This is a genomic window from Streptomyces sp. NPDC020807 (genome assembly GCF_040641575.1).
Classification (GTDB): Bacteria; Actinomycetota; Actinomycetes; order Streptomycetales; family Streptomycetaceae; genus Streptomyces.
The window spans coordinates 113,641-168,702 of the sequence record NZ_JBFADU010000008.1 but is presented as its reverse complement, the minus strand read 5'-3'; the positions used below and the strand labels follow the sequence as shown (position 1 = coordinate 168,702).

The 55,062-nt window shown below is 73.5% G+C and carries 56 protein-coding genes, 1 tRNA gene and 2 pseudogenes (2 of these 59 cut by a window edge); 33 read left to right on the top strand and 26 right to left on the bottom strand.

What is annotated here, in order from left to right; all coding sequences use genetic code 11:
• The 5 genes from AB0G79_RS15680 to AB0G79_RS15660 form a co-directional block, all read left to right on the top strand.
• Positions 1-403: the final stretch of a phage holin family protein gene (locus tag AB0G79_RS15680; RefSeq protein WP_360806634.1), read on the top strand. Its footprint begins 1,688 nt before the window's first position; 403 of the gene's 2,091 nt are visible here — the last part of the coding sequence; the start codon falls outside the window, past its left edge; it ends in the stop codon at positions 401-403.
• A 66-nt stretch (positions 404-469) separates the two neighbouring features.
• Entirely contained in the window at positions 470-1,855 is a 1,386-nt protein-coding gene (locus AB0G79_RS15675; RefSeq protein WP_360806343.1) for an amino acid permease, read from the top strand.
• 101 nt (positions 1,856-1,956) lie between these two features.
• Entirely contained in the window at positions 1,957-2,436 is a 480-nt protein-coding gene (locus tag AB0G79_RS15670; protein ID WP_360806340.1) for a hypothetical protein, read from the top strand.
• 64 nt (positions 2,437-2,500) lie between these two features.
• Positions 2,501-2,647 carry a hypothetical protein gene (locus AB0G79_RS15665; protein WP_360806337.1) on the top strand — a complete coding sequence of 49 codons (147 nt, stop codon included), beginning with the start codon at positions 2,501-2,503 and terminating at the stop codon, positions 2,645-2,647.
• Positions 2,648-2,722: 75 nt separating this feature from the next.
• Entirely contained in the window at positions 2,723-4,582 is a 1,860-nt protein-coding gene (locus AB0G79_RS15660) for an alpha/beta-hydrolase family protein (RefSeq protein ID WP_360806334.1), read from the top strand.
• 56 nt (positions 4,583-4,638) lie between these two features.
• Here the strand turns inward: AB0G79_RS15660 and AB0G79_RS15655 are convergent, their stop codons facing one another.
• Complete coding sequence (locus tag AB0G79_RS15655; RefSeq protein ID WP_360806331.1) at positions 4,639-5,853, bottom strand: low temperature requirement protein A; 1,215 nt, start codon at positions 5,851-5,853, stop codon at positions 4,639-4,641.
• A gap of 243 nt (positions 5,854-6,096) precedes the next feature.
• Here AB0G79_RS15655 and AB0G79_RS15650 point away from each other — a divergent pair, with 243 nt between their 5' ends.
• Positions 6,097-6,525, top strand: a complete 429-nt coding sequence (locus tag AB0G79_RS15650; RefSeq protein WP_360806328.1) for a hypothetical protein — start codon at positions 6,097-6,099, stop codon at positions 6,523-6,525.
• A gap of 6 nt (positions 6,526-6,531) precedes the next feature.
• Here AB0G79_RS15650 and AB0G79_RS15645 read toward each other — a convergent pair whose 3' ends face one another.
• Complete coding sequence (locus AB0G79_RS15645; RefSeq protein ID WP_360806325.1) at positions 6,532-7,350, bottom strand: helix-turn-helix transcriptional regulator; 819 nt, start codon at positions 7,348-7,350, stop codon at positions 6,532-6,534.
• 104 nt (positions 7,351-7,454) lie between these two features.
• Here AB0G79_RS15645 and AB0G79_RS15640 point away from each other — a divergent pair, with 104 nt between their 5' ends.
• From AB0G79_RS15640 to AB0G79_RS15620, 5 genes are all read left to right on the top strand, one after another.
• A complete protein-coding gene (locus AB0G79_RS15640; RefSeq protein WP_360806322.1) occupies positions 7,455-7,760 on the top strand; it encodes a 4a-hydroxytetrahydrobiopterin dehydratase in 306 nt (101 codons plus the stop codon).
• 40 nt (positions 7,761-7,800) lie between these two features.
• The gene (locus tag AB0G79_RS15635) at positions 7,801-8,115 is read left to right on the top strand and encodes a VOC family protein (RefSeq protein WP_360806319.1); all 315 of its coding nucleotides are present in this window, start codon (positions 7,801-7,803) and stop codon (positions 8,113-8,115) included.
• Positions 8,108-8,896, top strand: coding sequence for a class I SAM-dependent methyltransferase (locus AB0G79_RS15630; protein ID WP_360806316.1), 789 nt, complete (start codon positions 8,108-8,110; stop codon positions 8,894-8,896). The genes AB0G79_RS15635 and AB0G79_RS15630 overlap by 8 nt, the downstream gene beginning before the upstream one ends.
• A gap of 17 nt (positions 8,897-8,913) precedes the next feature.
• Positions 8,914-9,867, top strand: coding sequence for a YafY family protein (locus tag AB0G79_RS15625; RefSeq protein ID WP_360806313.1), 954 nt, complete (start codon positions 8,914-8,916; stop codon positions 9,865-9,867).
• 74 nt (positions 9,868-9,941) lie between these two features.
• A complete protein-coding gene (locus AB0G79_RS15620; protein ID WP_360806310.1) occupies positions 9,942-10,913 on the top strand; it encodes a class I SAM-dependent methyltransferase in 972 nt (323 codons plus the stop codon).
• A gap of 6 nt (positions 10,914-10,919) precedes the next feature.
• On the opposite strand, the pseudogene AB0G79_RS15615 reads toward AB0G79_RS15620, so the two are convergent.
• The 7 genes and pseudogenes from AB0G79_RS15615 to AB0G79_RS15585 all read right to left on the bottom strand — a co-directional run bounded on the left by AB0G79_RS15615 (position 10,920) and on the right by AB0G79_RS15585 (position 20,341).
• Positions 10,920-11,314: pseudogene (locus AB0G79_RS15615) on the bottom strand (RICIN domain-containing protein).
• 77 nt (positions 11,315-11,391) lie between these two features.
• On the bottom strand, positions 11,392-12,183 hold the full coding sequence (locus AB0G79_RS15610) for an aldo/keto reductase (RefSeq protein WP_360806631.1): 792 nt from the start codon (positions 12,181-12,183) through the stop codon (positions 11,392-11,394).
• Positions 12,184-12,298: 115 nt separating this feature from the next.
• Positions 12,299-13,150, bottom strand: coding sequence for an ABC transporter ATP-binding protein (locus AB0G79_RS15605; protein WP_360806307.1), 852 nt, complete (start codon positions 13,148-13,150; stop codon positions 12,299-12,301).
• The gene (locus AB0G79_RS15600) at positions 13,147-15,903 is read right to left on the bottom strand and encodes an ATP-binding cassette domain-containing protein (protein WP_360806304.1); all 2,757 of its coding nucleotides are present in this window, start codon (positions 15,901-15,903) and stop codon (positions 13,147-13,149) included. The genes AB0G79_RS15605 and AB0G79_RS15600 overlap by 4 nt, the downstream gene beginning before the upstream one ends.
• Before the next feature lie 12 nt (positions 15,904-15,915).
• A complete protein-coding gene (locus AB0G79_RS15595) occupies positions 15,916-17,196 on the bottom strand; it encodes an ABC transporter substrate-binding protein (RefSeq protein ID WP_360806302.1) in 1,281 nt (426 codons plus the stop codon).
• Between the two features lie 132 nt (positions 17,197-17,328).
• Positions 17,329-19,158, bottom strand: a complete 1,830-nt coding sequence (locus tag AB0G79_RS15590) for a long-chain fatty acid--CoA ligase (RefSeq protein WP_360806299.1) — start codon at positions 19,156-19,158, stop codon at positions 17,329-17,331.
• A gap of 316 nt (positions 19,159-19,474) precedes the next feature.
• The gene (locus AB0G79_RS15585) at positions 19,475-20,341 is read right to left on the bottom strand and encodes a LysR substrate-binding domain-containing protein (RefSeq protein ID WP_360806296.1); all 867 of its coding nucleotides are present in this window, start codon (positions 20,339-20,341) and stop codon (positions 19,475-19,477) included.
• Between the two features lie 140 nt (positions 20,342-20,481).
• Between AB0G79_RS15585 and AB0G79_RS15580 the strand changes: the two genes are divergently transcribed.
• The 3 genes from AB0G79_RS15580 (at position 20,482) to AB0G79_RS15570 (ending at position 22,574) form a co-directional block, all read left to right on the top strand.
• A complete protein-coding gene (locus AB0G79_RS15580; RefSeq protein WP_360806293.1) occupies positions 20,482-21,513 on the top strand; it encodes a bile acid:sodium symporter family protein in 1,032 nt (343 codons plus the stop codon).
• A gap of 159 nt (positions 21,514-21,672) precedes the next feature.
• Entirely contained in the window at positions 21,673-22,194 is a 522-nt protein-coding gene (locus AB0G79_RS15575; RefSeq protein ID WP_360806290.1) for an isochorismatase family protein, read from the top strand.
• Positions 22,191-22,574, top strand: coding sequence for a (2Fe-2S) ferredoxin domain-containing protein (locus AB0G79_RS15570; protein ID WP_360806287.1), 384 nt, complete (start codon positions 22,191-22,193; stop codon positions 22,572-22,574). Before AB0G79_RS15575 ends, AB0G79_RS15570 begins: the two co-directional genes overlap by 4 nt.
• Positions 22,575-22,594: 20 nt before the next feature.
• Here AB0G79_RS15570 and fdhD read toward each other — a convergent pair whose 3' ends face one another.
• A complete protein-coding gene (fdhD, locus tag AB0G79_RS15565) occupies positions 22,595-23,440 on the bottom strand; it encodes a formate dehydrogenase accessory sulfurtransferase FdhD (RefSeq protein ID WP_360806284.1) in 846 nt (281 codons plus the stop codon).
• A gap of 285 nt (positions 23,441-23,725) precedes the next feature.
• Between fdhD and AB0G79_RS15560 the strand changes: the two genes are divergently transcribed.
• The 4 genes from AB0G79_RS15560 (at position 23,726) to AB0G79_RS15545 (ending at position 26,488) form a co-directional block, all read left to right on the top strand.
• Positions 23,726-24,685, top strand: coding sequence for a beta-ketoacyl-ACP synthase III (locus AB0G79_RS15560; protein WP_360806281.1), 960 nt, complete (start codon positions 23,726-23,728; stop codon positions 24,683-24,685).
• A 199-nt stretch (positions 24,686-24,884) separates the two neighbouring features.
• Complete coding sequence (locus AB0G79_RS15555; protein ID WP_360806278.1) at positions 24,885-25,421, top strand: hypothetical protein; 537 nt, start codon at positions 24,885-24,887, stop codon at positions 25,419-25,421.
• 86 nt (positions 25,422-25,507) lie between these two features.
• Positions 25,508-26,185, top strand: a complete 678-nt coding sequence (locus tag AB0G79_RS15550) for a class F sortase (protein WP_360806275.1) — start codon at positions 25,508-25,510, stop codon at positions 26,183-26,185.
• Between the two features lie 218 nt (positions 26,186-26,403).
• Positions 26,404-26,488, top strand: a tRNA-Leu gene (locus AB0G79_RS15545).
• A 74-nt stretch (positions 26,489-26,562) separates the two neighbouring features.
• Here the strand turns inward: AB0G79_RS15545 and AB0G79_RS15540 are convergent.
• From AB0G79_RS15540 to AB0G79_RS15530, 3 genes are read right to left on the bottom strand one after another with little or no spacing between them, the layout of a single operon-like run.
• Positions 26,563-27,276, bottom strand: a complete 714-nt coding sequence (locus AB0G79_RS15540; protein ID WP_360806272.1) for a class I SAM-dependent methyltransferase — start codon at positions 27,274-27,276, stop codon at positions 26,563-26,565.
• A 29-nt stretch (positions 27,277-27,305) separates the two neighbouring features.
• Positions 27,306-27,767 (bottom strand): hypothetical protein, encoded by a 462-nt coding sequence (locus AB0G79_RS15535; RefSeq protein ID WP_360806628.1) that lies wholly within the window; start codon positions 27,765-27,767, stop codon positions 27,306-27,308.
• Between the two features lie 2 nt (positions 27,768-27,769).
• On the bottom strand, positions 27,770-28,273 hold the full coding sequence (locus tag AB0G79_RS15530; protein WP_360806269.1) for an ATP-binding protein: 504 nt from the start codon (positions 28,271-28,273) through the stop codon (positions 27,770-27,772).
• Between the two features lie 215 nt (positions 28,274-28,488).
• On the opposite strand from AB0G79_RS15530, the pseudogene AB0G79_RS15525 reads away from it, so the two are divergent.
• The 3 genes and pseudogenes from AB0G79_RS15525 to AB0G79_RS15515 all read left to right on the top strand — a co-directional run bounded on the left by AB0G79_RS15525 (position 28,489) and on the right by AB0G79_RS15515 (position 30,487).
• A pseudogene (locus AB0G79_RS15525) lies at positions 28,489-29,358 on the top strand (helix-turn-helix transcriptional regulator).
• Complete coding sequence (locus tag AB0G79_RS15520) at positions 29,359-29,625, top strand: DUF397 domain-containing protein (protein WP_360806266.1); 267 nt, start codon at positions 29,359-29,361, stop codon at positions 29,623-29,625.
• Positions 29,626-29,668: 43 nt separating this feature from the next.
• Entirely contained in the window at positions 29,669-30,487 is an 819-nt protein-coding gene (locus tag AB0G79_RS15515; protein WP_360806263.1) for an SAM-dependent methyltransferase, read from the top strand.
• A 55-nt stretch (positions 30,488-30,542) separates the two neighbouring features.
• Here AB0G79_RS15515 and AB0G79_RS15510 read toward each other — a convergent pair whose 3' ends face one another.
• Positions 30,543-32,450 (bottom strand): M64 family metallopeptidase, encoded by a 1,908-nt coding sequence (locus AB0G79_RS15510; protein ID WP_360806260.1) that lies wholly within the window; start codon positions 32,448-32,450, stop codon positions 30,543-30,545.
• Positions 32,451-32,519: 69 nt separating this feature from the next.
• Positions 32,520-33,863, bottom strand: coding sequence for a 6-phospho-beta-glucosidase (locus AB0G79_RS15505; RefSeq protein ID WP_360806257.1), 1,344 nt, complete (start codon positions 33,861-33,863; stop codon positions 32,520-32,522).
• A 31-nt stretch (positions 33,864-33,894) separates the two neighbouring features.
• On the opposite strand from AB0G79_RS15505, the gene AB0G79_RS15500 reads away from it, so the two are divergent.
• Entirely contained in the window at positions 33,895-34,341 is a 447-nt protein-coding gene (locus tag AB0G79_RS15500; protein ID WP_360806254.1) for a YchJ family metal-binding protein, read from the top strand.
• Between the two features lie 39 nt (positions 34,342-34,380).
• Here AB0G79_RS15500 and AB0G79_RS15495 read toward each other — a convergent pair whose 3' ends face one another.
• The 4 genes from AB0G79_RS15495 to AB0G79_RS15480 form a co-directional block, all read right to left on the bottom strand.
• Entirely contained in the window at positions 34,381-36,474 is a 2,094-nt protein-coding gene (locus AB0G79_RS15495) for an MDR family MFS transporter (RefSeq protein ID WP_360806251.1), read from the bottom strand.
• Positions 36,475-36,554: 80 nt separating this feature from the next.
• Positions 36,555-36,806, bottom strand: a complete 252-nt coding sequence (locus AB0G79_RS15490) for a hypothetical protein (RefSeq protein ID WP_360806249.1) — start codon at positions 36,804-36,806, stop codon at positions 36,555-36,557.
• A 314-nt stretch (positions 36,807-37,120) separates the two neighbouring features.
• Positions 37,121-37,543, bottom strand: coding sequence for an NAD(+)--rifampin ADP-ribosyltransferase (gene arr, locus AB0G79_RS15485; protein ID WP_360806246.1), 423 nt, complete (start codon positions 37,541-37,543; stop codon positions 37,121-37,123).
• Entirely contained in the window at positions 37,544-38,614 is a 1,071-nt protein-coding gene (locus tag AB0G79_RS15480; protein WP_360806243.1) for an ATP-dependent DNA ligase, read from the bottom strand.
• 53 nt (positions 38,615-38,667) lie between these two features.
• Here AB0G79_RS15480 and ligD point away from each other — a divergent pair, with 53 nt between their 5' ends.
• Together ligD and AB0G79_RS15470 are read left to right on the top strand one after the other, a co-directional pair.
• Entirely contained in the window at positions 38,668-39,702 is a 1,035-nt protein-coding gene (ligD, locus tag AB0G79_RS15475) for a non-homologous end-joining DNA ligase (protein WP_360806240.1), read from the top strand.
• A 102-nt stretch (positions 39,703-39,804) separates the two neighbouring features.
• A complete protein-coding gene (locus tag AB0G79_RS15470; RefSeq protein WP_360806237.1) occupies positions 39,805-40,707 on the top strand; it encodes an alpha/beta hydrolase in 903 nt (300 codons plus the stop codon).
• Between the two features lie 32 nt (positions 40,708-40,739).
• On the opposite strand, the gene AB0G79_RS15465 is transcribed toward AB0G79_RS15470, so the two are convergent.
• From AB0G79_RS15465 to AB0G79_RS15455, 3 genes are all read right to left on the bottom strand, one after another.
• A complete protein-coding gene (locus AB0G79_RS15465; protein WP_360806234.1) occupies positions 40,740-42,527 on the bottom strand; it encodes a hypothetical protein in 1,788 nt (595 codons plus the stop codon).
• A gap of 304 nt (positions 42,528-42,831) precedes the next feature.
• Positions 42,832-43,500, bottom strand: a complete 669-nt coding sequence (locus AB0G79_RS15460) for a TetR/AcrR family transcriptional regulator (RefSeq protein WP_360806232.1) — start codon at positions 43,498-43,500, stop codon at positions 42,832-42,834.
• A 79-nt stretch (positions 43,501-43,579) separates the two neighbouring features.
• Positions 43,580-44,374, bottom strand: a complete 795-nt coding sequence (locus AB0G79_RS15455) for an IclR family transcriptional regulator (RefSeq protein ID WP_360806229.1) — start codon at positions 44,372-44,374, stop codon at positions 43,580-43,582.
• 199 nt (positions 44,375-44,573) lie between these two features.
• Between AB0G79_RS15455 and AB0G79_RS15450 the strand changes: the two genes are divergently transcribed.
• The 8 genes from AB0G79_RS15450 to AB0G79_RS15415 all read left to right on the top strand — a co-directional run bounded on the left by AB0G79_RS15450 (position 44,574) and on the right by AB0G79_RS15415 (position 51,060).
• On the top strand, positions 44,574-44,744 hold the full coding sequence (locus AB0G79_RS15450; RefSeq protein ID WP_360806226.1) for a putative leader peptide: 171 nt from the start codon (positions 44,574-44,576) through the stop codon (positions 44,742-44,744).
• A gap of 280 nt (positions 44,745-45,024) precedes the next feature.
• A complete protein-coding gene (locus tag AB0G79_RS15445) occupies positions 45,025-46,050 on the top strand; it encodes an ABC transporter substrate-binding protein (RefSeq protein WP_360806223.1) in 1,026 nt (341 codons plus the stop codon).
• 120 nt (positions 46,051-46,170) lie between these two features.
• Complete coding sequence (locus tag AB0G79_RS15440; protein WP_360806220.1) at positions 46,171-47,205, top strand: ABC transporter substrate-binding protein; 1,035 nt, start codon at positions 46,171-46,173, stop codon at positions 47,203-47,205.
• Positions 47,202-48,056: an ABC transporter permease gene (locus AB0G79_RS15435; RefSeq protein ID WP_360806217.1), complete on the top strand. Its 855-nt coding sequence runs from the start codon at positions 47,202-47,204 to the stop codon at positions 48,054-48,056. The genes AB0G79_RS15440 and AB0G79_RS15435 overlap by 4 nt, the downstream gene beginning before the upstream one ends.
• Positions 48,053-48,808, top strand: coding sequence for an ABC transporter ATP-binding protein (locus AB0G79_RS15430; protein WP_360806214.1), 756 nt, complete (start codon positions 48,053-48,055; stop codon positions 48,806-48,808). Before AB0G79_RS15435 ends, AB0G79_RS15430 begins: the two co-directional genes overlap by 4 nt.
• Positions 48,805-49,668: an ABC transporter substrate-binding protein gene (locus tag AB0G79_RS15425; RefSeq protein WP_360806211.1), complete on the top strand. Its 864-nt coding sequence runs from the start codon at positions 48,805-48,807 to the stop codon at positions 49,666-49,668. Before AB0G79_RS15430 ends, AB0G79_RS15425 begins: the two co-directional genes overlap by 4 nt.
• Before the next feature lie 5 nt (positions 49,669-49,673).
• Positions 49,674-50,756, top strand: coding sequence for an LLM class flavin-dependent oxidoreductase (locus AB0G79_RS15420; protein ID WP_360806208.1), 1,083 nt, complete (start codon positions 49,674-49,676; stop codon positions 50,754-50,756).
• A gap of 46 nt (positions 50,757-50,802) precedes the next feature.
• The gene (locus tag AB0G79_RS15415) at positions 50,803-51,060 is read left to right on the top strand and encodes a WhiB family transcriptional regulator (protein WP_360806205.1); all 258 of its coding nucleotides are present in this window, start codon (positions 50,803-50,805) and stop codon (positions 51,058-51,060) included.
• 84 nt (positions 51,061-51,144) lie between these two features.
• On the opposite strand, the gene AB0G79_RS15410 is transcribed toward AB0G79_RS15415, so the two are convergent.
• From AB0G79_RS15410 to AB0G79_RS15400, 3 genes are all read right to left on the bottom strand, one after another.
• A complete protein-coding gene (locus tag AB0G79_RS15410) occupies positions 51,145-52,119 on the bottom strand; it encodes an acyl-ACP desaturase (protein ID WP_360806202.1) in 975 nt (324 codons plus the stop codon).
• 193 nt (positions 52,120-52,312) lie between these two features.
• Positions 52,313-52,531, bottom strand: coding sequence for a hypothetical protein (locus tag AB0G79_RS15405; RefSeq protein WP_360806199.1), 219 nt, complete (start codon positions 52,529-52,531; stop codon positions 52,313-52,315).
• A gap of 14 nt (positions 52,532-52,545) precedes the next feature.
• On the bottom strand, positions 52,546-53,397 hold the full coding sequence (locus AB0G79_RS15400; protein WP_360806196.1) for a helix-turn-helix transcriptional regulator: 852 nt from the start codon (positions 53,395-53,397) through the stop codon (positions 52,546-52,548).
• A gap of 183 nt (positions 53,398-53,580) precedes the next feature.
• On the opposite strand from AB0G79_RS15400, the gene AB0G79_RS15395 reads away from it, so the two are divergent.
• Entirely contained in the window at positions 53,581-54,054 is a 474-nt protein-coding gene (locus AB0G79_RS15395; RefSeq protein ID WP_360806193.1) for an ATP-binding protein, read from the top strand.
• A 116-nt stretch (positions 54,055-54,170) separates the two neighbouring features.
• Here the strand turns inward: AB0G79_RS15395 and AB0G79_RS15390 are convergent, their stop codons facing one another.
• Positions 54,171-55,062: the 3' portion of an ABC-F family ATP-binding cassette domain-containing protein gene (locus tag AB0G79_RS15390; protein ID WP_360806190.1), read on the bottom strand. Its footprint extends 749 nt past the window's final position; the window shows 892 of its 1,641 coding nt (coding positions 750-1,641); the start codon falls outside the window, past its right edge — the gene reads right to left on this strand; its stop codon occupies positions 54,171-54,173.

Genomic DNA, 55,062 nt, shown 5'->3' with positions numbered 1-55,062 from the left:
CGAGCTCACCGACGAGGGGCCGATGGCGGTCTTCGGTCGGGGCGCGGCGGACGCCGTGCGCCGCACGGACGGCTTCCCGCACGTCGCGGACATCATGGTCAACTCGATGTACGACCCCGCCACCGGGACCGTGCACGCCTTCGAGGAGCAGGTCGGCTCCCACGGCGGGCTCGGCGGCGAGCAGTCCCACCCCTTCCTGCTGTCGCCGCCGGAGCTGTCGGCGCCGGTGGAGGCGGGGGAGGAGCTGGTGGGGGCGGAGCGGGTCCACCGGGTGCTGCGGCGGTGGCTGCGGGAGTCGGCGGGGACGGGGCCGCAGGTTCCGCTGGAGATTTCCCCGTCCGAACCCGATGTGGAATCAATTCTTCCGGTTGATGGACAGCCGTCGCCGGACAATACGCACTGATTTGGCCGCCTGTTCGCCTTTACCGGACGATGGTCCGGATTTGCACGACGGAAGGCGCACCACCCCATGAGCACGGCCGGCACGACGACGACGGAGAGCGGACCCGAAGGGTCCGCGGGCGGCTCCGACACCACCCCCACCAGCAGGCACGCCCGCAGCTTCGGCCTCCCCGTCGCGACCGCCCTGGTCGTCGGCAACATCATCGGCGGCGGCATCTTCCTCCTGCCCGCCTCCGTCGCCCCGTACGGCACCATCAGCCTCGTCGCCTTCGGCGTCCTCACCCTCGGCGCCATCGCCCTCGCGCTCGTCTTCGGCCGCCTCGCCCGGCGCCTCCCGATGACCGGCGGACCGTACGTCTACGCCCGCGAGGCCTTCGGCGACTTCGCCGGATTCCTCGCGGCCTGGTCGTACTGGATCACCACCTGGGTCTCCAACGCGGCCCTCGCCGTCGCCGCCGTCGGCTACCTCGACGTCCTCGTCCCGGTCCACGAGTCGAAGGCCGCGACCATCGCCGCCGCGCTCCTGCTCCAGTGGCTCCCCGCCCTCGCCAACCTCGCCGGCACCCGGTACGTCGGCGCCGTCCAGCTCGTCGCGACCGTCCTCAAGTTCGTCCCGCTGCTGCTCGTCGCCGTCGGCGGCCTGTTCTTCTTCGACAGCGCCAACCTCGGGCCCTTCCGGGCGACCGACGGCAGCGCCCTCGGCGCGATCTCGGCCTCCGCCGCGATCCTCCTCTTCAGCTACCTCGGCGTCGAGTCCGCCGCCGTCAGCGCGGGCGAGGTCCGCGACCCGCGCCGCAACGTCGGCCGCGCGACCATCCTCGGCACGCTCGGCGCCGCCGTGATCTACCTCCTCGGCACGCTGTCCGTCTTCGGCACCGTCCCGCACGACCGGCTCGTCGACTCCACCGCCCCCTTCTCCGACGCCGTGAACGTCATGTTCGGCGGCTCCTGGGGCGGCACGGCCATCGCCTGCATGGCCCTCGTCTCCATGGTCGGCGCGCTCAACGGCTGGACGCTGCTCAGCGCCCAGACCCCGTACGCCGCCGCCCGCGACGGCCTCTTCCCGAAGGTCTTCACCCGCAAGCGGCGCGGCGTCCCGACCGTCGGCGTCGCCGTCACCGTCGTCCTCGCCTCGCTGCTGACCGTCTACAACTACACGGCGGGCACGCAGGGCGTCTTCGAGATGCTCGTCCTCGTCACCACCTTCACGGCCACGGTCCCGTACCTCCTCTCGACGGCCGCCCAGATCTACTTCCTCCTCTCCGGCCAGTCCGACCGCGTCCAGGGCACCCGCCTCGCCCGCGACGCCGTCCTGGCCCTCGCCGCCTTCGGCTTCTCCCTCTGGCTGGTCGCGGGCTCCGGCTACGCGGCCGTCTACCAGGGCGTGCTGTTCCTCTTCGCGGGCGTGCTCGTCTACGCGTGGATGTCGGCCCGCAAGCAGCGCGCGGCCTGACGGCCGACGCGGTGAATCCGGGGCCGGGAGTGTAGGCCGCACGGGCGGATCCGGGCCTCCACGCGGCCAACCGGTATCCCGGCGGGGCAGTACGGATCTCCATGAGGCCCGTGCCCGTCACGACCACGGAACCCGCCGTCCCGGCGGGCACCGGGCCGCGCCGCGCCCCGGCCCGCAGGCCGTGGCTCGTCCTCCTCCTGGTCCTGTCCGCCGTGCTCGGCACGAGCACACCGCTCGCCCTGGCGGCGGCACGAGCGCCGGCCGCGGCCCCTGCCGTTCCCGCGGCCCCTCCCGTCCCCGTGGCCCCCGCCGTCCCCGTGGCCCCCGCGGCCCCCGCCGCGCCCGGCATCCCCGCGCCCGCCCCCGCGCCCGCCACCGACCCCACCACCGAAGCCCTCGACCCGGCCGTCCCCGAGGCCGGGCTTCCCGGGCGGGGCAGGCGGCACCGGACGCGCGTCCTGCCGGACCCGCGGCACCGGTCCCGTACCGCGTGGCGGCCGGGCCGCGGCACCGTGCCCGCTCACGCCGCCGGGCCCGCCCGGCACGGTGACGTGCCCCGGCGCGAGGTGATGCGCTGCTGAGAGGGCCCGACCCTCCGGCAGCAGTACCCCCCACATCACCCTTCGCACCGCGAGGAGCTCCGCCATGCCCGTCGACCCCTACGCCGTCCTCCAGGCCCTGCTGCGCGCCGAGGCCGCCCGCGCCCGGCGCGTCAACGACGCTGAGAGGGAACCGCAGAAGGCCGCCGCCCCGGCCGAGCCGCCCGTCCACCGGGAGGACCCCGTCCGCTGAGAAAGGGGCGAAGCCGGGTCGGGTCGGGACCGAATCCCGATTGCGACGGGCGTACGGACGGACGAGGCTGAACGGATGACCTCGACCGACCGGAACACCCGCCCCGATCGGTCCGCCGAACCCGCGACCGGTCCGGGCGCCCCCGAGACGCCCGCGACCGGTCCCGGCGGCTCGCAGGCACCCCCGGGTGCCCCCGGACCGCCGCCGCCCGCCGCCCGTCTCCTCGCCTTCGCCCGGCGCCCCTACTGGGACCGCCCCGACCCCTCGTACCGCGTCCGCCGCTGGCCCGACCTCACCGCCCTCCTGCTGGCCACGGTCTTCTTCTGGTCGAGCCTCACGCCCTCCCTCGTGCCCCGGCCGTGGCTGCTCCAGGGGATCGTCGGCGGCATCACCGCCGTCATCGGGTACGCCCTCGGCTCCACCCTCGCCTGGCTCTTCCGCGCCCTCGTCCCGCGCCGCCGCCTCCCGGGCGAGCGCGTCCGGACCCGCTGCTGGCAGGCGTACTGGCTGCTCAGCCCGGTCATCGCGGTCTGGCTGATCTCCGAGAGCGCCCGGATGCAGCGTCAGCTGCGGGTCCTCCAGGGGCTCCCGCCCACGCTCACCTGGCACACGCCGATGATCGCGCTGATCGCCCTCGGCCTGCTCCTGGTCGCGCTCCTCGTCGCCCGCACGGTACGGCTCGGCGCCCTCGCCCTGATACGGCTGCTCGGCCGGCTCCTGCCCCGCCGCGTCGCCTTCGCCGTCGGCGGCGCCCTCTCCGCCCTCGCCGTCCTCGTCGGCGTGCGGGACGTCGTCTTCGACCGGGGCGTCGTCGACGTCGCCGACCGCATCGCGGAGGCCACCAACCGGGGCACCAAGGACGGCATCGAAGCGCCGGCCTCCCGCCACGTCTCCGGCGGCCCCGGCTCCCTCGTCCCGTGGAGCGACCTCGGCTACCAGGGCCGCAACTTCACCGGCTCGACCCCCACCACCACCGCCCTCACGGCCTGGACGGGCCGCCCGGCCCGCGAACCCGTGCGCGTGTACGTGCCCTCCGCGCTGCCCGCCGCCTTCGCCGACGACAGCCCCTTCGACGCGCAGGCCCGCCTCGCCGTCCGGGAGCTCGAACGCACCGGCGCCTTCGACCGCGCGGTGCTCGCCGTCGCCGGCACCACCGGCACCGGCTGGATCGACCCGAACGTCGCCGAGTCCCTGGAGTACATGTACGGCGGCGACTCGGCGATCGTCGCCGTCCAGTACTCGTACCTGCCGAGCTGGGTCTCCTTCCTCGTCGACAAGGAGAAGGCCGGACAGGCCACCCGCGCCCTGCTCGACGCGGTCCGGGCGAAGCTCGACACGCTCCCCGCCGAGCGGCGGCCGAAGTTCGTCGTCACCGGCGAGAGCCTCGGCGCGTACGCCGTCGAGGCGAGCTTCGGCAGCGCCGACGCGCTCCTCGCCGGGACCGACGGCGCCCTGATCATGGGCCCGCCGCACTTCTCCCCGATCTCCGGAGAGATCCGCCGCGACCGGGACCCGGCCAGCCCCGTCTGGCGCCCGGAGTACGAGGGCGGCGCCCGCGTCCGCTTCGCCCAGTTCCCGCGAACCGACCTCGTCCGCCCCGCCGGCACCTGGGGGCACCCGCGCGCGGTCTACCTCCAGAACGCCTCCGACCCCGTCGTCTGGTGGTCACCCGACCTGCTCCTCGACCGCCCCGAGTGGCTCGACGAGCCGCTCGGCCCCGACGTGACCCCGGAGATCAGCTGGTTCCCGTTCGTCGCCTTCTGGCAGACCTCGATCGACATGGCCGTCTCGTACGGCGTCGACGCGCCGCACGGACACCGGTACGGCGCGGGCGCCGTCGACGGCTGGGCGGCCGTCCTGCCGCCGGACGGCTGGACGACGGCGGACACGGACCGGCTACGGGCCTTCATCCGCCACCGGAAGGCCGCCTACTGAGCCACGGCCCGAAGCCCGCCCACCTGCCGAGCCAGTGCCCGAAGCCCGCCCACCGGCTAGGCCACCGCCACGGCGGCGGTCTCCCCGCGCCGGCCGTGCAGCGTGACGAGCACCGCCGTCGTCGTCGCGAGGACCGCCAGCGCCGGAAGCGCCGGTACGAGCCCCACGAGCGGCCCGGCCGCGAGGCAGCACGCCCCGCCCGCGGCGAGGGCGACCGGCCGCCGCCCCGAGGTGCGCAGCACGATCGCGGCGGCGCCGAGCAGGTACACGCCGACGCCCCCGGTCAGCGACCAGGCCACGACCCCGTGCAGCGGCTCCGCGAGGCCGTGGTGCCCGGTGTCGGCGACCTGCTGGAGGACCTTCTTCATGCCGAGCGCGCACAGCACGACCCCGGCGACTAGCGGCAGGTGCAGGAAGGTGTACGTGTCCCGGGCGAAGCGGGTGCGCTCGTCGCCGTCGAGGGAGGCGAGACGGTGCTCGGCTGCGTCGCCGAGCTCGCGGAAGTACAGCCGCCACAGTCCGGCCGCGAGCAGCAGTCCGGCGGCCGAGGCGCCGAGGACGGCGAAGGTGATCGGGAAGCCGGAGACGCCGACGCCCATCGCGACGATGGACTCGCCGAGCGCGATGATGACGATGAGACCGTGGCGCTCGGCGAAGTGGCCGGGGGAGTTGACCCGCCAGCCGGAGGACCCGGTGACGTAGATCCCTCCGTAGTCGATCGCCACCGCCCCCAGCCACAGCAGAAGTTGGAGCCGTCCCTCGTGGGCGCAGCCGACGAGCAGCAGGACGAGCGGCGGCAGCACGGAGACCAGCGCGGTACGGCGCAGGGTCGCGCGGAGCGCCGGGTCGCCGGGGCTGGACACCCAGTACGAGGCCAGGTGCAGCACGCGCACCGCGCCGTACGAGAGCACGAACAGCAGCGGGGCCGGAATGCCACCGGGCCGGTCCGAGAAGACCTCGGGGACGGCGAGCGAGACCGTCAGGACGACGGCCATGACGGTGACGAGGACGGCGAACACCCCGCCGGAGTCGACCCGGACGACGTTCCCCAGCCAGGCGAAGCAGCGCCAGCACCACCAGAGCAGCGCGAGCACGACCATGCCCCCCACGACCCCCACCGGTGTGGGGTGCGCCGCCATCAGGGCGGTGACCTGCGTGATCGCGTACACGAAGACGAGATCGAAGAAGAGTTCCGCGGGCGTCACCTTGTGGTCGTCCGCCGTGGCCACCATGCCGGCCCGCTGTCCGGCCCGCTGTCTGTTCCGCGCCATCGCGCTGTCTCCCCCCGTTCGGGGCGACCGATTCCGGCCAGCCCGGCGCGAAGACTAGTACGACGAACACCCGTGTGGCGGCGGTGACGTTGACCTCGGCATTACCTCCGCGGTAATCGCCCTCCCGCCGAGGGCCCGGCATGCTCGTGGACACCGGGACCCGGGCGGCGCACTCCGCTCGGGCTCCGGGTCCGCCACCTGCGAGAACGTCCACGCCACCATCCCCGCGAAGGGTGATCCGCCATGTCCCAGGCCCTGTACCGCGCTTCTTTGAGGACCGCCCGCACCACCCGCCCGGCGACCGCCCTGCGTCGCTTCCTCGCCCTCGACGCCGTCGTCACCGGGGCCAACGGGCTCGCCTACCTCGGCGCCTCCGGCCCCCTCGGGGAGCTCCTCGGCGTCGGCGCGGGGCTGCTGCTCGAACTCGGCGTCTTCCTCACCCTGTTCGCCGCCGGGGTCGGCCTGCTCGCGAGCCGCCCGGAACCCGCGCCGCTCGCCGTGAAGCTCGTCGTCGACGCCAACGTCCTGTGGGCGGTCCTGAGCGTCGTCGCCCCGGTCGCCTGGCTGGAGCCGACCACGGCGGGTCTCCTGTGGATCCCGGTGCAGGCGGCGACCGTGGCGGGTTTCGCCGCCCTCCAGTGGACCGCCCTGCGGGCGACCGGGGCCCGGTAGCCTCCGCTACCCGCCCCCGAGGGCCCGCAGGTACGCGACCGTCTCCGGGTCGGCCGGGAGGAACGTCTCGATGGCCAGCTCGGCGACGGTCACGTCCATCGGCGTGTTGAACGTCGAGATCGACGAGACGAAGGACAGCACGTGCCCGTCGTGCTCGATCCGCAGCGGCAGCGCGAAGTACGGGTACGGCTCCGAGCCCGACGGGTCCCGCCGGTCCTCCGGGCCGGCCTCCGCCGGCAGCGGATACGCCGCCACCTCCTCGTACAGCTCCCGCAGCGACTCCGAACGCGCCAGGGCGATCTGACGGTCCATCTGCGCGAGCAGGTGCCCGCGCCACTCCCGCAGGTTCCGGATGCGGGGCGCGAGACCCTCCGGGTGCAGGGTGATCCGCATGGCGTTCATCGGCGGCGTGAGCAGGTGCTCGGGGAGGCCGTCGAGCAGCAGCCCGATGCCCCGGTTGGCGGCGATCACCGTGTAGCTGCCGTCCACGACGAGCGCCGGATACGGCTCGTAGCCGTCGAGGAGTTGCTGGATGCCCCAGCGGAGCGTCTCCAGGTTCGGGGCGTCGAGCGGCGTCTCGGCGTACCGCGGGGCGTAACCGGCCGCCAGCAGCAGCGCGTTCCGCTCGCGCATCGGGACGTCGAGGTGTTCGGCGAGCTTGAGGACCATCTCCTCGCTCGGCCGGGAGCGACCCGTCTCCACGAAGGAGATGTGCCGGGCCGAGGAGTCCGCGCGCAGCGCGAGCTCCAGCTGACTCAGCCGACGCTGCTCGCGCCAGCCGCGCAGCAGCGTCCCCACGCCCGTGTCGGTCGCGACAGTTGTCATGGCCAGACGGTATCCCAGAGGGACGACCCGGGTACTTCTCCCAGGGGCCTCCTTCCCGGGAGGCTTTCGTCCCTGGAGGCCCGCACCACCGGAGGGAGCACACCGTGCCCACAGAACCGCTGTCGCAGAAGGAGATCGAGGACCGCCTGCGGGAGCTCCCCGGCTGGTCCGTCGAGGACGACCACCTCGCCCGCACCTACCGCCTCGCCGACCACTTCGCGGCGACGGCGCTCGTCGTGCACGTGGCACGGATCCAGCAGGAGCTCGACCACCACGCGGACCTGACGCTGGGTTACGACACGGTCGCGCTCTCCGTGAACACCCACTCCGCCGGAGGGGCCGTCACCGAGAAGGACTTCGAGCTGGCGGAACGGGTGGAAGGCATCGCTCCGGGCCACGGCGTGCGCTGACACCTACCGGGCGGTCGGACCGCCCGGTTAGGGTCGGATCATGCGATCTCGAACGGGCGGCATGTGGTGGGGAACGACGATCGGCGCGCCGGACCCCGGCGCCCTCGCGGGGTTCTGCGCCCAGCTGCTCGACCGGCCCGTCGTCGGCCCCGGGGACCCGGACACGGAGGTCGTGGCCGCCTCGCCGAAGGGCCCGTTCCCCGTGTTCCAGCGGGCGGACGGCCACCGGCCGCCGGTGTGGCCGGCGGTCGCGCCGGGCACCACCGTGGCGGAGTACCAGCCCCGGGAGAACGTCCGGGTGCTGTTCGACCCTGCGGGCCACCCCTTCTGCCTGTGCCGTGACGACGATGAGTGAGGCGGGGGGCGTGAACGGCGGCCGGGGGAACGGCGGCCGGGGCACCCTCCTCGACTACGAGGCAGAGGCGGCCCACTACGACCGCACCCGCGGCGGCGTCCCGCGCGCCGAGGCGGCGGCGCAGGCCGTCCTGCGGCTGGTCCCGGCCTCCGCCCGCACCCTCCTCGACCTGGCCTGCGGCACCGGACTGGTCACCGAACGCATCGTCAGGACGGGCCTGTCCGTCTACGGGGCGGACGCCGCCCACGCGATGCTGCGGACGGCGGCGACCCGGCTGCCGGGCCGCGCCGTGCGCGCCGACGCGCGCCGGCTCCCGTTCCCCGACGCCTCCCTCGACGCGGTCTCGGCGGTCTGGCTGCTCCACCTCGTGCCCTTCGCGCCGGAGATCGTCGCCGAGGCGGCGCGGGTGCTGCGGCCCGGCGGCGTCCTGATCGCGACCGTCGACAAGGACGCGTCCCACGACGTCGGCAGCGACATCGACGCGGTCCTCCGTCCTCTCCGCTCGGCCGCCGCGGCCCCGGACCGCGCGGAGGCCGTCACCCGCCACGCGGCGGCCCACGGCCTGGCCCCCGCCCCCGGCACCCACTTCGTCGGCCACGGCCAGGGCGCGACGCCGCGCGCCACGGTACGGAAGCTGCGCGGCGGCTACTTCGCCTCCTGGTACGACGGCGACCCGGCGGTCACGGACACCCTCGCCGCCGCCCTCACGGCCCTGCCGCACCAGGACCGCCCCCGCGACGACCCCCGCTACCGCCTGGCCCGCTTCGTCAGACGCGGCTGAGGTCCCGGGGCGTTCCAGTGAGATCCAGCCGTCTTCTCTCGATCCTGCTGCTCCTCCAGACCCGGGGCCGGATGACCGCCGCCGAACTCGCCGGCACGCTGGAGGTCTCCGTCCGCACGATCTACCGCGACGTCGAGTCGCTGCACGCCGCCGGAGTGCCGCTGTACGGGGACGCCGGGCACCGCGGCGGCTACCGGCTCCTCTCGGGACACCGCTCCCGTCTCACCGACCTCTTCACGCGCGAGGCCGAGGCACTCGTCCTCGCCGGCATGCCCGGCGCCGCCGAAGGGCTCGGCCTCGGCGCGCACTTCGCGGACGCCCAGCTGAAGCTGCGCGCCGCGCTGCCCGAGCCGCTGCGCGAGCACGTCGACCGGCTGCGGGCCCGCTTCCACATCGACGCGCCCGGCTGGTACGCGAAGGGGGACGAGGTGCCGTTCCTGCCCGAGGTCGCCGAAGCGGTCCGCGCCGGGCGCGTCCTGGAGGTCCGCTACCGCCGCTGGAAGGCCCCGACCGACGTCGACCGGCGCCTCGCCCCGTACGGCCTCGTCCTCAAGGCGGGCCGCTGGTACCTGGTCGCGGGCCCCGGCGACCCCCGCACGTACCGCGTCGACCAGATCCTCGCCCTCACCGCCACCGACGAGGAGGTCGTCCACCCGGAGGACTTCGACCTCGCCGCCCACTGGCGTGCGAGCCAGACCGACTTCCATGCCCGCCTCCACCAGGGCGAGGCGATCGTCCGCCTCACCCCCGAGGGCGCCGCCCGCCTGACGGGCGCGGCGGCCCGCGCCCTGAAGACCACCGGCACCCAGGACGAGGACGGCTGGACCCGCGCGACCCTCCCCGTCGAGTCCCTCGACCACGCCACGTCCACCTTCCTCGCCCTCGGCGCGGAGGCGGAGGTCCTCGCCCCGGAGGAGCTGCGCGCACGGATGGCGGAGACGGTGAGGGCCCTGGCCCTGCGCTACGCGTGAGGAAGTGCGACCGGTTCTTTGCCGGACCGGCAACATTTCTCGCGCTTCGCGCTCATCAGCCGCACCCTGGAGTCATGAGTCAGCATCGCGCGTCCCACCACGGTCACGACAACCAGCACGACGACCGGGCCGGCAGCCAGCCCGGCCACGGCCACCAGCACGGGCACGGCCACGGCCACGGCAACGGTCATCATCACGACGGAGCCGACCTGGACTGGAACCAGCTCGCCCCGCTTCTGGAGCGGCAGGCCGAGATCGCCAGTCCCGCCTACCGCGAGGCCGCCGCCTGGCTCGGGACGCTCGCGCCCGTGTACGGCGTGCGACGGGTCCTCGACATCGGCAGCGGGCCCGGCGTCGTCACCAGCCTGCTCGCGGAGGCGTTCCCCGCCGCCGAGACCGTCGCCGTCGACGGCACCCCCGAGCTGCTCGTACGCGTACGGGAGCGGGCCGAGGCGTACGGGCTCGGGGAGCGGGTCTCCACGCTCCACGCCACGCTCCCCGAGTCCATCGCGACCCTGGGCGAGGCCGACCTCATCTGGGCCGGCAACGCCGTCCACCACCTCGGCGACCAGGGCGCCGCCCTCGCCGGGTTCGCCGGCCTCCTGCGCCCCGGCGGGGTCGTCGCCCTCTTCGAGGGCGGGCTCTCCACCCGGCACCTGCCCTGGCACATCGGCATCGGCCGCCCCGGCTTCGAGGCCCGTCTCGACGCCGCCCACGCCTACTGGTTCGGCGAGATGCGCGCCGGTCTCCCGGGCTTCGTCGACCAGCCGGACGACTGGCGGGCGCTCCTCGCCGCCGCCGGACTCACCCCGTCCGGCACCCGCACCTTCCTCACCGACATCCCCGCCCCCGTCTCCCCGGTCGTCCGCGAGCTCGCTCTCTCGCACTTCGGGCGGCTCCGCGAGGGCTTCGGCGACCGGATCGACGCGGAGGACGTGAAGACCCTCGACGTCCTCCTCGACCCGGCCGACGAGCGGTCCCTGCACCACCGCACGGACCTCTTCCACCTCACCGCCCGCACGGTCCACACCGCCCGCAAGGGGTAGCCGGGTTCAGGTCACCGGCTCCAGCCTCCACCACTGGGAGGGGGAGTCGGTGTCCTCCCACTGCCGCACGGCCGCGCCCGCCTCCCGCGAGCCGTCGGCGACCTCCAGGCAGAGTCCGCTGACGAAGCTCACCAGGGCCACCGTCCCCGGCGACTGGAGGTCCTGCTCGATGACCCATTCCTGCGCGCCGAAGTTGTTCGGCTTCCACTGCTGGACGAGGGCGCCGTTCTCCGTGGACGCGTTCGTGACGTCGAGCCGCTTGCCGCTGGCCGCGTTGACCAGGTGGTGGAGCCCGCCGCCGTTCGGCACGGGTGTGACGTGCCAGGCTGGCCCGGCGCGCCGGACTCGACGCCCTGCTGGACCTTGGCGCCGCTGCGGCGCGATCCCTCGTACACCTCCATGAGCAGTCCGCTGGCCACGTTCCGCACGCGGTAGAGGCCCGCCTCGACGGGCCTCACACCGTCCCCCCGGGTCCCGTTCACGCGACGTTGAACCCCGCCGGGTCGGGACCGATCCGCCGGTCCTCGTTCAGCGCGGCGAACGCCGCCATGTCCTCGGCGTCGAGCTCGAAGTCGAAGACGTCGATGTTCTCGCGGATGCGCGAGGGCGTCACCGACTTGGGGATGACGACGTTCCCGGTCTGGAGGTGCCAGCGCAGCACCACCTGGGCCGGCGAACGCCCGTGCTTCCCCGCGATCGCCACGATCGCCGGAACCTCCAGGAGGCCCTTGCCCTGGCCGAGCGGCGACCACGCCTCGGTCGCGATGCCGTGCCGCGCGTGCAGCTCGCGCGAGGCGGCCTGCTGGAGGTGCGGGTGCAGCTCGATCTGGTTGACGGCCGGCACGACCGAGGTCTCGCCGAGCAGCCGCTCCAGGTGCTCGGGCAGGAAGTTCGAGACGCCGACGGCACGCGCCCGCCCGTCGGCGTTGATCTTCTCCAGGGCGCGGTACGTGTCGACGTACGCGTCCTTGGCCGGCACCGGCCAGTGGATCAGGTACAGGTCGACGTAGTCGAGGCCCAGCTTGTCGAGCGAGGCGTCGAAGGCGCGCAGGGTGGAGTCGTACCCCTGCTCGCTGTTCCACAGCTTCGTGGTGACGAAGAGTTCCTCGCGCGGGACCCCGGAGGCGGCCACGGCCTGGCCGGTGCCCCGCTCGTTCTCGTAGATCGCGGCGGTGTCGATCGAGCGGTAGCCCGCCTCGATCGCCGTGCCCACGGCCGCCGCCGCCTCGGCGTCCGGCACCTGCCACACGCCGAAGCCGAGCTGCGGCATCTGCACGCCGTTGTTGAGGGCGAGGGAAGGGACCTTGTTGTCCGTGCTCACGAGCGGCCTTTCCTGATGTCGTCGCGGTGCCCCGGGCAGCGGGGCACCCGTCCGACCAACGATCTCAGCCCCCCGCCTGTTCCGCCGCCCGGGACGCGCTCCCCGCCGTGCCGGACGCCGCCGCCCCGGACCCCGGCGCCCCGGACCCCTTCGTCCCGGACCCCGTCGTCCCGGACCCCGTCGTCCCGAGGTACGCGTCCCGGACCGCCGGGTCCGCCCGTACCTCCGCGGCCGTCCCCTCCGCCAGGACCCGCCCCCGGTCGAGCACCACCACGCGCGTGCACAGCTCCATCACGAAGGCCACGTCGTGCTCCACGAGCAGCACCGCGCAGCCCTCCTCGTCGGCCATGTGACGGACGACTGCGGCGAGGACCCGGCGCTCCTCGGCGGTCGTCCCCGACGCGGGCTCGTCGAGGAGCAGCACCCGGGGCGGATCGGCCAGGGCCCGGGCCAGCTCGACCATGCGCGCCTGCCCGACCGGCAGCGCGCCCGCGTACGACTCCGCCAGCGCGTCGAGCCCGCACTCCCGGAGCACGGCCGCGGCCCGTTCCCGGCGCGCGCCGGGCCGCAGCCCGGCCCGCCAGTCCTGGGCCACCACCAGGTTGTCGGCCACCGTGAGCTGCCCGAAGAGCTGCTGGCGCTGGAACGTCCGGCGGACGCCGTGGCGGGCCCGCCACACGGGGGAGCGGCGGGTCACGTCCTCGCCGACGAGCACGACGCTCCCGCCGTCGGGCCGCCGGATCCCGGACAGGACGTCGAACAGCGTGGTCTTGCCCGCGCCGTTCGGCCCGATCAGACCGCAGACCTCCCCGGCGCGCACGGAGACGCTCACGTCCCGCAGGGCGTGGACGCCGCCGAACCGGACGTCGACCCCGGAGGCGTACAGCATCGCGTGCTCCGCCGTGATCGCGCTCATCCTCGTACTCCCGTCCCCAGATAGGCCTCCGTGAGCCGTTCCGCGTCCACCTCGGACGGCGTCCCCGACCAGGCGATCCCGCCCTGCGCGAGGTACGCGACGGTGTCGGCGATGCCGAGCGCCTCGGCGGCCTTCTCCTCGACGAGCAGCAGCGCCGTACCGCTCGCCCTCAACTCGGTGAGCAGCCCGTAGACCTCGTCCACGACCCGGGGCGCGAGACCGAGGGAGGGCTCGTCGGCGACGAGGAGCGCGGGCGGGCGCTGGAGCAGCGGGGCGAGCGCGAGCAGCTGCTGCTCGCCGCCGGAGAGCGAGCCCGCGGCGACGGAGCGCCGGGCGGCGAGCGCGGGGAACCGCGCGTACACGGCGTCCCGGTCCTCGGCCGCGGGCAGCTGGAGGGCGAGGTTCTCCTCGATGGAGAGCCCGGCGAAGATCCCCCGCCCCTCGGGCGCGAGCCGCACCCCGCGCCGGGAGCGGAGGACGGTGTCGTCCCGGGTGGCGTCCCGGCCGAGGACGCGGACGTCCCCGGCGGTCGGCCGGAGCAGCCCCGCCGCCACTCGGCAGAGGGTCGACTTCCCGGCCCCGTTGGGGCCGAGGAGGACGAGCGTCTCGCCGCCCCTGACCTCCAGGTCGACCCCGTGCAGGACGGGCGCGCCGCCGTAACCGGCCCGCACGCCCCGCAGGGAGAGCGCGGGCGCGGGCCTCCCGTTCGCGGGCGTCGGCGCAGGCCTCTGCCCGGGTACGGACGCGGGTACGGGCTCCACCGCCTCCTCCCCGGCCCGAGCCGCTGCCCCGGCGCGAGCCGCGGCCTCCGCCCCGGCCCGAGCCGCCGTCGCCTCCGCCTCCGCCCTCGCCCGGGCCGCGGCCCTCCGCGCCGGCCACGCCGCGCAGTACCCGTCCGGGTCGTTGGCGAGCGCGAGCCCCGCCAGGCCGAAGAGGATCACCGGCAGGTGCGCCGACTCGGTCACGTACGTCGTCATCAGGTGCGGGACCACCGCGAAGGCGAGCCCCGCCACCACCGCGAACTGCGGTCGCCGCACGCCCGCCGCGACCACGACCGCCAGCCACACCAGGCCCGTCATCGCGGTGAAGTCCGTCGCCGTGACGCGGGTGTTGTACGAGGCGTAGAGCACGCCCCCGAAACCGGCGAGGCCCGCCGACACCGTGAAGACGAGGAGCTTCGTGCCGACGACCGGGACGCCCGAGGCGGCCGCCGCCTCCGGCGCCGAGCGGACCGCGAGCACGGCCCGGCCCCAGCGGGAGCCGCGCAGCCGGGTCAGGAGCGCGATGACCGCCGCGGAGAGCAGGACGAGGGCGACGCCCATCGCCCGGTCGTCGCCGAGGTCGACCGGGCCGAGGACCGGGCGGGGGATCTCCCAGCCGATGTCACCGTTCCGCAGCCAGTTCACCTGGAAGAGGACCTGGTCCGCGAGGAACGCGAGGGCGAGCGTGGCGAGCGCGAGGGACCGGCCGCCGAGCCGCAGCGCGGGCAGGGCGACGACCGCGCCGAGCAGCGCGGCGGCGGCCGTGCCGACGGCGGCCGCGGCCACGAACGGCCATCCGCGGCTCATGAGCAGCCCCGCGACGAGCGCCGCTCCCGTCACGAACGTGGCCTGGGCGAGGGACACCATCGCGCCGAGGCCCGTGACGACGGTGAACGACATGAAGACGAGCCCGATGGCGAGGCCCTGCGCGAGGATCCCGGACCAGAAGGGTGTGGTGACGGTGTAGAAGGCGGTGGCGAGGAGCGTGCCCGCCACCAGCCACGCGCCCCACCGGCGCCCCCGGGTCCTTCCCGCGAGGTAGTCGACGGGCGGCGGGTCGGCGGCCGCCGTGCCGGCCGCGCGCCGCCGCTGGGCGAGGAGGACGAGCCCGCCGAAGAGGATGAGGAAGGGCACGGCGGTGCGGAACCCGGTGATGTCCTCGGCGAAGGAGGCGTAACCGGCCACGAGGTTCTGGAGCACCCCGAGCCCGAGTCCGCCCGCGAAGGCGAGCGGCACGGAGAGGAAGCGTCCGAGGACGGCCGCCGTCGCGGAGACGAAGAGGAACAGGGTGAAGTCGTGGGCGGAGAGGCCGAGGAGCGGGGTCGCGAGGACCCCGGCGAGGCCCGCGAGTCCCGAGGACAGCATCCAGGCGACGGAGGACAGCCGGTCGGCGCTGATGCCCCGGAGCTCGGTCAGCGAGCGGTTGTCGACGGCGGCCCGGAGCCGGAGTCCGAGCCGGGTGTGCCGCATGAGCACCCACAGCCCGGCCGCGACGACGGCGGTCGCGATCCACGTGATCAGCTGGTCGGAGTCGATGCCGACGCCGTCGAGGGGCTGCCAGGAGACGGCCGGGCTGGGGCCGACGCCGGGCAGGCCGAACTGGTTCTCGGCGGGGACGACCGGCGCCCCGGCCCGTTCCAGGAGCTCGACGGCCCACAGTCCGGCGGCCGGGAGGGCGACGAGCAGGCCGATCGTCGCCACGATCTGGGCCGTCTCGCCGACCTTGGCGAGTTTGCGGAACATGAGCCGGTCGAGGCCCCAGCCGAGGCCGGGCGCGACGACGAGGACGAGCAGCAGGGCCGTCGGCACGGCGGGCCAGCCGAAGCCGGTGTGGAGTTCGTGGAAGGCGAGCGCGCAGAGGTAGGCGGTGGCGCCGTGCGCGAAGTTGAAGAGCCCGGAGGCCGAGTAGGAGAGGACGAGCCCGGTCGCGAGCAGCGCGTACAGCGCGCCCGAGACCAGGCCGCTCAGGACGAATCCCAGCAGGTCACCCACGGTGCGGTGCCCCTAGCCGAAGGGGATCGCGGGGTAGCACCTGAACGGCACCGCCACCTCGTAGCGGCCGTTCTTCAGGCGGACGAGCGCGCCGCAGCCGAAGCTCTCCTTCTGCCCCTTGGGCTCGGCCCGGTCGCCGACGAGGGTGCCGGTGTCGGAGAAGCCGTTGGCGGCCTTCTGGAAGGACTCGGGTGTGAGCTCCTTGCCGGCCTTCGCGGCGATGGAGAGGAAGAGGTCGGCCGACATGTAGCCGGTCATCATGTGCATGTTGAGCGGGACGTCCTTGCCCGCCGCCTTCCTGATGTCCGCCTTGAACTGCGCCATCGCGGGGCTCTCCTGCTCGAACGGCTGGAACTGGAGCAGGACGTGCACGCCGTCGAGCGCCTGCCGGGTCGCGTCCTTGGCGAGGAGGCCGGGGTCGTAGTCGGTGGGGTCGGTCAGGACGCCCTTGTAGCCGGCGCGCTTGAGCGCCGTGAAGAGGCCGATGTTGTACGGGGTCTGCATCACGGACACGACGACGTCGGGGGCGCCGCCGCCGGGGCCCGAGCGGAGGATCTCCTTGGTGTACGCCGACCAGTCGCTCGGCATCGAGGTCGCGGGGACCGAGGCCTTGGCGTAGGCGAGCTGGAAGCCGGCCGCCTTGAAGCCCTGGGTGAAGGTGCGGATGCCGAACTTCCCGGCGTCGCTGTCGCCCGCGATCAGGGCGACCGACCTGCCCTTCGCACCGCCGAGGACGGTGGCGAGGCCCTCGGGCCAGGTCTGGTTGAGGGTGCCGCCGGGCATCGGGACCAGGCAGCCGTTGAAGCCGTAGAGGTAGGGCGAGCCGCAGAAGGAGGGGAGCGTGCCCCAGCCGACGGTGGGCGTCTTCTGGCCGTTCAGGAAGTCGGCTCCGGCGAAGGTGACCGAGCTCATGGGGGAGACGGCGAAGACCTTGTCCCGCTGGACGAGCTTGCGGGCCGCGGCCATGTTCCTCGCGGGGTCCTGGCCGTCGTCCTCGGCGCCGAGGTAGTCGATCTTCCGGCCGTTGATCCCGCCCTCGGCGTTGGCCCGGTCGTAACGCGCCTTGGCACCGAGGTCGGTGTCCTTCTTGGAGTAGCCGCTCGCCGTGGTCATGGAGACGATGCCGCCGACCTTGACGGTGTCGGCGGTGACCCCACGGACGGCGCCACCGGCGGATCCGGTCCCGGAGGCGCCGGGCCTCTCGGAAGTTCCGCCGGTGGAGGCGGAGTTGCACGCTGTGGCGAGGAGCAGGGCCGCCGCTGCGGCGGCGAGGGTGCGGATCGGTCGTGACACGGTCGGTCGTCCCTCCGTCGGGTGATCCGCATTCTGTGACCGAGCTGATGAACCGTCAATAACTGACACAATGTCATTTGATGGCCCGTCAGAAACGTGCGGATCCCCGGCCGGACGAGCCGGTGTCTCGTGTCACTGGTACAGCGCCTCGACCTCCGCCGCGTACGCCCGCTCGATCGCCTTCCGCTTCATCTTCAGCGACGGCGTGAGCAGCCCGTGCTCCTCGCTGAAGGGGTGCGCCAGGATCCGGAAGGTCCGGATGGACTCGGCCTGCGAGACCAGCGTGTTCGCCGCCACGACCCCCCGCCGTATCTCCGTCTCCAGGTCCGGGTCGCGGACCAGCTCCGACGGCGAGAGCGGCGGCCGCCCCTGCATCGCGAGCCAGTGCTCCACCGCCTCCTGGTCGATCGTCACGAGCGCGGCGACGTAGGGCCGGTCGTTGCCGACCACGATGCACTGGGCGATCAGCGGATGCGACCGCACCCGCTCCTCCAGGCGCGCCGGGGCGACGCTCTTGCCGCCCGACGTCACCAGGATCTCCTTCTTCCGCCCGGTCAGCGTCAGATAGCCGTCCGCGTCGAGCGAGCCGAGGTCGCCGGTGGCCAGCCAGCCGTCGTTCAGGACGGCGGCGGTCGCCTCGGGATCGCCCAGGTAGCCCGAGAACACCTGCCCGCCGTGCAGCCACACCTCGCCGTCCTCCGCGATGTGCACGGTCGTACCCGGCACCGGCTGCCCGACCGTCCCGTACTTCGTCCGCTCCGGCGGGTTCGCCGTGGCCGCCGCCGAGGACTCCGTCAGGCCGTACCCCTCGAAGACCGTGATCCCGGCCCCCGCGAAGAACAGCCCCAGCCGGCGCGCCATCGCCGAACCGCCCGACATCGCGTGCCGCATCCGCCCGCCCAGGGCCGCGCGCAGCTTCCCGTACACGGTCTTCTCGAAGAACTGGTGCTGCACCCGCAGCGCGGCCGACGGCCCGGGACCCACCCCGAAGGCCTTCTGCTCCAGCGCCTCCGCGTAGGCGACCGCCACCTCCACGGCCTTGTCGAAGGCCGCCGCCCGCCCCGCCGCCTCGGCCCTGCGCCGTGCCGCGTGGAAGACCTTCTCGAAGACGTACGGGACGGCCAGGACGAAACTCGGCCGGAAGGACGCCAGGTCGGGCAGCAGCTCGGCCGCCGCCATCACCGGCTGGTGCCCCAGCTTCACCCCGCCGCGCACCGCCGCCACCTCGACCATCCGCCCGAAGACGTGCGCGAGCGGCAGGAAGAGCAGTGTCGACGCCTGGTCGCCGGGACGGGACCGGAAGACCGGCTCCCAGCGGCCGATCAGCGTGTCCGCCTCGAACATGAGGTTGGCGTGGGTGATCACACAGCCCTTCGGGCGGCCGGTCGTGCCCGAGGTGTAGATCACGGTCGCGACGGACTCCGGCGTCACCGCCCGCCGGTGCCGCTGCACGACCTCCTCGTCGATGCCGCCCCCGGCCTCCGTCAGCTCGGCCACCGCGCCCGCCCCCGCGTCCAGCTGCCAGAGGCGCTGGAGCCGGGGGAGCCGGTCGATCACCGAGCCGATCGTCATCGCGTGGTCCTCGTGCTCCACCACGCACGCGGTGACCTCGGCGTCGTACAGCATCCAGAAGACCTGCTCGGCGGAGGAGGTCGGGTAGACGGGGACGGGCTGCGCGCCCAGCGTCCACAGCGCGTAGTCGAAGAGCGTCCACTCGTAGCGGGTACGGGACATGATCGCGACCCGGTCCCCGAAGCGCACGCCCTGCGCGACGAGCCCCTTCGCGAGCCCCAGGACCTCGTCCCTGAACACCGCCGCCGTCACGTCCCGCCACGTGCCGTCCGGCCCCTTGCGGCCGAACGCGACCCGCTCGGGATCCGCGAGGGCGTGCTCGAACACGGCGTCCGCCAGACCGCCGACCTGAGGCGCCGCCGCGACCGGCGGCACGCTGAACTCGCGCACTGCCTGCTCCTCCCTCGGGCCTGCCCGCTCGATGGCTGAAAAGGGACCGCTGACGCGCTCCGTACGGCGCGGGTGACGGTACCCCACGGACCTGCCCGGCGGGAGGGCCTTCACCAAGCCGGGACCTTTGGCGTTCGCACAGGTCAGCCCTGGTGAGCAGGGCAAGTCGCCGCCGAGGCGGCCCCGTTGTCGAACGCCCGGCGGGTCCGCCGGGCACGAATCTCCACGGAATCTGTACCGCCTGCCCACGGGCGGACGGGACGGCGCCGGGATGGCCGGTCCTCATGGGGTACGGGGAGGGGGCGCGGCCCGGCCCTCAGCGCGGCCGGTGCAGCCGGTCGCCGCCCACGAGGATCGCCTCCGCGAGCGCGTCCGCCGCCGCCTGCGCCGCCCCGCCGCGACGGCCCCGGAGCAGGACGAAGTCGACCCCGCCGAGATCCGGCAGCCCGGCCCGCGCGGGCACCGGGACGAGACCCGGCGGCACCAGGCCCCGGGTGTGCGCCATCACCCCGAGGCCCGCCCGCGCCGCCGCCACGTTCGCGCTCAGGCTGGAACTCGTACACGCGATCCGCCACGACCTGCCCTCCGCCTGGAGCGCCTCCAGGGCACGCGCGCGCGTGATGCCGGGTGGCGGGAACAGGATCAGCGGCACCGGCCGGTCCGGATCGACGCGCAGCCCCGGCGCCCCGATCCACACGAGCGAGTCCTGCCAGACGAGCCGGCCCCCGCCGTCCTCGCCGCGCCGCTTCGCCAGGATCAGATCGAGCCGCCCGGCCGCAAGCCGCGCCTGGAGCGTCCCGGACAGCTCGACCGTCAGCTCCAGGTCGACCTCCGGGTGCTCGCGCCGGAAGGACTCCAGGATCTCCGGCAGCCGGGTCGTCACGAAGTCCTCCGACGCTCCGAACCGCAGCCGTCCGCGCAGCCGCGTCCCGCCGAAGTGGGCCGCCGCCCGCTCGTGGGCCTGGAGGATCGCCCGCGCGAAGCCGAGCATCGCCTCGCCGTCCTCGGTCAGCTCGACGCTGTGCGTGTCCCGCGAGAAGAGCGGCCGCCCGGTCGCCTCCTCCAGGCGCCGCACGTGCTGGCTGACCGTCGACTGGCGCACTCCGAGCCGCCGCGCGGCCTGCGTGAAGCTCAGCGTCTGGGCCACGGCGAGAAAGGTGCGCAGCTGCGCGGGTTCGTACACGAGGCCGACCCTAAGGGGTCCGCCGGGACGCCACCCGTCATCACGGATCGCGATGACAGTCAGAGTGCTGTACGGGATTCCCGATCACCGCCCGGCGGACCAGGATGGGAGGGCACCCGTACACGACAGAGCTGAAGCCCATGACCCTCCCCGCACCCCGCCGCACCGCCGCCCGCCTCCTGGCGCGGCTCCCCGTCGACGCGTACGTCCTCGCCCTCCTGGGCACGGTCGGCCTCGCCGTGCTCCTCCCCGCCTCCGGCGCCGCCGCGACGGTCGCGGAGGGCGCGTCGAGCGCGGCGGTGGCGCTCCTCTTCTTCCTCTACGGGGCCCGGCTCTCCACCCGCGAGGCGCTCGACGGCCTCCGCCACTGGCGACTCCACCTCACGGTCCTCGCCTGCACCTTCCTCCTCTTCCCCCTCCTCGGGCTCGCCGCGCGGGGCCTCGTACCGGCGGTCCTCACCCCGCAGCTCTACAGCGGACTCCTCTTCCTCTGCCTGGTGCCGTCCACCATCCAGTCCTCGATCGCCTTCACCTCGATCGCGCGCGGAAACGTTCCGGCGGCTATCTGCGCGGGCTCCTTCTCCTCCCTCGCCGGCATCGTCCTCACACCGCTGCTCGCGGCGCTCCTCCTCGGCAACGCGGCGGGCGGCCTCTCCGCCGACTCCCTGCTCAAGATCGTGCTCCAGCTGCTCGTGCCGTTCGTCGCCGGCCAGCTCCTGCGCCGCTGGGTCGGAGGGTTCCTCGTGCGCCACAAGAAGGTCCTCGGCCACGTCGACCGGGGCTCGATCCTCCTCGTCGTGTACACCGCCTTCAGCCAGGGCATGGTGGCAGGCATCTGGCACCTCGTGACCCCGGCCCGCCTCGGCCTGCTCCTCGCCGTGGAGGCGGTGCTGCTCGCGGTGATGCTGGCGTTGACCTGGTACGGCTCGAAGCGGCTCGGCTTCGACCGGGCCGACCGCGTCGCCATCCAGTTCGCGGGCTCGAAGAAGAGCCTGGCGGCGGGGCTGCCGATGGCCAGCGTCCTCTTCGGCGCGCACGCCTCGCTCGCCGTGCTCCCGCTGATGCTGTTCCACCAGATGCAGCTGATGGTCTGCGCGGTGATCGCGAAGCGCAGGTCGCGCGACGCGGACGGTGCGGAGGCCCCCGCGCCCGTACCCGCCCCCACCCCTTAGGCGGATCCCACCCCTCAGGCGCCCCTCAGGCGGATCCCGCCCCTCAGGCGGATCCCACCCCGTAGGCCGGATCCCGCCCCTCAGGCGGATCCCACCCCGTAGGCCGGATCCCGCCCCCACCCGCCCCGCGAAGATCATCGGGACCGCTACGGTGCTCCCATGCCCTCACTCGATCCCGGCCGCACCGCGCTCGTCCTCGTCGACCTGATGGAACGCATCGTCGCGCTGCCCCTCGCCCCCCGCCCCGGCACCGACGTCCTCGCCGCCTCCGCCCGCCTCGCCGACACCTTCCGCGCCGCCGGGGCGCCCGTCGTCCACATCCGGGTCGAGCGGCCGAACGTCGCCGTCCAGCCGCCCGGCAGCGGGCTCGTCCCCGACCTCGTCGACGAGCGGGACGCGGTCGTCGTCAAGCGCACGATCGGCGGCTTCCAGGACACCGGACTCCACGAACTGCTCTCCGCCCGCGGCGCCACGACCCTCGTCATCGGCGGCATCGCCACCAACCTCGGCGTCGAGTCCACCGCCCGCGCGGCCGCCGACCTCGGCTACGACCTCGTCTTCGCCGAGGACGCCATGAGCGCCCTCACCGCCGACGAGCACCGGGCCTCCGTCGACCTCGACTTCCCCCGCCTCGGCACGGTCGCCGCCGCCTCCGCCATCACCCTGGACGGCCCCGAGTGACCCGCGTCCCGATACGGTACGGGGCCCGCCCCTGCTCCCTGGTCGTCTGCCGGGGCTGCTGCTGCGGCGACCCCCGCAAGAACCCCGGCACCGACCACGCCGGCCAGCTCGCCCGCCTCCGCGCCGCCGCCGCGGCCTCCGGAGGCCGCCTCGCGGTCCGCACGAGCGACTGCCTCGGCCCCTGCGCCCAGGCCAACATCGTCGTCGTCCAGCCCTCCACCGAGGGCCGGCGGCGCGGCGGGCGGGCGGCGTGGATCGGCTTCACCGCGGACGACGACTGCCTCGACGACATCCTCGCGTGGACGGAGGCGGGCGGCCCCGGCATCGCCGAACCCCCGGCGACCCTCACCCTCCAGATGATCGACCCCCCGAAGAACTGACCCACGGACCGCCCGGAGGCCTACGCGTCGCCGGAGGCCTCCACGTCGATCCGGTGCTCGCCCGCGTACACGTTCATGTCGGCCCCGCGCAGGAAGCCGACCAGCGTCAGCCCCGTCTCCGCGGCCAGGTCGACGGCGAGCGAGGAGGGCGCGGAGACGGCCGCGAGCACCGGGATCCCGGCCATCACGGCCTTCTGCGCCAGCTCGAACGAGGCCCGCCCCGAGACGAGCAGCACCGCGCGCTCCAGCGGCAGCCGCCCCTCCGTCAGCGCCCGCCCGACGAGCTTGTCCACCGCGTTGTGCCGGCCCACGTCCTCCCGTACGTCGAGGAGCTCGCCGTCCTCCGAGAAGAGCGCCGCCGCGTGCAGCCCGCCGGTCGAGTCGAAGACCTTCTGCGCGGCCCGCAGCCGCCCGGGCAGCTCGGACAGGAGCGCGGGCGTGAGGCGTACGGGGGGAGCGTCGGCGATCGGGAAACGGGCCGTGGTGCGCACCGCGTCCAGACTGGCCTTGCCGCAGAGCCCGCACGAGGAGGTCGTGTAGACGTTCCGCTCCAGGGAGATGTCGGGCACGCTCACACCGGGCGCGAGCTGCACGTCGACCACGTTGTACGTGTTCCGGCCGTCGTCCGTGGCCCCTGCGCAGTACACGATGTTCCGCACGTCGGAGGCGGCGGCGAGGACGCCCTCGCTGACCAGGAAGCCGACGGCGAGCGCGAAGTCGTCGCCGGGAGTGCGCATGGTGACGGCGATCGGCCGGCCGTTCAGCCGGATCTCCATCGGCTCCTCGGCGACGAGGGTGTCGGGCCGGGAACCCACCGCGGCACCGCGGATCCGTATGACTCGCCGCCGTTCGGTGACCCGTCCCATCGTGATCGCACCCCTTCCTCTCACGTGCCGCGTACCTCCTGCGTACCGCGGACCGCGTCTCGTGTGGCGGCGTGCGCCCGCGAAACCGCGACGGAGCCGACCCTGGCACCGCCATTCTCCGTCACGACCCGCGGCCCGCTCCCACCCCGTCCTCACCTGCGGCCTTGTCACGGTCGGCCAAGCGATACGGGGGAATGTTGGCGGTTTACGTCAGGGGTTACCCATCAGTCGCTGGCAAGACTGGGGGGTCCTGCCGGATGTACGAACCACCGAGGGGGTCCCGGTATGACGGGCACTCGCATCGCCGCGCTCGGGCACTACCAGCCCGCCAAGGTGCTCACCAACCACGACCTCGCGAAGCTGGTCGACACCGACGACGCGTGGATCACCAGCCGGGTCGGCATCCAGACCCGGCACGTCGCGGGCCCCGACGAGCCCGTCGACGAGCTCGCCGCGCACGCCGCCGGCAAGGCGCTGGCCGCCGCCGGACTCACCCCGGACGACATCGACCTCGTCCTCGTCGCCACCTCCACCGCGATCGACCGCTCGCCGAACACGGCCGCCCGCGTCGCCGCCCGCCTCGGCATGACCTCGTCGCCCGCGACGATGGACCTCAACGTGGTCTGCGCGGGCTTCACGCACGCCCTCGCCACCGCCGACCACGCGGTACGCGCCGGGGGCGCGCGCCGGGCCCTGGTCATCGGCGCCGACAAGATGACCGACGTCTGCGACTGGACCGACCGCACCACGTGCGTGCTCGTCGGCGACGGGGCGGGCGCGGCGATCGTCGAGGCCGTCGACGACGCGGAGGCCGGGGACGTGCCCGGCATCGGCCCGGTCCTGTGGGGCTCGGTCCCGGAGATGGGCAACGCCGTCCGCATCGAGGGCTCCCCGCCGGTCTTCGCCCAGGAGGGCCAGTCCGTCTACCGCTGGGCGACCCAGCAGCTCCCGGCGCTCGCCCGCAAGGCCTGCGAGCGGTCCGGCATCGCCCCCGAGGAGCTCGCGGGCGTCGTCCTGCACCAGGCGAACCTGCGGATCATCGAGCCGCTCGCCGCGAAGATCGGCGCGGTCAACGCGATCGTCGCCCGGGACGTCGTCGACTCCGGAAACACCTCGGCGGCCTCGATCCCGCTGGCCCTGGCCAAGCTCGTGGAGCGCGGCGAACTGCCCTCCGGCTCGCCGGTGCTGCTCTTCGGCTTCGGCGGCAACCTCTCCTACGCGGGCCAGGTCGTCCGCGTTCCGTAGCCCCCGTCCCGGGGGGACCGTAGTCCCCCCTTCCCCGGGGGACCGCCGAACGGGGGTCGCGCACCGCCCGTGCCCCGTTCGGCGGAGCCCGGTGGCGGGTTGCCGGGGGCGGACCTAGCTTCGATCGCGGTGAGGGTCGTCCAGCACAGGGCGCGGAATCGCTCCGCCTCCGCACCCTCGCGTGATCCGGAGGTCCGCCATGCGCGCGATACGTGCCGCTTCCGCCGCCCTGCTCTCGGCCGCGGCCCTGGGTCTCGCCGTCGCGCCCTCGGCCCTCGCGGACGGGAACGAGGGGTACGCCGGGAACGAGGGGAACGTCACCTCCTTCGGCTTCGCGGTCACGCCCGTGACGGTCGTCGCCGGCGGCACCGTCACCCTCACCTCCGACGGCTGCTCGGTGCCGTCCGTGACGGTCTCCTCCGGCGTCTTCGAGTCGGTCACGCTCGTCGAGGGCCGCTCGGGCACCGCGACCGTCGACGTCGACGCCGTGGCGGGCGCCCGCCACGAGATCACCTTCGACTGCAAGGGCGAGCGCGGCACGGCGGTCCTCACCATCGCCGGCCCGCCCGCCAAGCAGGGCGCCCACAAGGGCGTGAAGGCCGGTTACGGCTCCCAGGCGGCCGCCTCCGACGAGGGCCTGGGCGCCACCCAGCTGGTCACCGGAGTCCTCCTCATCGCCGGAGCCCTCGGCGCCGCCGTCGTCCTCACCCGCCGCCGAGCGGCCGGCGGCTCCTGAAACGGCCCCTCCGCCCCGGTGTGACGAGGTCCGGGACGGAGGGGCACCAGGCGGGGAAGACCGGACGAGGACGGGGAGGGCCAGGGGTGGAGGGGACGAGCGACGCGGGCCGGCGCGGCGCGTGGGGCCTGGTGGTCGTGGTCCTCCTCATAGGCATCCACCTGACACGCGGAGGGGCCCAGGACCTGCGGGCCGAGGGCCCACCGCAACCCGCGGCGGTGGCGGCCCCCGGCACCACCCCCACCCCCCGAGCAACCGTCACCAACGCACTCACCCCCACCACCCCCGGCCCCACCGTCGCCTCCCTCCCCACCTCCCCGCCCACCCGCGTCCGCGCGTCCGCCGTCCGCATCGACGCCCCGCTGACGGCGGTCGGCCTGGACCGGGAGGGCTGGATCGAGCCCCCGCCACCGGAGGACGAGGACCTGGCGGGCTGGTTCACCGGCGCGGTCACCCCCGGCGAACAGGGCACGGCGGTCGTCGTCGGCCACGTGGACACCCCGACGGGCCGCGCGGTCTTCTACGAGCTCGGCTCCCTGGCCGTGGGCCACCGCGTGGAGATAGACCGCCGCGACGGCCGCACCGCCGTCTTCGCCGTGTACGGCGTCGAGGTCGTCCCGAAGGACGACTTCCCCGCCGACCGCCTCTACGCCGCCTCAGGCCGCCCCGAACTCCGCCTCATCACCTGCGGCGGAACCTTCACCCGCGCCCACGGCTACGAGGGCAACGTCGTCGTCTCGGCCCGCCTGGTCGAGGTCCGCTGACCGGCCCCGACCTGACGGACTCAGCCCGACGACTGGCCCGGACATGCCGGACACCGACAGAGTTGCCCCCACGGAGCCGGCGTCGGGGGGCGTCGAGCTCCCTCGGCCCACCGGGTCCCGAGGGCCTGACCACGGAAAACGTTGGTGAAGGGCAACTCAAACCCCTGGTAGAGTTATCTCTGTCGCCGCGGGGGAAACCCCGAAACGACAATCACCTGGTCCGGGTGGCGGAATGGCAGACGCGCTAGCTTGAGGTGCTAGTGCCCTTTATCGGGCGTGGGGGTTCAAGTCCCCCCTCGGACACCGAAGAGAAGTGCCGGTCGATCTCATGTCGACCGGCACTTCTCGTTTTTCTCCCGCTCTTCTGTTTCCCCTGCTCAGAGGGGCTTCCGGGCGACGACCAGGCGGCAGTGGGGGCTGCCGTCCTCGCGGTGGCCGAGGGAGGTGACGGGGGTCAGGGACACCTCGAAGCCGGCGTCGTGGAGGCGGGTGCGGACGTCCGCGAGGCGGAAGGTCCGGTAGTACATGACGAAGCGGGGGCGCCAGACCGCGTTGCGGACGCGCATGGCGGCGTCGAAGGCCCAGAGCGTCCAGTAGGGGCGGGAGCCGACGCGGGGCGGGGCCGGCAGGGGGAAGGCGAAGGTGCCGCCGGGGCGGAGGGCGGCGTGGACCTGGGTGAAGAGCGTGCGCTGCTCGTCCGGTTCGAAGTGGCCGAAGGCGCCGAAGCTGACCGCCAGGTCGAAGGCGGGCGCGAAGGGGAGGGCCAGGGCGTCGGCGCGGACGAGGGCGGCCTCCGGGTGCGCCGCACGGGCCCGGGCCAGCATGCCCGTACTGAAGTCGACGCCGACGGTCCGGCCCGCGCACACCGAGCGGAGCACGCCGAGGCCCGCGCCGGTGCCGCAGCAGACGTCGAGGCCCGAGTCGAAGGGGCCGAGCTCCTCCAGGGTGTCGGCCACGGCGGTGAGCAGCCGGTCCGAGGTGCGGAAGGGCGTCGCGTCGAATGAGTCGGCGAGCAGGTCGTAGCCGTGCTCCACCGAGGAGAGGGCCTGGACGGTCAGTTCGCGGAGGCTGGGTCCCTGCGGGGTGAACATGGTCCGAGGGTATGCCGGGAGGGGCGTCCTCAGGTGGCGGAACGCACCGGGGACGACGCCGACCAGGCCGGGGCGATGCCGGTCAGCTGGCAGACCAGCAGGTAGAGGGGGATCGGCGGCGTGTACGGGGACGTGCCGTCGGGCTGGTGGACCAGGCGCGGGCCGCGGTCGGGGACCTCGGCGCCGGGGGCGTAGCAGGCGGGCAGCGGCCAGGTGAGGTCCTGGTCGGAGCCGGCGGGGACCAGCCACCACCACCAGTCGGAGTCGGCGTAGACGCAGCCGTTGGCGGGGAGCCGGGAGAGGACCTTGAAGCCGAAGCGGGCCGGGACGCCGACGGCGTCGAAACCCAGGCCGGTGCGCAGGCCCACCGGGACCGGGAGGCGGGTGGCCTGGAGGAGGGAGGGGCGCGGGGCCGCGGCGCCTCGCTGGCGGGGGACCGAGGGGGACTCGTACGGCCTGCGGGCCGACCGGGGCGTCAGCAGGGTGGTCAGCCTCAACACGGCCCCCCCGTGCCGTGGGCCAGCTCGGCCCAGACGACCTGCGCGGTGCCGTGCCCGGTGCGGTCGGCGCCCCACGCCGTGCACAGCGCGTCGACGATGAGGAGTCCGCGGCCGCGCTCCTCCTCCCCGCAGTCCCGCATCCTCGGGTCCGCCGGGCCGCCCTCGTCCCGTACGGATATGCGCAGGGTGTCCTCGTCCTCGCGGAGCTCGCAGACCACCCGGCCGCTCGCGGTGTGCACGACGGCGTTGGTGACGAGCTCGGAGACGACGAGCGCGACCGTGTCACGTATCTCGGGGCCGCAGCCCCAGAGGATCAGCCGGTCCTCGGCGAGGCGGCGTGCCCGGGAGACCGAGGCGGTCTGGGCGGGGAGCTCGAAGGCGAACCGGCGCACGGCGTCGCGCAGGGGACCGGCGGGGGAACCCGCCCGCAGCGGAGGTCGCTGGGCCGTGACCCGAGGGCTCATGAGACCTGAGGGCTGCGCGTTACCAGAAGCCACGACCGGTTCCTCACAACAGTGGGCAGGACTGCCGTACGGCGCGGCCTCCGGAGGCGCGGTGGCGCGCGGAGGCAGCGTGTACTGGTTCACCGGAACACTGTCCTCCTGCCGCGGACACTTGGCAAGGGGCACTCTGGAAATTGCAGAGTGCGCTGTTCTCTCTGGCCCGGCTTCATGGCACACTCGTCGCAACAGCGCGTCGGGGAGGTCTGAGAGTGAGCGAGCCGCGGTCCGCCCCCACGGTGGGACAGGTCGTCCTCGGCCGTCGTCTCCAGGACCTGCGCGAACGCGCGGGCCTGAAGCGCGAGGAGGCCGCCAAGGTCCTCCGCGTCGCCCCGGCCACCGTCCGCCGCATGGAGACCGCCGAAGTCGCGCTGAAGATCCCGTACGTACAGCTCCTGCTCAAGGAGTACGGGATCACCGACGCCGAGGCGGAGGCCTTCGTCGCGCTCGCGGAGGAGGCCAACCTCCCCGGCTGGTGGCAGCGGTTCCACGACGTGCTGCCCGGCTGGTTCTCCATGTACGTCAGCCTGGAGGGGGCCGCGAGCCTCATCCGGTCCTACGAACCCCAGTTCGTCCCGGGTCTGTTCCAGACCGAGGACTACGCCCGCGCCATCCTGCGCAGCGGAGCGGTCGGCGGCAGTGTCGGGGACGCCGAGTACGTCGAACGTCACGTGGCCCTGCGGATGGAGCGCCAGTCCCTGCTGACCAGGTAGGACGCGCCCAGGATGTGGGTCATCATGGACGAGACGGTCCTCCGTCGACCCGTCGGTGACGGGCCTCAGGTAATGCGCGACCAGCTCGACCGGCTGCTCGAAGCGTCCGAGTCGCCGAACGTCACCCTGCAGCTCGCGGAGTTCGCGTCCGGCCACCATCCCGGAACCTACGGACCGTTCGTCCTCTTCCGCTTCGCCATGCCCGAACTCCCGGACATGGTCTACAGCGAGTACCTGACCGGCGCCGTCTACCTCGACGCGCGCCCCGAGGTGGCAGCCCACCTGGAGGTCATGGACCGCATGGCGGCTCAGGCCGCGACTGCACAACGCACGAAGGAGATCCTCCGGGATCTCCGCAAGGAGCTGTGAATGGATCGCATATACAACGGCATGCCCGCCGCTGAGCTCGGTGCCGAAGGCTGGCACAAGCCCTGGAGCGGCGGGAACGGGGGCAACTGCGTGGAGGCCATGAAGCTGGCCGACGGCAGGGTCGCCGTGCGACAGTCCGCAGACCCTGAAGGACCCGCGCTCATCTACACCCACGGGGAGATCGAAGCCTTCATCGAAGGGGCCAAATCAGGTCAGGCTGACTTTCTCCTCACCCGACCCTTCCGCCCCAGCCCTACCGTCGCGTAACTCTTGTTGTAGCGCCACCCGTTCGACCCGACCAGGAGAGCCGATGACCCAGGACCCCGCAGCCTCGCGCGGCGAGCTACGCATCGACACCAGCAAGCCGCACCCGGCGCGCATGTACGACTGGTTCCTGGGCGGCAAGGACAACTATCCCGTCGACGAGGAGATGGCCCGCCAGCTCCTCACCGTCGACGCGCGCGGCCGGGACATGGCCCGGGTCAACCGCGCCTTCATGCACCGCGCCATCCGCTGGCTCAGCGCCCAGGGCGTCCGCCAGTACCTCGACGTCGGCACCGGGATCCCGACCGAGCCCAACCTGCACCAGATCGCGCAGGGGGCCGCGCCGGAGTCCCGGATCGTCTACTGCGACAACGACCCCATCGTGCTCGCCCACGCGGCCGCCCTGCTGCGCTCGACCCCCGAGGGGGCCACCGAGTACATCCAGGCGGACGCCCGCGACCCGGAGACCATCCTCGAAAGGGCCGGAAAGGTCCTTGATTTCGACCAGCCCATCGCCCTGTCGATGCTGGCCCTGCTCCACTTCCTGGGTGACGAGGACGGCGCCCACGACATCGTCGCCAAGCTCGTCGACCAGCTCGCCCCCGGCAGCTACCTCGTCCTCTCCCAGGTCACCGGCGACTTCGACCCGGAGGGCGCGGCGAAGGCCGTCGGCATGTACAAGGCCCGTGGCCTGACGCTGCGGCCCCGCTCCCGTGACGAGCTGGCCGCCTTCTTCGACGGCCTCGAGCTCGTCGAGCCCGGCATCGCGCTCACCGCCGAGTGGCGGCCCGAGCTCGGGGATCCGGTGGCGGTCCAGGGCGACGACCCGATCCCGGGGTGGGCCGCCGTGGCCCGCAAGGTCTGACCGAGAACCGCGTGAAGGGGCCCGCCGACCTCGTGTCGGCGGGCTCCTTCGTTCCTCACGGCCTCAGGAGCGTGACCTTGAAGCTCCGTGCCGGGCCCACGTTGCCGGCCGGGTCGATCGTGCGGTACTCGATCGTGTGCGTGCCGTACTCCGGGGTCGCGTCGTCCCACGGCACCGCCCGGTTCCGGCCCAGCTTCCCGTACACGAGGTCGTCGATCACGGTCCCGCCCGGCGTGAAGCGGAAGGGCGCCCCGGCGTCCGTCGGCCAGCCGTAGTAGGTGTACCAGCCGTCGCCGTCCACGCGGAACTGGTTGACCACGGCGCCCTGTTGGTCGTCCCTGGCGGTGAGCCGCATGGTGAACGGGCCGTCGTAGACGTACTCGACGGGCTGCCCCGGGGCGCTCACCGTCCGCAGCGGTGTGGACAGCGTGTACGAGGACGGGGCCGGCCGGGCGTCGACCGTCCAGGTCACCTCCTCGGCCGTGCCCGCGATCCGCGCCGTCAGGGTGTGCGTACGGGGCGAGAGGCGGAGCGAACCGAGGTGCAGGTCGCGGTCGTTGAGGTCGGGCAGGGTGAGGGGCGTGCCGTCGAGGGACCACCGCACGGCCGGGGTGCCCGCCGCCGGGTGGGTGGTGTCCGCGTGGACGACGCTCCGGGCGCCGACCGGGGAGGCGGTGGAGGTGTGGCCGGTGAACACGGGCCGGGTCGGTTCCTCCGGGCCGGTGGTGAGCGCGGTGTTCACCTTCCACTCGACGGTACGGGTGAGGGCCGGCGAGGCGCGGATCGCCGGGTCGCGGACGAAGGGCGTCGGGTCCGTGACGGTCGCCGTCAGGGTGTGCGGGCCGGGTGAGACGTCGGCCTCCCGCAGGTCCACCGTGCGCGCGCCGCGCGTCGGCAGGGGAGTACCGTCCAGCCGCCAGGTGACGTCGAGCGGGCCGCCGAGCGGGTGCAGGGTGTCCACCCAGACGGTCCGGTCGCGGCCGATGGGCGAGGAGTTCGGCGTGTGCGCCTGGACCAGGTCGACCTTGGCGGAGATCGCCCGGGTCATCACCTCGCGCTCGACCTGGTCGAAGGCGTAGCCGAGGGTCTTCATCTGGGAGTGGCGGCTCGGGCGCCAGACGCCCTTCGTGCTGTAGAGCCCGCCCTCGTACCGGCCGATGACGCCGCCGGCCTCGCTCTTCTCGCCGAGCCAGCGCCACCACTTCGCCTGCCGTTCCCGCATCTGCCGTTCCGTCAGGAGGGTGTGGTGGACCGAGTCCGGCTCCTCCCCGGAGTACGTGCCGCCCGGCACGCCGCGCGCGTAGTAGTCGTACTCGTCCTGGAGGCCGCCGAGCGAATGGCCTATCTCGTGCGGGGTGATGAGCGCGGAGAGCGCGTTGCCGCCCGAAGCCGTCGCGTAACTCCCGCCCGCACCGCCGTAGGTGGAGCTGTGGGCGAGCGCGACGATCTGCCGGTTGGCGCGGCTCGTGCCGGGGACGAGGTCGGCGAGGGCGCCGGCCTTCGCGCTGTCGACGGTGAGCAGCCGCCGTACGCTCTGCGGGTCGCAGCCGCCCCAGAAGCCCATGTCGAGCACGGTGTCGCGGTCCGGTGAGCCGAGGTCGGGGTCGCAGTCCACACCGGACTCGGCCGAAGGGGCCTCCACCGCCCACACGTTGACGTAACTGCGGTACGAGGCGAACGGCTCGATGCTCCACAGCGTGCTCAGGTGCCGTTCCAGGTCGGCGCGGAAGGCCGGCATCTCGGCCGCCGTGTAGCCGTCTCCCATGAAGACCAGGTTGAACCGCCGCTCGGCGGGGCCGGTCGTCTGGACGGGGACGACGGCGGGCCCGCCCTCGGGGCCGCCGCCCGGCGTCGGCGACCCGGCGGCCGCAGGCCCCGCTCCGACGAGCCCGGCGGCCAGAAGGCACCCCGCGAGGAGTCGGGCCACCCCTCTCCGTGTTCCCTTGCGGCGCTGTGAGGTCATGGGGCGCGAGCCTAGGCCGCGCCCCCCGCCCCGTAAAGACGTTCGCCGGGCGTACACCTCGGGGACGGTTCAGCGGCGCAGGTACGCCAGGCCGGGGTGCTCCGCCGTGTAGTTGTCCACCAGGCGGCGGGCCACCGCCACCGAGTCCACGAGCGGGTGCAGCGCGAACGCCTTCACCGCCGTCGCCCGCGAACCGCTCTCCACCGCCGCGAGCACCTCGCGCTCCACCGCCTTCACCGAGGTCACGAGGCCCACGGCGTGACCGGGGAGCGGGGACACCGACACCGGGTGGGCGCCGTTCGCGTCCACCAGGCACGGCACCTCGATCACCGCGTCCGCGTCGAGCACGGAGAGCGTCGCACCGTTGCGGACGTTGAGGACGAGAGTGGCCCGCTCGTCGCGGGCGATGGCCCGCATGAGGGCGAGCGCCACCTTCTCGTAGCCCCCGGACTCCAGGTCCTCCTCGTCGCGTTCGCCGATCCCCGCCGCCTCCCGGTTCGCGGCCATGTACGTGGCCTCGCGGTCGGCGAGCGTCTCGTGCCAGGTCGCGAGGGCGGGCGTGTCCGGCTTCGCCATGCGCGCGTAGAAACCGGCCTGCTGGTCGCGCAGGTACGCGCCGCGCGTGCGCTCGGCGGTCCGGTAGGCGTGCACGGCCTCACGGTTGAAGTAGTAGTAGTGCAGGTACTCGTTGGGGATCGAGCCGAGCGAGCGGAGCCACTCCGGGCCGAAGAGCCGCCCCTCCTCGAAGGAGCCGAGGGCCTCGTCGTCGGCGAGCAGCCGCGGCAGCTCGTCCCGGCCGCCGATCCTCAACCCCCGCAGCCAGCCCAGGTGGTTGAGGCCGACGTAGTCGATCCACGCCTCGTCGGGGTGCGCGCCGAGCATGCGGGCGACGCGGCGGCCGAGGCCCACGGGGGAGTCGCAGATGCCGACGACCCGGTTCCCGAGGATCCGGGACATGGCCTCGGTGACGAGCCCTGCCGGGTTGGTGAAGTTGATGACCCAGGCTTCCGGGGCGAGTTCGGCGACCCGGCGCGCGATCCGCTCCGCGACCGGAACGGTCCGCAGGCCGTACGCGATCCCGCCCGCGCCGACCGTCTCCTGGCCGAGCACCCCCTCGGCGAGCGCGATCCGCTCGTCGGCCGCCCGTCCTTCCAGACCGCCGACGCGGATCGCGGAGAACACGAAGTCGGCTCCGCGCAGCGCCTCGTCCAGATTCGTCGTCGCCGTCACCCCGGGCGCGTCGGGAACGCCCTCGCCCTGCTCCAGGAGGACCCGGGCGACGGCCGAGAGCCGGCCCTCGTCGAGGTCGTGCAGGGTGACGTGCGTGACCCGCCCCTCGGCGTGGTCGCCGAGCAGCGCGCCGTACACCAGCGGCACCCGGAATCCGCCGCCTCCGAGAATCGTCAGTTTCATGGTCGTACGCTACTCGGGAGACAATGACCGCATGTCACGACGGAAGACCCGCCCCCGTACGTCCGCCGCTTCCGCCGCCCCGGCGGTGACGGCGGAGTCCCCCTGCCCCTGCGGCCTGGACGCCGTCTACGGCGCCTGCTGCGGCCGCTTCCACAGCGGTGCGGCGGGTACGGCTCCGACGGCGGAGCTGCTGATGCGCTCCCGCTACAGCGCCTTCGTCGTCCGCGACGAGGCCTACCTGCTGCGCACCTGGGCGCCGGAGACCCGTCCGAAGGACGTCGACTTCGATCCGGCGATGCGCTGGACCGGTCTGGAGGTCCAGGGGGCCACCGACGGCACCGCCTTCCACCAGCACGGCACCGTCACCTTCACCGCGACCTACGTCCACGACGGCGAACCGGGCGCCCTCCGCGAGCGGAGCCGGTTCGCGCGCCACGACGGTGCGTGGGTGTACGTGGACGGGGACTTCGCGGAGTAGGCGGAGCACGGGGGCCTGTCGGGCGCCCGCCGAACGGGCCTACCGGGCGCCCGCCGACACCGTCTCCCGGTGAGCCGGGAGCCCGTTCGCGAGGTCCTCGGCGACGACCTTCTTCGCGATGGCGTCCACCGCGACCCGCAGCTCCGGTCCACTCGGCCGTCCCTGCTCCCGCTCGACGCGGTCGGCGAGCCAGTCGCCCCACGCGTCGGTGATGGTCCGCGCCTCCCGCTCGCCCGCCGGGGTGTGCGAGAAGAGGTGTCCCTCCCGGGTGAGGAAGCCCTCGTCGACCATGCGGTCGAAGACCGGGACGAGGACCTCCGGCGGGAGCCGCCGGGTGGCCGCGATGAGACCGAGGCTCGCGTGCCCGACCGTACGGGTGTGCAGCTCGACCTGCATGACCGCCCAGGCGCCCGCGATGTCGAGCCGCGTGTCGGAGCCGTAGACGATCTTCCGGGCGGTGTCGAGGTCGACGCGGCGCATGAGGCGGCCGACGGCCAGTTCGAGGAGCTTCGCCGAGTCGCCGGCGGAGGTGGGGGAGGCGAAGCCCTCGCCCATGTCGCCGGCGCCGGCGCGGGCCGTGTCGCGCAGGGCCACCTGCTTGAGGAAGAGGGCCACGACGAAGCCGACGGCGGCGACGGGCACCGTCCAGAGGAAGACGGTCTGGAGGGTTTCCGCGTAGGCGTCGACGATCGGCACGGCGACCTGTTCCGGCAGGCCGTGGACGCCGGCCGGGCTCTGGGCGGCCTGGGCGATCCCCTTCGGGTCGATGCCGAGGCTGCTCGCGACCGCGGCCGCCTCGCCTACGCCGGCCGTGAGGTTGGGCTTCAGGGAGTTGGCGTAGATGGTGCCGAAGACGGCCGTGCCGAAGGCGCTGCCGAGCGTACGGAAGAAGGTGACGCCCGAGGTGGCCGTGCCGAGGTCGGCGTAGTCGACGGTGTTCTGCACGGCGATGGTGAGGACCTGCATGCACAGGCCGATGCCGATGCCGAGGACGAACATGTAGAGCGACTCGAGCCAGGTGCTGGTGTCCGTCCCCATCAGGGAGAGCAGGTAGAGCCCGATGCCCATGACGAAGGAACCGACGATCGGGAAGATCCGGTACTGGCCCGTCTTGCTGACGACGTTGCCGCTGTAGATGGAGGCGATGAGCAGGCCGATGACCATGGGCAGGGTCCGGAAGCCGGACATCGTCGCCGAGTCCCCGTCGACGTACTGGAGGTAGGTCGGCAGGAAGGTCATCGCGCCGAGCATCGCGAAGCCGACGACGAAGCTCAGGACGGAGCAGACGGTGAAGACCGGGTTGGAGAACAGCCGCATGGGCAGCATGGGTTCGGCAGCCCGGGTCTCCACCCAGCAGAAGAGGCCGAGGGCGACGAAGCCGCCGACGAAGAGCCCGATGATGACGGGCGAGCTCCACGCGTACTCGTTGCCGCCCCAACTCGTCGCCAGGATGAGGGCGCTGGCTCCGGCCGCGACGAACGCGATGCCGAGGTAGTCGATCACCGGCCGGCTGGTGGAGCGCACGGAGGGGATCGTGCGGGCGGCGGCGAAGACGACCAGGATCGCGATGGGGACGTTCACGTAGAACGCCCAGCGCCAGCTGAGGTGGTCGGTGAACAGACCGCCGAGCAGCGGGCCGATGACGGTCGAGACGCCGAAGACGGCACCGATCGCGCCCTGGTACTTGCCCCGCTCGCGCAGCGGGATGACGTCGGCGATGAGCGCCATCGACGTCACCATGAGGCCGCCGGCGCCGATGCCCTGGACGCCGCGCCAGACGATCAGCAGCGTCATGTTCGTCGCGAGCCCGCAGAGGAACGAGCCGGTGATGAAGACGACGGCGGAGATCTGGAAGATCAGCTTGCGGCCGAAGAGGTCGCCGAACTTGCCCACGAGGGCGGTCGAGACCGTCTCGGCGAGCAGATAGGCGGTGACCACCCACGACATGTGCGCGGCGCCGCCCAGGTCGGACACGATCGTGGGCAGGGCGGTGCCCACGATCGTCTGGTCGAGGGCGGCCAGAAGGACACCCAGCATGATCGTCCCGAAGACGATGTTGCGGCGGCGGCCGTCGAGGACGGGTGGCTCGTTGGCGGCCGGGGGCGCGGGCGCTGCGTCGCTGGTCGTGGTCACGTTCGCAGCGTCACACCGCGCCCGCGCTCACGCATGCGGGGGACGGCCGAACAGGTGTACCCAGCCCCGCGCCGGTGGCGTCAGGGCCGGACGGGCAGCTGCGGGTGGTGCTTGGCGAGGATCTTGTTGGCCCGCGCCAGGGCGGCGAGCGCGTGCTCGCGGTCCGCCCGGTCCTCCGCGCAGAGCGGCCCGCGGAACCGGTACACCTCGCGCGCCGCCCAGTCCGCGTCCACTTCGGCCTGGAGGACGTGGAGCGGCAGACAGGAGCCGATGAGCGCGGCCACGCTGTCGGGGATCGGGACGGGGACGAGGGGGGAAGGCGAGGCGATCACGGGTCAGTCCTAGTCGGTGCGGAAGGGTGGGGGAAGGGCTCGGGAGCCCTCTTCCCTTCCATACGTACCGGATGGCGGGGTCGGTTCCGGTACGCCTCCGGGGTCCGCGGACGCCGACGGCGCGCCGCACGGCCCGCCCGCCCGGGGCCCGCCGGGGCATTCCCGCAGGTACGAGGGGCGGGCCCGCGGCGCCGTGGCCCGGCCCGGGTCGAAGGTGATCTTCCTTTGCGGGCAGGGGAGTTCGCCGAATGTGTGGCATCTCACTTCTCGGTGCGGCGACTTCCGGACAGGGGGAACCTGTGCTGCGTGCCCGCTCAGTTGATGATCTCGGCGTCCTCGTCCCGGAGGAGCGTGGACAGCCGCTCGCGCCACGTCCGGCGCGCCTCGGGAGTGAGCCGCGCCCAGTCGGTGACCTCGCCCACGATCCTGAGGGGTTCCCTGCTGCGGTAGGAGCGCGTGGGGTTGCCGGGGAACTTCTTGTCGGTCACGTTGGGGTCGTCCTCGAACGCCCCCGTCGGCTCGACCAGGTAGACGCGCGGTTCCCCCCGGCCGTCCGCGAGGACCTGCGCGAGTTCGGCGGCCAGTCCCGCGCCGTCCCGGAGCGCGGTGAAGTAGACGTGGTTCATGACGATCTCCGGCCGGTACCGGGAGGGGTGGCCGGCGGTGAGGTGGTCCCCGATCCGCAGGTCGGCCGTCGTCCCGTGGAAGAACGGTCCCGTTTCCGTCGCGCGGTCCATCTATCCTCCGCCCCTCGTGAGCACGTCGTCGAGGTCGTAGCCTACGACCTCCTCCAGCTGCCCGTACGTGCAGCTCTCCGGCGTCCGGTCCGGCCGCCACCGCTTGAACTGGGCCGTGTGCCGGAAGCGGTCGCCCTCCATGTGGTCGTACCCCACCTCGCAGACCCGCTCGGGCCGGAGCGCCACCCACGACAGGTCCTTCTTCCCCGACCAGCGGCTCGGCGCGCCCGGCAGCCGTGCCCCCTCGTGCGCCGACCCGTCCGTCCACGCGGCCCACGGATGCCCGTCCGGCGGGTCCGTCCGCAGCGGTTCGAGCTCCTCGACGAGCTCGGCCCGCCGGGCGGCGGTGAAGGCCGCGCACACGCCGACGTGCTGCAGGACGCCCCCGTCGTCGTACAGGCCGAGGAGGAGCGAACCGACGACCGGCCCGCTCTTGTGGAAGCGGTACCCGGCCACGACCACGTCGGCCGTCCGCTCGTGCTTGATCTTGTACATGAGCCGGGCGTCCGGCCGGTACGGCAGGTCGAGCGGCTTCGCGACGACCCCGTCGAGACCCGCGCCCTCGTACTGCTCGAACCAGCGGGCGGCGAGCTCGGGGTCCCGGGTCGCGGGCGCGAGGTGGAGCGGCGCGTCGACCCCGTCGAGCAGCTCCTCCAGCGCGGCCCGTCGCTGGCCCAGCGGCACGTCGAGCAGCGACAGGTCCCCGAGGGCGAGCAGGTCGAAGGCGACGAACCGCGACGGCGTGGTCTCCGCGAGCATGCGGACCCGGGACGCGGCCGGGTGGATGCGCTCGGTCAGCCGGTCGAAGTCGAGCCGGCCGTCGTGCGCGATCACGATCTCGCCGTCGACCACGCACCGCTCCGGCAGCCGGGCGAGGAGCGCCTCCGCGAGCTCGGGGAAGTACCGGGTGAGCGGCTTGCCCGTACGGCTGCCGATGACCAGCTCGGGCCCGTCCCGATGGACGATCGCCCGGAAGCCGTCCCACTTCGCCTCGTACTGCATGCCGGGCGGGATCTTCTTCACGGCCTTGGCGAGCATCGGCTTCACGGGCGGCATCACCGGCAGGTCCATGGGGTTGATTGTCCGGTATGCGCGAGTTGTCGGCGAACCCTAGGCTGACCGGCATGGCAGGCAAGGCACCAGCGGTGGAACTCGAAGTCGACGGTCGGGCCGTACGCGTCTCGAACCCCGACAAGGTCTACTTCCCCGAACCCGGCTACACCAAGATGGACCTCGTCCGGTACTACCTGGCCGTCGGGGGCGGCGTCACCCGCGCCCTGCGGAACCGCCCCACCACCCTGGAGCGCTACCCCGACGGCGTGACCGGCGAGTCCTTCTTCCAGAAGCGCGCCCCGAAGTACCTGCCCGACTGGATCCCGACCGCCCGCATCACGTTCCCCAGCGGCCGTTCGGCCGACGAGATGTGCCCGACCGAGCCCGCCGCCGTCCTCTGGGCCGCCAACCTCGGCGCCGTCACCTTCCACCCCTGGCCCGTCCGCCGCGAGGACACCGACCACCCCGACGAACTCCGCATCGACCTCGACCCCCAGCCCGGCACCGACTACGCCGACGCCGTCCGCGCCGCCCACGAGCTGCGCGCGGTCCTCGACGAGCACGGGCTGCGCGGCTGGCCCAAGACCTCGGGCGGCCGGGGCCTCCACGTCTTCGTGCCGATCCTCCCCGAATGGACCTTCACCCAGGTCAGGCGGGCGGCGATCGCCTGCGGGCGGGAGCTGGAGCGGCGGATGCCGGAGCAGGTGACGACCAGGTGGTGGAAGGAGGAGCGCGGCGAGCGGATCTTCGTCGACTACAACCAGACGGCCCGCGACCGGACCATCGCCTCCGCCTACTCCGTACGGCCCAGGGCGCACGCGCCGGTGTCGGCGCCGCTGCGGTGGGACGAGATCGACGAGGCCGTGCCGCAGGACTTCGACATCAGGACCATGCCGGTCCGGTACGCCGAACTCGGCGACGTGCACGCCGACATGGACGACGAGCGGTTCCGCCTTGACTCGCTGCTCGAACTGGCGCGCCGGGACGAGGCCGAGCACGGGCTCGGTGACCTGCCGTATCCGCCGGAGTACCCGAAGATGCCGGGCGAGCCGAAGCGGGTGCAGCCGAGCCGCGCGAAGAAGGAGAAGGAGAAAGAGGGGGACTAGGCGGGGCGGGGAGGTGCGGCGGGCTCTGCCTCTTCCTCATGAAACAACACGAACGGTCGTGCTAGTATTTTCGCGTATCCAGGACGACCGAGGAGATCCGGCATGCATCCGATGGCTCCGCTCATCCGTACCGGCCTGAACGCCGCCGCCCACCTCGCCCCCGGCGCCGCCGGACGCCGGGCCTTCGGCCTCTTCGTCCGCCCGCTCGGCCGGGCCCGCCTCAAGCCCGCCGAGGCCGAGCTGTTCGCCTCGGCGCGCACCGAGCGCCTCCAGGTGCGGGGCAAGGAGGTCGTCACGTACGCCTGGGGCGACGGGCGGCGGCCCGTGCTCCTCGTCCACGGCTGGTCCTCGCGCGCCTCGCGCCTCACCGCCTTCGTCGAGGCGCTGCTCGCGCGCGGCTACAGCCCCGTCGCCTTCGACGCCCCCGGCCACGGCGAGTCAGGAGGCGAGGCGAGCAACATCGTCGAATACCGCGAGATCATCCGGGAGTTGCACGCCCGGCACGCGCAGCACACCCGCGACGGCGGCTTCGAGGCGGTCATCGCCCACTCGTTCGGCGTCCTCGCCGCCCTCTTCTCGCTCCGCGACGGGCTCCGCACCACCCGCTTCGTCGGCCTCGGCGGCGTCGGCTCCTTCGACATGCTCCTCGCGGGCTTCCGGACCCAACTCCCCGTCAGCGAACTGGTGGTGCGGCGGATGCGGGAGTACGTCGAAGGCGTCCTCGCCCCGGACGAGCCCGGCATCTGGGACCGCTTCGGCGCCGACGCCGACCCGGACGGACTCGGCGCCCCCGTCCTGCTCTTCCACGACGAGGACGACGACATGGTGCCGCTCGCGCAGGCGCGGTTCCTCGCCCGGGTGTACGGCGACGAGGCCCGGCTCGTCGTCACGCGGGGCCTCGGTCATCGACGCATCCTCGACGACCCCGAAGTCGTGCGCGAGGCCGTCGAGTTCGCGACCGTCGGCTCCCTCGGTCCGAAGATGCCGACGGCCGCCGCTCGCTAGGGGGTGTCACCCGCCGGCGCTCGCCAGGGGTGTCATCCCACCGGTGTGGTGATCGCGGCCGTGTTGTTCGCCGGTCGCGGGTCGGGCGTCTCGCTCGTCGCCGAGACGACGTGCGTGACGGACTCGGCCGTCCGGACCTTCACCGCGATCTTGACCGTGGCGGCGCCGCCCCGCGGCAGGCTCCCGAAGGAGCAGGTCACGGTGTCCGTCGTACCCGTCGGCGGGGTGTCGCAGTTGCCGACGGAGGGGGACGCGGAGACGTAGCGGACCGTGGTCGGCAGGTGGTCGGTGAGGACCACGTCCGCCGCCGCCGTCGGGCCGTAGTTGTGGACCCGCACGGTGTAGGTGAGGGTGCCGCCGTTCGCCACCGGCTCGGGGGTCGCCGAGACCGAGGTCGCCAGGTCGGCCAATGGCCGGGACACGGCGATGGTGTGGCGGTCGCCCGCCGCGATCGACGTGACGCCTTCGAGGAAGCGGGTGCAGGGCGCCACCGAACCCGGCGCGCAGACCCGGACCGGAGTCTTGCGGAACTCCTTCGTGCCGTCGCCGAGTTGCCCGTCGTCGTTGAACCCCCAGGCGCGGACCGATCCGTCCTCGCGCAGGGCGACGCTGTGGCCGCCGGAGATGCCCGCGGCGACCGCCGTGACGCCGGTCAGGAAACCGGAACATCCCCCCGGGGCGCAGACCCTGACCGGTGCCGGGCGAGGGGTGAGAGTGCCGTCGCCGAGCCGTCCGGCGGAGTTGTTGCCCCAGGCGAGGACCGTGCCGTCGGTGCGGGCGGCCAGGGTGTGGTCGGAGCCCGCGGCCACCGACTTCACGCCCGTCAGCTCCGCCGAGCACGGTGCGGTCAGCCCGACGTCGCACACGAGGGCGGGCAGGGCTGTCTGCGCGTTGCTGCCGTGGCCGACGGCGGGACCCACGCCCCAGCCGTACGCGGATCCGTCGGAGGTGGCCGCCACGCTGTGGAACGTCCCGGCGGCCACCGAGGTGGCGCCGTACAGGCCCAGCACGTTCACCGGGACCGGCCTCGGCATGGTGGTCCCGTCGCCGAGCTGCCCGTTGCCGTTGTAGCCCCAGGAGACGACGGAGCCGTCGGCGCGCAGGGCCAGGGTGTGCTGATAGCCCGCGCCGAGTGCGGTGACGTTGGACAGGTAGGCGGTACAGGGCGCGATCGCGAACGGCTCGCACACCCGTCCCGGCGACGGCTGGGACCCGGCATCGGTGCCGTTGCCGAGGCGGCCGACGAGTGCCGAGCCCCAGGAGACGACCGTCCCGTCGCTCAGCAGCGCGAGGCTGTGCAGATCGCCGACCGCGACGGAGACGACCCCCTTCAGGAACGAGGCGCAGGGCGCGGGCTCGTCGACCGCGCAGACGCGGACCGGCGTGGTGCGGCTCGTGGAGGTTCCGTCGCCCAGCTGTCCGGATTCGTTGTTGCCCCAGCTCAGGACGGTCCCGTCCGCCAGGAGCGCGATGCTGTGACCGTCACCGGCCGCGACCTGCACCACGTTGCCCTGCGGCACGGTGCAGACGGCGTTCCCGCAGACCCGCCCCGGGACCGCGGCGGACCCGGCGGTGTTGCCGTCGCCCAGCTGGCCACGGTAGTTGCTGCCCCAGGTGAGGACCGTGCCCGCGACGCCCGGACGGATGTCGAGCCCGCCCGCGCCGTCGGCGTGCGCGGGGGAGGGGCCCGACAGGCCGAAGCCGGGCAGGACGAGAGCGGTGGCGGTGGCGAGTGCGGTGACCAGGGCGGCCATGACGGCACGTGGTCTTCGGGGTGCGGCTCTGCGGCGGGCGCCGGGCGGGGAGTCCGGGACGGACATGCGCGCTCCTCTCGGGGGTGGGCCGGACCGGTGGCGGGCGTGCCGAGGGTTCCGGCCGACGCGCCCACCATGGGGGCGCGCCCGGTCCCGTACGCGTGAGCGACACCGGGCGGTCACTCGAACAGTCACCCGACCGGATCCGGGTGGACCGCCCGGGGTGCGCGGGGCGCGGAGGCGTGAAAGGAAGGAGCCTTGGATCGGATGCGGGGCGGGCGTCGACCGGGCGTGGCCCGGGAAGGGCGGAAGGCCCGCCGGAACCGGCCGGCGCGGGAACGGCGGAGGGCCGGCCGGAACCGGCCGTGGGTCAGTCCTCGGCGAGCGTCGCCCGGCCCCGCTCCGTCGCCGCCTCGCGCAGGCGGGTGAGGACCCCGTGCTCGGCGCGGGCGTAGGCCGAGGTCTCACGGAGCAGCACCGACCGTGCGTTCGCCGCTTCCATGAGCGCGATCACCTCGAATGCCAGCTGCCCGGCGTCCAGGTCCTCCGCGAAGTCGCCCGCCGCGCGCGCCTCGGCCAGGGACTCCTCCATGTACGCGCTCCACTCCACGTGGGCCCGCGCGACCGCGTCGTGGACAGGCCCGGTCCGCGCGTCGAACTCGGCCGAGACCGCGTAGAAGAAGCAGCCGCCCGTGAAGACCCGCTCCGAGGAGTACGCGATCCAGTTGCGGCACAGCTCCCACACGCGGCGCGCGCCCGGCGGGACGTCCTTGAGGGGCGCGACCACACGGTCGGCGAAGACGGCGGCGGCGGCCCTGACCGTGGCGAGCTGGAGCTCCTCCTTGGAGCCGAAGAGGGCGAAGATCCCGCTCTTGCTCAGCTCCAGTTCGGTCGCGATCCGGCCCAGGGAGAGGCCTTCGAGCCCCTCGACCGACGCGATGTCCATGGTCCGGCCGAGGACCAGGCGGCGGGTCTGGTTCCCCCGCTCGACGCGTCCGTCCGTCTTGGTCCCGGTGCCGCTTCCCGTGCTGCCGCTCATCCCTCCATCGTACTGAACGCACGACCGTTCGGACATCGGCGCACGCTCCGCCGGGACGTCCGTGCGCGGACGCCCCTGGCTAGAGGGACGCCCTGCCGTGGTCGGGCCGCTCCGTCGGCGCCAGGAGCAGTACCTCCAGGGCCCGGGCGCACGCCCGCGCCTGCGCGAGGTACCAGTCGAGGCGCGCGTCGGTGATCAGCTCCGGGGTGGCACGGACCGCCAGCGCGAACCGCGCGTGCCCGGTCCGCTCCAGGACCGGTACGGCCACGGTCCGCACCCCGTGGGCCGATTCGCCGTCGTTGAGGGCGAACCCCGCCTCCCGTACGCGTGCCAACTCGGCCGCCAGCGCAGGAGGTTCGACGATGGTCCGCTCGGTGAACGCGTGCAGCGGCGGCAGCGAGCGCGGGCCTCCCTCGCCCGCCCGGGGCCAGGCGAGCAGCACCTTCCCGAGCGCCGTCGAGTGCAGCGGCCGGCGCAGGCCCACCTTCGGCGTCACCGAGCCGCCCGCCACGATCACCACGTGCGGACCGCTCCGCAGCGCCAAGTCGACGGTGGCACCGGTCCGTTCGGACAGATCCGCGAGCTCGGGCGCGGCCAGGTGCAGTCCGCGCTGGTGGTACGAGAGCCGACCGAGCTCCGTCACGGCCGGGCCGAGCCGGTAGCGCGCCGTCCGGGCGTCCTGCTCCAGGAAGCCCGCGCCGAGCAGGGTGCGGGCCAGCCGGTGCGCCGTGGAGGTGGACAGCCCGAGCCTGCGCGCGAGCTCGGAGGCGCTCAGGTCGGGCCCGTTGTCGTGGAAACAGTGCAGGACGTCCAGCGCGCGGCGCACCGCCTGGGCGCCCGCCGGCGGTCGCAGGGTCTCGGCCTCGGTCGTCATAGGGTTCGCTCCCCGTGGGTGATCGGGTTCCCACGCTCCCACATGACGGGAGTCGATCCGGAGCGTCCGGCGAGGTCGGAAACACTCTGTTCACAAGCAATCCCACATGGTGGCAGTCGAGTTGTGAGCCCCGAACCATCCATGGCAAGGTTCCGGCCAACACACCGAAGCGGCACCGAGCCGGAAGGGAGCAGGCCCCGTGACGAACCGACGACGTGCCGTGCGCCCCGCTCCGGCCCTCTCCGGTCCGGCCCCCGCTCCGGTCCTCTCCGGTCCGGCCCCCGCTCCGGTCCTCTCCGGTCCGCCGATCGCGCTGACCCGGCGCCGCCACATTGACCTGGTGCGCGTCGCCGGGGTCTGTTGTCGCTGACCCCTTCCGCAGGCCGCCCCCGCCCGTGGGGCCGTGCCTCCGTGTGCGTACCGGCGTGATCCCCGCCTCCCCCTGAACCCCCTCCGTGCGGACACGGAGCCGGGCCCGCCTCCGCTCCGGCGCGTCCGCGCGGTGCTTCTCCGTGCCGTGGCCCTCCGCGCGGCGTTCCTCCGGTCCGTGGCCCTCCGCGCCCGTGCCCTTCGCGTCCCACCGCTCCACGTGGCCGAAGAGCGACGCCCTCGCACGCCGTTCCCCCGCTCACCTCCATCCGGGAAGTCCCATGCCGAAAACCGCCGTCCCCGACACCCTCTGGTTCACCCGCTGCCCCGTCCCGACCGCCACCGGCGTCGCCGCCGACCGAGGCTGGCTGGCCGGGGAGTTCGCCGCCGACGGCATCGCCGTCCGCTCCCTGCAGGACGCCGATCCGGGCGCCGACCGGGCCGCCCACTACACCCACGCCCTTCCCGGACTGTTCCGTGAGGGCGGCAACGTCCCCGCTCTGTGGGCCCGTTCGCTCGGCGAGCGCACCCGGCTCGTCGGCCTCACCTGGATCGAGGAGCGCCAGGCGATCCTCGTCGCCCCCGGCACCCCGGTGCGCGGTGCCGCCGCCCTGCGCGGACTCCGCCTCGCGCTGCCCCGGCACCCCGTACCCATCGACTTCTGGCGTGCCATGGCCCTGCGCGGCTTCGAGGGCGTGCTCGCCTCGGCCGGGTACGGACTCGGGGACGCCGCCCTCGTCGACGTACCCGCCGGCGGGCGCGACGGCCAGTGGGCGTCCGAGCTCGCCGCCCTGCGCCGGGGCGAGGTCGACGCCGTGTACGTGAAGGGCGCCCTCGCCGTCGAAGCCGCCCGCCGCGCCGGAGCCGAGGTCGCCGTCGAACTCGACGACCTCCCCGACCCCGCGCACCGGGTCAACAACGGCACCCCGCGCCCGCTCACCGTGCACCAGGACCTCCTGGACACCCGGCCCGACCTCGTGGACCGCTTCCTCTCCGTCCTGCTCAGGGCAGCCGACTGGGCCGCCGACGAGCCCGCCGAGGTCGCCCGCATCCTCGGCGCGGAGACCGGCGCGGGCGCCGAGGGCGTCGCGGGCGCCTACCGGGCCGGCACCCACCGCACCCTCCACCCCGACCTGTCCGACGACCGGCTCGGCCTGCTCGCCCGGCAGGAGGACTCACTGCGCGCCCACGGCTTCCTGCCGGAGGCCGTGGACGTACGGAGCTGGGCCGACCCGGAGCCGCTGCGCCGCGCCCGCCTCCTCGCCACCCGCGCGGGCGCTCCCCGGCAGGGGCCCGCGCCCCGCTGACGGCGGCCGACCCGTCCACGCGGCGGCGGCGACCGCCCGGCCGAACCCGCTGACGGCAGCCGCCCCCCCCGACACCCGCCGCTCCCCTCTCGCTCTCCCTCTCTCCCCGAAGGACGACCCATGCGCCCACTCGCCGCCCTGCGCCCACTCGCCAGGACCACCACCGCCCTCGCGGCAGTCGCCGCGCTCTCCACCCTCGCCGCCTGCGGCGGCACCGACGGCACCGGCGGCGCGAAGGGCGAGGGGAACGGCGCGGCGCCCACGGTCACCGTCCGCATCCCCGACCCCGGGAACTCCGGCGTCCTCGCCCGGGGCAAGCAGGACGGCAGCCTCGACAAGGCCCTGGCCGCCGTCGGCGCCAAGGTCGCGTGGACTGGCAGCGCCGGGCCGTTCGCCCCCGCCGCCCAGGCCATGAACGCCGACCAGCTCGACATCGCCACCGGCTCGATCACCTCCGGCATCACCTCGCTCGCCCAGAGCCCCGGCTTCGCCTTCTTCACGGCCACCGACCCCGACCCCGCCGGCGAGGGGATCCTCGTCCGCGAGGGTTCGGACATCGACTCCGTCACCGACCTCGTCGGCCGCAAGGTCGCCGTCAACAAGGGCGGCACCGGCGAGTACCTCCTCCTCAAGGCCCTCGCCCAGGCGGGCGTCCCCACCGACCGGGTCGAGCGGGTCTACCTGCGGCCCGACCAGACCGCCGCCGTCTTCAACGCGGGCCAGGTCGACGCCTGGGCGGTGTGGTCGACGTACGCCGTGGCCGAGATCGGCTCCGGCAAGGCCCGCTTCCTCGCCGACGGGGCCGCCATCGGATCCGACAACTACAGCCTGAACGCGGTCCGTTCGGGCTTCGCGAAGGACCACCCCGAGATCGTCAAGGCGCTCTACGCCTACCTCCACGACAACAGCGCCAAGGAGCGGAAGGACCCGGCGGCCTACCTCAACGTCTTCACCGACGCCGGACCCACCGCCGTCAACGGCAAGGCCAAGGAGGTCCAGATCTCCTTCACCGCCAAGGGCGGCACCGTCGACCCGATCGGCCCGGAGGACGTCGAGCGCTTCCGGACCGTCGCCCGGTTCTACGCCGACCAGAAGGTGACCCCGGCCGAGGTCGACATCGCGGCCCATCTCCTCGACATCGAGAAGCTGTCATGACGGCCCTCTCCGAAGAGACGGAAACGGCGCACGTCCCCGGGCTCGTCGCCCCCCGCCCGCCGTCCCGCCGCCCCCGGCCCCGCGCCTACGCCGTCACCGTCCGCGCCCTCGGACCGTTCGCCCTCCTCGCCCTCTGGTGGGCCTCGTCGGCCACCGGCCTCCTCACCCCCGACGTCCTCGCTTCACCTCCCCAAGTAACCGACGCCGTCGGCGAGTTGTGGAGCAACGGGCAGCTTCCCGACGCGCTCGCCACCTCACTCACCCGCTCCGGGACCGGCCTCGTCATCGGTCTCGCCACCGGACTCACGCTCGGCATCGTCACCGGCTTCACCCGGCTCGGCGACGAACTGCTCGACTCCTCCCTCCAGACCCTCCGCACGATCCCCTTCCTCTCCCTCGTGCCCCTCTTCATGGTCTGGTTCGGCATCAACGAGACCGCGAAGATCCTGCTCATCGCCGTCGCCACCACCTTCCCCATGTACGTCTCCGCCTCCGGCGGCGTCCGCGACACCGACCGCAAACTCGTCGAGGCCATGCGCAGCTTCGGCCTCGGCCGCCTGGAGATCATCCGGCTCGTCGTCCTGCCCGGTGCGCTGCCCGCGCTCCTCGCCGGCCTGCGGCTCTCGATGACCCTCAGCGTCATCGCGCTCATCGCCGCCGAGGAGATCAACGCCACCGAGGGCATCGGCTACCTCATGTCCCAGGCCCAGAGCTACGCCCGCACCGACGTCCTCGCCGTCTGCATCCTCGTGTACGGGCTCCTCGGCCTCGCCGCCGACGTGTTCGTCCGGGGCCTGGAACGGGTCCTCATGCCCTGGCGCACCGCCGGACCGGGAGCGGTGACGCGGTGACGGACCACACGACCGCCGTGCGCGTACGGGGCCTGCGCCGGGTCTTCGGTACCCGACCCGTCCTCGACGGACTCGATCTGACCCTGGAACGAGGCGAGTTCCTCGCACTCCTCGGAGCGAGTGGCAGCGGCAAGACCACCCTGCTCCGCATCCTGGGGGCGCTCGACGCCGCCGACGGGGGAGAGGCCCTCGTCCCCGCCGCACGCACCGTCGTCTTCCAGGAGCCCCGGCTCATCCCCTCGCGGCGGGTCCTCGCCAACGTGACCGTGGGCCTCCCGCGCGGGGCGCGTACCAAGGAGACCGGCCTGCGGGCCCTCGCCGAGGTCGGCCTCGACCGGCACGCCCACGCCTGGCCCGCCACCCTCTCCGGCGGCGAGGCGCAGCGTGTCGCCCTCGCCAGGGCGCTCGTCCGCGAACCCGAACTCCTGCTCCTGGACGAGCTGTTCGCGGCGCTCGACGCGCTCACCCGGCTCCGTATGCAGGACCTCGTCGGCGAGCTGCGCCGGGTCCACCGGCCCGCCGTCCTCCTCGTCACCCACGACGTCGACGAGGCCGTCCGGCTCGCCGACCGGGTCGCCGTCCTCCGGGACGGCCGGCTCGTCACCGACCTCCGGGTCGCCGTGGACCGGCCGCGCGACCCGGGCGACCCCGCGTTCGTCGCCCTGCGCCGCCGTCTCCTCGCCGACCTCGGAGTCGGACAGGACCAGAGCCCCGAAACCCTCACCCCGTCGCTCGAAGGAGCCCCCGCATGACCGTCACCATAGGCGTCCACCGCAGCAACCCCTCCCTCTACCACCTCTCCCGACTCGGCTACGCGGAGGAGGAGTTGGCCGCGCTCGGCGAGACCGTCGCCTGGCACCCGTACACCGACGGCGTCCGCACCGGCGCCTTCCTCGCCGACGGCACCATCGACTTCGGCGGCACCGGCTCCACCCCGCCCGTCACCGCGCAGGCGGCCGGTCACGACATCGTCTACACCGCCGTCTCCGCGCCCCGCCCCGACCACGGCGCGCTGCTCGTTCCCGAGGACAGCCCGGTCCGTACCGTCGCCGACCTCAGGGGCGGCACCGTCCACCTCGCCGTCGGCTCCTGGCAGACCCACCTCGTCGCCAAGGCGCTGGACGACGCGGGTCTCTCGTACGCCACCGACATCACCCCCGTGCGCGGCGACGCGGCCAGTGAGGAGAAGCTCCGCGCCGGGGAGATCACCGCGTGGGTCGCGCAGGGCGCCGAGCTCGCCGCCGCCCGCCGCGCCGGCGGTCTGCGCACCCTGGTCCGTACCGGGGACGTCATCTCCGACCGGTCCGTCTTCTTCACCCGCCGCGACCTGGCCGAGGAGCGGCCCGAGCTCGTCGAGGCGCTCGTCCGGGCCCTGCGGCGGGCCGACGAGTGGGCCGCCGCGCACCCCCGCGAGGCCGCCGGGACCGCCGCAGCCGACCAGGGCGGCACGGTCGAGGACTGGGAGACCGCGCTGCGGGCCCTGCCGTGGACGATCGAGCCGGTCGGCGAGGAGTTCCTCGCCGAGCAGCAGGAGGCGGCGGACATCTTCCACCGCGTCGGCTTCGTCGACCGGGCGGTCACCGTCGCCGACGCCCTGCCCCGGAAGGCGTGAGCGCCGTGACCACCCCCGCACCCGAGGTCCTCTGGTACATCATCCCGCGCGAGGGCGCCTACCCCTGGGAGCCCGCCGGCCGCCGATCCGTCGACCTCGGCTATCTCACCGGCCTCGCCGGCACGGTCGAGCGCCTCGGCTACACCGGCGCGCTCCTCGCCACCGACCTCTACGACGTCTGGCCGCTCGGCTCCGCCCTCGCCGCCTCCACCGGCACCCGCTTCAAGCCGCTGCTCGCCGTCCACCCCGGTCTGATCGCCCCGACCCTGCTCGCCAAGATGGCGCTGAGCTTCGACAACCTCTTCGGCGGCAGGCTGCGGTTCAACGTCGTCAACGGTTCGACGAGCGCCCTGCGGGAGTACGGGCTCCACGTGGGGCACGACGAGCGGTACGAGCTGAGCGCCGAGTACTGGTCGATCGTCAAGCGCCTCACGGCCGGCGAGGTCTTCGACCACAAGGGCCGCTTCTACGAGCTCAAGGACGCCGGCGCCTCCTTCCGCGACCTGCGGCCCGTGCAGGAACCGCACGTCCCGCTCTGGTTCGGCGGCTCCTCGGCGCCGGGCATCGAGATGGCCGCCGAGCACGTCGACGTCTACCTGACCTGGGGCGAGCCGCCGCACCTGCTGAAGGAGAAGCTCGACCACGTACGGGCCAGGGCTGCGGCCCACGGACGCACCCTCCGGATCGGCCTGCGGCTCCACCTCGTCGTCCGCGACACCGAGGACGAGGCGTGGGCGGCGGCCGACCGGCTGCTGGACGTGACCAGCCAGGAGACGTACGCCCGGCAGCTCGGCGGGCGGGCGGACGAGGACGGCGTCGGCTGGCAGCGCCAGTTCCGGCAGCACGGCGGCAGGGTCCCCGCGCGCGCCCGCGAGCTGGAGACCCACCCGAACCTGTGGCCCGGCATGAGTCTCTTCCGGCCCGGGCCCGGCACGGCGGTCGTCGGATCCGCCGCGCAGGTCGTGGAGCGGCTCCAGGAGTACCAGGAGCTGGGCGTGGACACGTTCATCCTGTCGGGGAACCCGCTCCTGGAGGAGGCGTACCGGGTCGCCGAAACGGTCCTGCCGGCCCTCGGCGTCCGGCATTGATGAAACGTTGAGAGGGCGTTTAGGCCGCCGGAGCACCGTAGGGGGCATGCAGACGGATACCGACACGCTGACCGCCCCCGAACTCTCCTGGCGCGAGAACGCCCTGTGTGCCCAGGCGGGGCCGGAGTTCTTCTTCCCGGCCCCCGGCTCCTCGACCCGCGAGGCCAAGCAGCTGTGCGGGGCGTGCGAGGGGCGCGTGGCATGCCTGGACTACGCGCTCAGCAACGACGAGCGCTTCGGGGTCTGGGGCGGGCTCTCCGAGAAGGAGCGCGTGCGCCTCAGGCGGCAGCAGACGCGCCGCTGAGCCGCACCCACGGGGGGTGCGGCTCAGCGGGCGCTTCGTCCGGGAGGGGCGAAGCGCGGGTGTGAGGGGTGGGCGCGCGAGGGCTCAGCCGGCGGCGCGGGAGGCCATGCGGGCCTTGCGGGCCGCGAGCTTCTCGTCGAACTTGCTCGCCTCGCTGTCCAGGCCGTTCATGTACAGACCCAGCTCCTCCTGGGCGCGCAGCCCGTCCGGGCCGAGGCCGTCGATCTGGAGGACCTTGAGGAAGCGCAGGACGGGCTGGAGCACGTCGTCGTGGTGGATGCGCATGTTGTAGATCTCGCCGATCGCCATCTGCGCGGCGGCCCGCTCGAAGCCGGGCATGCCGTGGCCGGGCATCCGGAAGTTCACGACCACGTCCCGCACGGCCTGCATGGTCAGGTCGGGGGCGATCTCGAAGGCCGCGCCCAGCAGGTTGCGGTAGAAGACCATGTGCAGGTTCTCGTCGGTCGCGATGCGCGCGAGCATCCGGTCGCAGACCGGGTCGCCGGACTGGTGTCCGGTGTTGCGGTGCGAGATGCGGGTGGCGAGCTCCTGGAAGGCGACGTACGCCACGGAGTGCAGCATCGAGTGCCGGTTGTCGGACTCGAAGCCCTCGCTCATGTGCGACATCCGGAACTGCTCCAGCTTGTCCGGGTCGACGGCGCGGGAGGCGAGGAGGTAGTCGCGCATGACGATGCCGTGACGGCCCTCCTCGGCGGTCCAGCGGTGCACCCAGGTGCCCCAGGCGCCGTCACGGCCGAAGAGGCTGGCGATCTCGTGGTGGTAGCTCGGGAGGTTGTCCTCGGTGAGCAGGTTGACCACGAGGGCGATCTTGCCGATCTCGGTGACCTTCGACTGGGACGGGTCCCAGGCCTCGCCGTCCTCGAAGAGGCCCGGGAAGTTCCGGCCGTCGGACCACGGCACGTACTCGTGCGGCATCCAGTCCTTGGTGACCTTGAGGTGCCGGTTGAGCTCCTTCTCCACGACCTCTTCGAGCGCGTAGAGCAGGCGCGCGTCGGTCCACTCCGCCGAGCTGCCGAGGTGGGGAGAGGTGAGCGTCACGGGGACTCCTGGGGACGGAGAAGGGCGTACGGAATTACCTACGGCTTCGTAGGTTACGAGACCGTAGGTTAAGGCTCCGTAAGGCGTCGGCCAAGCCCGTCCTGGCGATGTCCGGTTACGTTCCGTTATGTGTGCTGCTCCGGCGGGGGGCCGGAGACGCAGGTCACGTCAGCGCGACGGTGCGGGCAACTACTCAGAGCAGGTGATCGGCCGCACCCGCCTTCACCGCGCAGATGAGTGCGCGGAGCGCCTCGGCGGAGTCGGTCACGTACGCGTCGGGGGCCAGGGTCGAGCCGATGTAGGCCTGTCCGGAGTCGTCGATCCCGAAGCGGAAGCAGTTGGCGCCCTCGCTGCAGAAGGCCTCGCTCCAGTCGATCCGGACGGGGGTGCGGGGGGCGGTCGGGACGTTCATGTGGGGGCGGTCCTTCACAGATCCTGGGCGATGGTGCGTATGAACGCGCGCGACTCGTTCGTGGACAGAGCGAGCCCGCGCAGTCGGTCGAGCAGGCCGCGGTAGCGGCGGAGCTGCATGTCGGCGTCGAGGAGTATCGAGCCGTGCGAGGAGTCCAGCTGCACGGTGTCGAGCTGCGGCACCGGCGCGGCCACATAGGTGAACGACTGGCCCGCCCCGGGGAAACCCCCCGCGGCGAACGGGATGACGCGGACGGTGACGGTGTCCCGCTCGGCGTACGCGAGGATGTGCTCCAGCTGGGCCCGGGCGATCTTCGGTCCGCCGAACTGCATGCGCAGCGCCGCCTCGTGGATCACGGCCTCGTAGAGCACGGGCCGGTCCCGGTCGAGGACCTCCTGGCGGCGCAGCCGCAGGGCGAGCCGGGCCTCCAGGTCGGGGGAGGGGAGCAGGGGGACGGCGGTGTCGAAGACGGCCCGCGCGTGCTCCTCGGTCTGGAGGAGGCCGGGGATGTGCGTGGTGACCGCGGTGTGCAACTCCGACGCGTGGAACTCCAGTTCGGCGATGTCGATCAGCGCGGGGGGGAGCAGCCCCTTGTGCTCCTCCCACCAGCCGCGGTCGCGCTCCTGCGCCATGCCGGCGAGCAGGTCGACGAGGGTCGTGTCGGGGCAGCCGTAGTTGAAGGCGAGGGTGCGGACGCGCTCGGCGCTGATGCCGAAGCGGCCGGACTCGACGTTGGGGATGCGGGTCCGGTCCACGCCCAGGAGGGCGGCGGCCTGTTGGGCCGACATGCCCGATTGCTCGCGCAGTTTGCGCAGTTCGCTCCCGAGGCGCTGCTGTCGCGCGGTCGGGCTGCTCCTGGGTGGCACGCTCGAACTCCCCTGTTCGTTCCGTTTCGCCGCCGATCCGGCGGGATGGCGGCTTCGGCCGGAATGGCACGAGTACACGCAAGTAGTAGCACTGTGCTCCGCTCTTGCGCTACGGTCGGTAGCGCAAGTCTCACACGGGGCGACTGTGACCGTGTGCGCGTACCCCCCCAATGCGCAAGAAATGTGAGCAACTCGATGAAGGGCGCCACGCGCTGCCTCCCGGACGCCGCAACGGCCGGGCCCATACCTCCCGCGACGGAGAACCTCAGCTACTCGATGCGCCTGCCCGGCGGGGCCTACTGCGCGGGCCTCGCCCGCGAGGCGGTCCGCACGCTCCTGACGCGGCACGGCCTCTCCGAACTCTGCGAGACCGCCGCCCTCGCCGCGTCCGAACTCGTCGCCGCCGCCTACCGGTTCACCCCCGACCGGGAGATGCTCCTGCGGATCCGCTGGCAGTACGACGCGCTGCGGATCGTGCTCTACGACCAGCACCCGGCGCACTCCTCGTCCCTCGCCGCCGAGGAATGCCGCGACCGCCGCAGCCGCAGCATGTGGCTGCTGGCCGCGGCGGTCGACGCGGAGGGCGGTGACTGGGGCCTGGCTCCCGTGCTCACGCCGGGCGGCGGAACCAAGTCCTGGGCCTTACTCCACCGTTAGTGATCAAACCTGGCGACGCGCCCCGCCCGGTGACGCCGACCCGCCGCGTCCCCGTCGTCCGCACGCCCCTTTCCTCCGCTCCTCCTCTCCTCTCCTGACCTCTCCTCGCTTCCCCCTCAGTGCACCGAGGTCACTCCTCTGACCTCCTCCGCCGTCGTCGGCCGCAGCTCACCGTCGAGCAGCAGCCAGCGAGTGATCCCCAGCGACTCCAGGAACGTCACGTCGTGGCTCGCCACGACCAGCGCCCCCTCGTAGGCGTCCAGAGCCGCCGTCAGCTTCCGCACCGACGCCATGTCCAGGTTGTTCGTCGGCTCGTCCAGCATCAGCAGCTGCGGAGCCGGCTCCGCCAGGAGCAGCGCCGCGAGCGTCGCCCGGAAACGCTCCCCGCCCGAAAGGGTCCCCGCGGGCTGGTCGGCCCGCGCTCCCCGGAAGAGGAACCTCGCCAGCCGCGCCCTGATCGCGTTCTGCGTCGCCGCGGGCGCGAAACGGGCCACGTTCTCCACCACGCTCAGCCCGTCGTCGAGCACGTCGAGCCGCTGCGGCAGGAAGCGGAGCGGTACCCGCGCGTCGGCCTCGCCCGACACCGCCTCCACCTCCCCGGCGATCGTCCGGAGCAGGGTCGTCTTGCCCGCCCCGTTCCGGCCCACGAGCGCGATCCGCTCAGGACCCCGCAGCGCGAACTCGCCGGCCACCTTCGCCCCGTACCGCAGCTCCAGGTCGCGCAGGTAGAGCACCTCGCGGCCCGGCGGCACCGAGGTGCGGGGCAGCTCGACGCGGATCTCGTCGTCGTCGCGGACGGCCTCCACCGCCGCGTCGAGCCGCTCCCGTGCCTCGGACAGCCGCTCCGCGTGCAGGGTGCGGTGCTTGCCGGCCGCGACCTGGGCGTCGCTCTTGCGGCCGTTCGCCACGATCTTCGGCACGACCTTGTTGTCGAAGCTCTTCTGCGCGAAGCGCTTGCGGCGAGCCAACTTCACCTGCGCGTCGGAGAGTTCGCGCTTCTGGCGTTGT

Coding starts and splice junctions, on each gene's coding strand:
- AB0G79_RS15605 (WP_360806307.1), bottom strand. CDS start 13,150: ATGAGCGCGATCACGGCGGAGCACGCGATGCTGTACGCCTCCGGGGTC.
- fdhD (WP_360806284.1), bottom strand. CDS start 23,440: ATGGGACGGGTCACCGAACGGCGGCGAGTCATACGGATCCGCGGTGCC.
- AB0G79_RS15455 (WP_360806229.1), bottom strand. CDS start 44,374: ATGACGACCGAGGCCGAGACCCTGCGACCGCCGGCGGGCGCCCAGGCG.
- ligD (WP_360806240.1), top strand. CDS start 38,668: ATGGCAGGCAAGGCACCAGCGGTGGAACTCGAAGTCGACGGTCGGGCC.
- AB0G79_RS15505 (WP_360806257.1), bottom strand. CDS start 33,863: ATGAAACTGACGATTCTCGGAGGCGGCGGATTCCGGGTGCCGCTGGTG.
- arr (WP_360806246.1), bottom strand. CDS start 37,543: ATGGACCGCGCGACGGAAACGGGACCGTTCTTCCACGGGACGACGGCC.
- AB0G79_RS15425 (WP_360806211.1), top strand. CDS start 48,805: ATGACCGTCACCATAGGCGTCCACCGCAGCAACCCCTCCCTCTACCAC.
- AB0G79_RS15440 (WP_360806220.1), top strand. CDS start 46,171: ATGCGCCCACTCGCCGCCCTGCGCCCACTCGCCAGGACCACCACCGCC.
- AB0G79_RS15480 (WP_360806243.1), bottom strand. CDS start 38,614: ATGGACCTGCCGGTGATGCCGCCCGTGAAGCCGATGCTCGCCAAGGCC.
- AB0G79_RS15435 (WP_360806217.1), top strand. CDS start 47,202: ATGACGGCCCTCTCCGAAGAGACGGAAACGGCGCACGTCCCCGGGCTC.
- AB0G79_RS15575 (WP_360806290.1), top strand. CDS start 21,673: ATGCCCTCACTCGATCCCGGCCGCACCGCGCTCGTCCTCGTCGACCTG.
- AB0G79_RS15465 (WP_360806234.1), bottom strand. CDS start 42,527: ATGTCCGTCCCGGACTCCCCGCCCGGCGCCCGCCGCAGAGCCGCACCC.
- AB0G79_RS15560 (WP_360806281.1), top strand. CDS start 23,726: ATGACGGGCACTCGCATCGCCGCGCTCGGGCACTACCAGCCCGCCAAG.
- AB0G79_RS15620 (WP_360806310.1), top strand. CDS start 9,942: ATGAGTCAGCATCGCGCGTCCCACCACGGTCACGACAACCAGCACGAC.
- AB0G79_RS15655 (WP_360806331.1), bottom strand. CDS start 5,853: ATGGCGCGGAACAGACAGCGGGCCGGACAGCGGGCCGGCATGGTGGCC.
- AB0G79_RS15665 (WP_360806337.1), top strand. CDS start 2,501: ATGCCCGTCGACCCCTACGCCGTCCTCCAGGCCCTGCTGCGCGCCGAG.
- AB0G79_RS15520 (WP_360806266.1), top strand. CDS start 29,359: ATGGATCGCATATACAACGGCATGCCCGCCGCTGAGCTCGGTGCCGAA.
- AB0G79_RS15460 (WP_360806232.1), bottom strand. CDS start 43,500: ATGAGCGGCAGCACGGGAAGCGGCACCGGGACCAAGACGGACGGACGC.
- AB0G79_RS15660 (WP_360806334.1), top strand. CDS start 2,723: ATGACCTCGACCGACCGGAACACCCGCCCCGATCGGTCCGCCGAACCC.
- AB0G79_RS15645 (WP_360806325.1), bottom strand. CDS start 7,350: ATGACAACTGTCGCGACCGACACGGGCGTGGGGACGCTGCTGCGCGGC.
- AB0G79_RS15415 (WP_360806205.1), top strand. CDS start 50,803: ATGCAGACGGATACCGACACGCTGACCGCCCCCGAACTCTCCTGGCGC.
- AB0G79_RS15675 (WP_360806343.1), top strand. CDS start 470: ATGAGCACGGCCGGCACGACGACGACGGAGAGCGGACCCGAAGGGTCC.
- AB0G79_RS15405 (WP_360806199.1), bottom strand. CDS start 52,531: ATGAACGTCCCGACCGCCCCCCGCACCCCCGTCCGGATCGACTGGAGC.
- AB0G79_RS15510 (WP_360806260.1), bottom strand. CDS start 32,450: ATGACCTCACAGCGCCGCAAGGGAACACGGAGAGGGGTGGCCCGACTC.
- AB0G79_RS15540 (WP_360806272.1), bottom strand. CDS start 27,276: ATGTTCACCCCGCAGGGACCCAGCCTCCGCGAACTGACCGTCCAGGCC.
- AB0G79_RS15670 (WP_360806340.1), top strand. CDS start 1,957: ATGAGGCCCGTGCCCGTCACGACCACGGAACCCGCCGTCCCGGCGGGC.
- AB0G79_RS15470 (WP_360806237.1), top strand. CDS start 39,805: ATGCATCCGATGGCTCCGCTCATCCGTACCGGCCTGAACGCCGCCGCC.
- AB0G79_RS15610 (WP_360806631.1), bottom strand. CDS start 12,183: ATGCCGCAGCTCGGCTTCGGCGTGTGGCAGGTGCCGGACGCCGAGGCG.
- AB0G79_RS15445 (WP_360806223.1), top strand. CDS start 45,025: ATGCCGAAAACCGCCGTCCCCGACACCCTCTGGTTCACCCGCTGCCCC.
- AB0G79_RS15650 (WP_360806328.1), top strand. CDS start 6,097: ATGTCCCAGGCCCTGTACCGCGCTTCTTTGAGGACCGCCCGCACCACC.
- AB0G79_RS15630 (WP_360806316.1), top strand. CDS start 8,108: ATGAGTGAGGCGGGGGGCGTGAACGGCGGCCGGGGGAACGGCGGCCGG.
- AB0G79_RS15500 (WP_360806254.1), top strand. CDS start 33,895: ATGTCACGACGGAAGACCCGCCCCCGTACGTCCGCCGCTTCCGCCGCC.
- AB0G79_RS15555 (WP_360806278.1), top strand. CDS start 24,885: ATGCGCGCGATACGTGCCGCTTCCGCCGCCCTGCTCTCGGCCGCGGCC.
- AB0G79_RS15515 (WP_360806263.1), top strand. CDS start 29,669: ATGACCCAGGACCCCGCAGCCTCGCGCGGCGAGCTACGCATCGACACC.
- AB0G79_RS15580 (WP_360806293.1), top strand. CDS start 20,482: ATGACCCTCCCCGCACCCCGCCGCACCGCCGCCCGCCTCCTGGCGCGG.
- AB0G79_RS15635 (WP_360806319.1), top strand. CDS start 7,801: ATGCGATCTCGAACGGGCGGCATGTGGTGGGGAACGACGATCGGCGCG.